This is a genomic window from Amycolatopsis sp. WAC 01376 (assembly GCF_003947415.1).
Lineage (GTDB): Bacteria > Actinomycetota > Actinomycetes > Mycobacteriales > Pseudonocardiaceae > Amycolatopsis.
The window spans coordinates 343,528-400,163 of sequence record NZ_QHKL01000007.1; the positions used below are offsets into that span (position 1 = coordinate 343,528).

50 protein-coding genes (1 of these 50 running past the window's edge) are annotated in these 56,636 nt (G+C 68.7%); 19 read left to right on the plus strand and 31 right to left on the minus strand.

Translation table 11 applies throughout. From position 1 onward, the window contains the following. Together DMH03_RS32125 and DMH03_RS32130 are read left to right on the plus strand one after the other, a co-directional pair. Positions 1-489, plus strand: partial view of a xanthine dehydrogenase family protein subunit M gene (locus DMH03_RS32125; protein WP_125795734.1) — the 3' portion only. Its footprint begins 471 nt before the window's first position; 489 of the gene's 960 nt are visible here — the last part of the coding sequence; the start codon falls outside the window, past its left edge; its stop codon occupies positions 487-489. After that, positions 489-2,666 carry a xanthine dehydrogenase family protein molybdopterin-binding subunit gene (locus DMH03_RS32130; protein WP_125795735.1) on the plus strand — a complete coding sequence of 726 codons (2,178 nt, stop codon included), beginning with the start codon at positions 489-491 and terminating at the stop codon, positions 2,664-2,666. The genes DMH03_RS32125 and DMH03_RS32130 overlap by 1 nt, the downstream gene beginning before the upstream one ends. 61 nt (positions 2,667-2,727) lie before the next feature. On the opposite strand, the gene DMH03_RS32135 is transcribed toward DMH03_RS32130, so the two are convergent. From DMH03_RS32135 to DMH03_RS32160, 7 genes are all read right to left on the minus strand, one after another. Further along, entirely contained in the window at positions 2,728-3,660 is a 933-nt protein-coding gene (locus tag DMH03_RS32135; RefSeq protein WP_125795736.1) for an ornithine cyclodeaminase family protein, read from the minus strand. An 18-nt stretch (positions 3,661-3,678) separates the two neighbouring features. Next, positions 3,679-4,695, minus strand: a complete 1,017-nt coding sequence (locus DMH03_RS32140) for a proline racemase family protein (RefSeq protein ID WP_125795737.1) — start codon at positions 4,693-4,695, stop codon at positions 3,679-3,681. Between the two features lie 68 nt (positions 4,696-4,763). Continuing rightward, positions 4,764-5,396, minus strand: coding sequence for a DMT family transporter (locus tag DMH03_RS32145; RefSeq protein ID WP_125795738.1), 633 nt, complete (start codon positions 5,394-5,396; stop codon positions 4,764-4,766). Positions 5,397-6,028: 632 nt separating this feature from the next. After that, entirely contained in the window at positions 6,029-6,472 is a 444-nt protein-coding gene (locus DMH03_RS32150) for a GreA/GreB family elongation factor (RefSeq protein WP_125795739.1), read from the minus strand. A 90-nt stretch (positions 6,473-6,562) separates the two neighbouring features. After that, the gene (locus DMH03_RS42450) at positions 6,563-6,739 is read right to left on the minus strand and encodes a hypothetical protein (protein WP_199749100.1); all 177 of its coding nucleotides are present in this window, start codon (positions 6,737-6,739) and stop codon (positions 6,563-6,565) included. Positions 6,740-6,745: 6 nt separating this feature from the next. Next, positions 6,746-8,008, minus strand: coding sequence for an FAD-binding oxidoreductase (locus tag DMH03_RS32155; RefSeq protein WP_125795740.1), 1,263 nt, complete (start codon positions 8,006-8,008; stop codon positions 6,746-6,748). Between the two features lie 109 nt (positions 8,009-8,117). After that, the gene (locus tag DMH03_RS32160; RefSeq protein ID WP_125795741.1) at positions 8,118-9,656 is read right to left on the minus strand and encodes a CdaR family transcriptional regulator; all 1,539 of its coding nucleotides are present in this window, start codon (positions 9,654-9,656) and stop codon (positions 8,118-8,120) included. 181 nt (positions 9,657-9,837) lie between these two features. On the opposite strand from DMH03_RS32160, the gene DMH03_RS32165 reads away from it, so the two are divergent. From DMH03_RS32165 to DMH03_RS32175, 3 genes are all read left to right on the plus strand, one after another. After that, positions 9,838-11,406: a discoidin domain-containing protein gene (locus tag DMH03_RS32165; RefSeq protein WP_125795742.1), complete on the plus strand. Its 1,569-nt coding sequence runs from the start codon at positions 9,838-9,840 to the stop codon at positions 11,404-11,406. An 87-nt stretch (positions 11,407-11,493) separates the two neighbouring features. Then, complete coding sequence (locus DMH03_RS32170; protein WP_125795743.1) at positions 11,494-13,053, plus strand: discoidin domain-containing protein; 1,560 nt, start codon at positions 11,494-11,496, stop codon at positions 13,051-13,053. Between the two features lie 17 nt (positions 13,054-13,070). Further along, the gene (locus tag DMH03_RS32175; protein WP_125795744.1) at positions 13,071-14,102 is read left to right on the plus strand and encodes a hypothetical protein; all 1,032 of its coding nucleotides are present in this window, start codon (positions 13,071-13,073) and stop codon (positions 14,100-14,102) included. Between the two features lie 7 nt (positions 14,103-14,109). On the opposite strand, the gene DMH03_RS32180 is transcribed toward DMH03_RS32175, so the two are convergent. After that, positions 14,110-15,102 (minus strand): Lrp/AsnC family transcriptional regulator, encoded by a 993-nt coding sequence (locus DMH03_RS32180; RefSeq protein ID WP_125795745.1) that lies wholly within the window; start codon positions 15,100-15,102, stop codon positions 14,110-14,112. 160 nt (positions 15,103-15,262) lie between these two features. Here DMH03_RS32180 and DMH03_RS32185 point away from each other — a divergent pair, with 160 nt between their 5' ends. The 4 genes from DMH03_RS32185 to DMH03_RS32200 all read left to right on the plus strand — a co-directional run bounded on the left by DMH03_RS32185 (position 15,263) and on the right by DMH03_RS32200 (position 19,716). Next, positions 15,263-16,771 (plus strand): AbgT family transporter, encoded by a 1,509-nt coding sequence (locus DMH03_RS32185; protein WP_125795983.1) that lies wholly within the window; start codon positions 15,263-15,265, stop codon positions 16,769-16,771. Between the two features lie 50 nt (positions 16,772-16,821). Further along, positions 16,822-17,916: a M20 family metallopeptidase gene (locus DMH03_RS32190; protein ID WP_125795984.1), complete on the plus strand. Its 1,095-nt coding sequence runs from the start codon at positions 16,822-16,824 to the stop codon at positions 17,914-17,916. A 140-nt stretch (positions 17,917-18,056) separates the two neighbouring features. Continuing rightward, a complete protein-coding gene (locus DMH03_RS32195; RefSeq protein ID WP_125795746.1) occupies positions 18,057-18,698 on the plus strand; it encodes a dienelactone hydrolase family protein in 642 nt (213 codons plus the stop codon). An 85-nt stretch (positions 18,699-18,783) separates the two neighbouring features. Then, positions 18,784-19,716, plus strand: coding sequence for a universal stress protein (locus DMH03_RS32200; RefSeq protein ID WP_125795747.1), 933 nt, complete (start codon positions 18,784-18,786; stop codon positions 19,714-19,716). An 11-nt stretch (positions 19,717-19,727) separates the two neighbouring features. On the opposite strand, the gene DMH03_RS32205 is transcribed toward DMH03_RS32200, so the two are convergent. Continuing rightward, positions 19,728-20,114, minus strand: a complete 387-nt coding sequence (locus DMH03_RS32205; protein WP_125795748.1) for a hypothetical protein — start codon at positions 20,112-20,114, stop codon at positions 19,728-19,730. A 191-nt stretch (positions 20,115-20,305) separates the two neighbouring features. Here DMH03_RS32205 and DMH03_RS32210 point away from each other — a divergent pair, with 191 nt between their 5' ends. Continuing rightward, positions 20,306-21,247, plus strand: coding sequence for a glycoside hydrolase family 43 protein (locus DMH03_RS32210; RefSeq protein WP_125795749.1), 942 nt, complete (start codon positions 20,306-20,308; stop codon positions 21,245-21,247). A 47-nt stretch (positions 21,248-21,294) separates the two neighbouring features. After that, complete coding sequence (locus DMH03_RS32215; RefSeq protein WP_125795750.1) at positions 21,295-21,531, plus strand: DUF6480 family protein; 237 nt, start codon at positions 21,295-21,297, stop codon at positions 21,529-21,531. A gap of 6 nt (positions 21,532-21,537) precedes the next feature. Here DMH03_RS32215 and DMH03_RS32220 read toward each other — a convergent pair whose 3' ends face one another. After that, complete coding sequence (locus DMH03_RS32220) at positions 21,538-22,431, minus strand: alpha/beta fold hydrolase (RefSeq protein WP_125795751.1); 894 nt, start codon at positions 22,429-22,431, stop codon at positions 21,538-21,540. Between the two features lie 109 nt (positions 22,432-22,540). Between DMH03_RS32220 and DMH03_RS32225 the strand changes: the two genes are divergently transcribed. Further along, positions 22,541-23,062: a CGNR zinc finger domain-containing protein gene (locus DMH03_RS32225; RefSeq protein WP_125795752.1), complete on the plus strand. Its 522-nt coding sequence runs from the start codon at positions 22,541-22,543 to the stop codon at positions 23,060-23,062. Here DMH03_RS32225 and DMH03_RS32230 read toward each other — a convergent pair. The 14 genes from DMH03_RS32230 to DMH03_RS32295 form a co-directional block, all read right to left on the minus strand. Next, the gene (locus DMH03_RS32230) at positions 23,059-23,499 is read right to left on the minus strand and encodes a DUF2243 domain-containing protein (RefSeq protein WP_125795753.1); all 441 of its coding nucleotides are present in this window, start codon (positions 23,497-23,499) and stop codon (positions 23,059-23,061) included. The two genes, DMH03_RS32225 and DMH03_RS32230, sit on opposite strands and share 4 nt — an antisense overlap. A 29-nt stretch (positions 23,500-23,528) precedes the next feature. Continuing rightward, entirely contained in the window at positions 23,529-24,794 is a 1,266-nt protein-coding gene (locus DMH03_RS32235) for an ATP-grasp domain-containing protein (protein ID WP_125795754.1), read from the minus strand. Then, positions 24,784-26,082, minus strand: a complete 1,299-nt coding sequence (locus DMH03_RS32240) for a cation:proton antiporter (protein ID WP_125795755.1) — start codon at positions 26,080-26,082, stop codon at positions 24,784-24,786. Before DMH03_RS32240 ends, DMH03_RS32235 begins: the two co-directional genes overlap by 11 nt. Next, positions 26,075-27,868 carry an ABC transporter substrate-binding protein gene (locus DMH03_RS32245; RefSeq protein WP_125795756.1) on the minus strand — a complete coding sequence of 598 codons (1,794 nt, stop codon included), beginning with the start codon at positions 27,866-27,868 and terminating at the stop codon, positions 26,075-26,077. Before DMH03_RS32245 ends, DMH03_RS32240 begins: the two co-directional genes overlap by 8 nt. A gap of 5 nt (positions 27,869-27,873) precedes the next feature. Beyond that, on the minus strand, positions 27,874-28,218 hold the full coding sequence (locus DMH03_RS32250) for a hypothetical protein (protein WP_125787272.1): 345 nt from the start codon (positions 28,216-28,218) through the stop codon (positions 27,874-27,876). A 462-nt stretch (positions 28,219-28,680) separates the two neighbouring features. Further along, positions 28,681-29,487, minus strand: a complete 807-nt coding sequence (gene ddaH, locus DMH03_RS32255) for a dimethylargininase (RefSeq protein ID WP_199749101.1) — start codon at positions 29,485-29,487, stop codon at positions 28,681-28,683. Further along, positions 29,484-30,734, minus strand: a complete 1,251-nt coding sequence (locus tag DMH03_RS32260; protein WP_125795757.1) for an ATP-grasp domain-containing protein — start codon at positions 30,732-30,734, stop codon at positions 29,484-29,486. The genes ddaH and DMH03_RS32260 overlap by 4 nt, the downstream gene beginning before the upstream one ends. Beyond that, positions 30,631-32,277, minus strand: coding sequence for a class I tRNA ligase family protein (locus tag DMH03_RS32265; RefSeq protein WP_125795758.1), 1,647 nt, complete (start codon positions 32,275-32,277; stop codon positions 30,631-30,633). The genes DMH03_RS32260 and DMH03_RS32265 overlap by 104 nt, the downstream gene beginning before the upstream one ends. Then, positions 32,278-32,646 (minus strand): cupin domain-containing protein, encoded by a 369-nt coding sequence (locus DMH03_RS32270; protein ID WP_199749102.1) that lies wholly within the window; start codon positions 32,644-32,646, stop codon positions 32,278-32,280. A gap of 2 nt (positions 32,647-32,648) precedes the next feature. Further along, positions 32,649-33,971, minus strand: a complete 1,323-nt coding sequence (locus DMH03_RS32275) for a lysine N(6)-hydroxylase/L-ornithine N(5)-oxygenase family protein (protein ID WP_125795759.1) — start codon at positions 33,969-33,971, stop codon at positions 32,649-32,651. A gap of 16 nt (positions 33,972-33,987) precedes the next feature. Continuing rightward, positions 33,988-34,257 (minus strand): acyl carrier protein, encoded by a 270-nt coding sequence (locus tag DMH03_RS32280; RefSeq protein ID WP_233599028.1) that lies wholly within the window; start codon positions 34,255-34,257, stop codon positions 33,988-33,990. Further along, complete coding sequence (locus DMH03_RS32285) at positions 34,241-36,094, minus strand: HAD family hydrolase (RefSeq protein WP_125795760.1); 1,854 nt, start codon at positions 36,092-36,094, stop codon at positions 34,241-34,243. The genes DMH03_RS32280 and DMH03_RS32285 overlap by 17 nt, the downstream gene beginning before the upstream one ends. Positions 36,095-36,104: 10 nt before the next feature. Beyond that, a complete protein-coding gene (locus tag DMH03_RS32290) occupies positions 36,105-37,133 on the minus strand; it encodes a 3-oxoacyl-[acyl-carrier-protein] synthase III C-terminal domain-containing protein (RefSeq protein WP_125795761.1) in 1,029 nt (342 codons plus the stop codon). Positions 37,134-37,407: 274 nt separating this feature from the next. Then, positions 37,408-38,451 (minus strand): ParB N-terminal domain-containing protein, encoded by a 1,044-nt coding sequence (locus tag DMH03_RS32295; RefSeq protein ID WP_125795762.1) that lies wholly within the window; start codon positions 38,449-38,451, stop codon positions 37,408-37,410. A 481-nt stretch (positions 38,452-38,932) separates the two neighbouring features. Here DMH03_RS32295 and pepN point away from each other — a divergent pair, with 481 nt between their 5' ends. Both pepN and DMH03_RS32305 read left to right on the plus strand, forming a co-directional pair. Beyond that, positions 38,933-41,419, plus strand: a complete 2,487-nt coding sequence (gene pepN, locus DMH03_RS32300) for an aminopeptidase N (RefSeq protein WP_125795763.1) — start codon at positions 38,933-38,935, stop codon at positions 41,417-41,419. Between the two features lie 6 nt (positions 41,420-41,425). Continuing rightward, positions 41,426-42,457, plus strand: coding sequence for an FAD-binding oxidoreductase (locus tag DMH03_RS32305; protein WP_199749103.1), 1,032 nt, complete (start codon positions 41,426-41,428; stop codon positions 42,455-42,457). Between the two features lie 360 nt (positions 42,458-42,817). Here DMH03_RS32305 and DMH03_RS32310 read toward each other — a convergent pair whose 3' ends face one another. Then, positions 42,818-43,261 carry a VOC family protein gene (locus DMH03_RS32310; protein ID WP_125795764.1) on the minus strand — a complete coding sequence of 148 codons (444 nt, stop codon included), beginning with the start codon at positions 43,259-43,261 and terminating at the stop codon, positions 42,818-42,820. Positions 43,262-43,345: 84 nt separating this feature from the next. On the opposite strand from DMH03_RS32310, the gene DMH03_RS32315 reads away from it, so the two are divergent. Beyond that, positions 43,346-44,704 carry a dipeptidase gene (locus DMH03_RS32315; protein ID WP_125795765.1) on the plus strand — a complete coding sequence of 453 codons (1,359 nt, stop codon included), beginning with the start codon at positions 43,346-43,348 and terminating at the stop codon, positions 44,702-44,704. Here the strand turns inward: DMH03_RS32315 and DMH03_RS32320 are convergent. After that, positions 44,694-44,930 (minus strand): hypothetical protein, encoded by a 237-nt coding sequence (locus tag DMH03_RS32320; RefSeq protein ID WP_233611753.1) that lies wholly within the window; start codon positions 44,928-44,930, stop codon positions 44,694-44,696. The two genes, DMH03_RS32315 and DMH03_RS32320, sit on opposite strands and share 11 nt — an antisense overlap. A 252-nt stretch (positions 44,931-45,182) precedes the next feature. Between DMH03_RS32320 and DMH03_RS32325 the strand changes: the two genes are divergently transcribed. Further along, positions 45,183-47,105, plus strand: a complete 1,923-nt coding sequence (locus DMH03_RS32325) for an AfsR/SARP family transcriptional regulator (protein WP_255431270.1) — start codon at positions 45,183-45,185, stop codon at positions 47,103-47,105. Between the two features lie 3 nt (positions 47,106-47,108). On the opposite strand, the gene DMH03_RS32330 is transcribed toward DMH03_RS32325, so the two are convergent. From DMH03_RS32330 to DMH03_RS32345, 4 genes are read right to left on the minus strand one after another with little or no spacing between them, the layout of a single operon-like run. Then, positions 47,109-47,804 carry an NIPSNAP family protein gene (locus tag DMH03_RS32330; RefSeq protein ID WP_125795768.1) on the minus strand — a complete coding sequence of 232 codons (696 nt, stop codon included), beginning with the start codon at positions 47,802-47,804 and terminating at the stop codon, positions 47,109-47,111. Positions 47,805-47,831: 27 nt separating this feature from the next. After that, positions 47,832-50,036, minus strand: a complete 2,205-nt coding sequence (locus DMH03_RS32335; protein WP_125795769.1) for a xanthine dehydrogenase family protein molybdopterin-binding subunit — start codon at positions 50,034-50,036, stop codon at positions 47,832-47,834. After that, positions 50,033-51,013: a xanthine dehydrogenase family protein subunit M gene (locus tag DMH03_RS32340; protein WP_125795770.1), complete on the minus strand. Its 981-nt coding sequence runs from the start codon at positions 51,011-51,013 to the stop codon at positions 50,033-50,035. The genes DMH03_RS32335 and DMH03_RS32340 overlap by 4 nt, the downstream gene beginning before the upstream one ends. Continuing rightward, entirely contained in the window at positions 51,013-51,603 is a 591-nt protein-coding gene (locus DMH03_RS32345) for a (2Fe-2S)-binding protein (RefSeq protein WP_125795988.1), read from the minus strand. The genes DMH03_RS32340 and DMH03_RS32345 overlap by 1 nt, the downstream gene beginning before the upstream one ends. A 114-nt stretch (positions 51,604-51,717) precedes the next feature. Between DMH03_RS32345 and DMH03_RS43075 the strand changes: the two genes are divergently transcribed. Then, a complete protein-coding gene (locus DMH03_RS43075) occupies positions 51,718-51,966 on the plus strand; it encodes a DUF1272 domain-containing protein (protein ID WP_125795771.1) in 249 nt (82 codons plus the stop codon). Positions 51,967-52,137: 171 nt separating this feature from the next. On the opposite strand, the gene DMH03_RS32355 is transcribed toward DMH03_RS43075, so the two are convergent. After that, the gene (locus DMH03_RS32355; protein ID WP_125795772.1) at positions 52,138-54,459 is read right to left on the minus strand and encodes an immune inhibitor A domain-containing protein; all 2,322 of its coding nucleotides are present in this window, start codon (positions 54,457-54,459) and stop codon (positions 52,138-52,140) included. A 224-nt stretch (positions 54,460-54,683) separates the two neighbouring features. Here DMH03_RS32355 and DMH03_RS32360 point away from each other — a divergent pair, with 224 nt between their 5' ends. Together DMH03_RS32360 and DMH03_RS32365 are read left to right on the plus strand one after the other, a co-directional pair. Continuing rightward, positions 54,684-54,920, plus strand: coding sequence for a ferredoxin (locus tag DMH03_RS32360; protein ID WP_125795773.1), 237 nt, complete (start codon positions 54,684-54,686; stop codon positions 54,918-54,920). Positions 54,921-54,974: 54 nt separating this feature from the next. Then, the gene (locus DMH03_RS32365; RefSeq protein WP_125795774.1) at positions 54,975-56,201 is read left to right on the plus strand and encodes a cytochrome P450; all 1,227 of its coding nucleotides are present in this window, start codon (positions 54,975-54,977) and stop codon (positions 56,199-56,201) included. Positions 56,202-56,636: the final 435 nt, after the last annotated feature.

Sequence of the window (56,636 nt, forward strand, 5' to 3'; positions counted from 1 at the left end):
GCACTGGTCGCCCTCGACGCACGGCTCCGGCTGGTCAGCGCGACGGGCACCCGCACCGTCGAACTGGCTTCCTTCTACCGCCTGCCCGGTGACACCCCGGAGGTGGAGACCGATCTCCAGCCCGGCGAACTGATCGCGGAAGTCGTGGTCCCACAGCTGGATTGGGCGTCGAACTCCACGTACGTCAAGGTCCGGGACAGGCAGTCCTACGAGTTCGCGCTGTGCTCGGCCGCGGTCGCGCTGCGGGTCGAAGGCTCGCGCATCGTCGACGCCCGGGTCGCGGCCGGCGGCGTGGCGACCGTGCCTTGGCGGCTGCCCGCGGTCGAGGAGGCCTTGCGCGGCGCGCCCGCGACGGTCTCGGCCTTCGAAGACGCCGCCGCGCTGGCCGCCGAGGGCGCGCGCCCGTTGGCCTCGAATGATTTCAAGACGTCGTTGCTGCGGCGGACCATCGTCCGCGCACTGCTCGAACTGACCGAGGGGAGCCGCTGATGACCAGCCGGGTGGACGGGCCACTGAAGGTCACCGGCCGGGCCGAGTACGGGGCGGATCACACCTTCCCCGGGCTGGTCCACGGGTACGTCGTGCTCAGCACGATCGCACACGGCGAGATCGACGCGATGGACGTCACGGCGGCGAAAGCTGCTCCGGGCGTGATCGGTGTGTACACGCCGTTCGATCCGCTGGAACTGCGCACCCCGGCCACACAGTTCATGGGTGAGACCTGGGTTCCCTTGCAGGACAAGGAAGTCGCCTACTATGGCCAGCCGATCGGCTTCGTGGTCGCCGAGACCTACGAGCAGGCTCGCGACGCGGCGATGCTGGTCGAGGTCTCCTACCTGCCGAGGCCCGCGCTGACTTCGTTGGAGGACGGCCTGGCTTCCGCGGAAGACGCGCCGTCCGGGAGGGACGGTGGACCATCCACGCTCGCCATCCTCGCTCCCGGCGTCGAGTCCATCGAGGACGCGCTCACCGCGAGCCCGGTGGTCGTCGAAGCCACGTACTCCACCGCGCCCCAGCACCACGCCGCGTTGGAACCGCATTCCGCGGTCGCGGTGTGGGGGCCCGACGGCCTGACGGTCCACAGCGGCAACCAGGGATCCAACCTCCAAGCGGCGGAGCTGGCGATGGCGCTGGGCACGGAGCCGTCCGAGGTGCACGCGGTGAACCCCTTCGTGGGCGGTGCGTTCGGCGGCAAGGGCCGCACGTCCACCCCGGCGTTCCTGGCCGCGGCGGCGGCCAGGGTCCTCGGCAGGCCGGTGAAAGCCGCGCTCAGCCGGGAACAGGTCTTCACCGCGACCGCGGGCCGTGCCGCGACGGTGCAGAAGATCGCGCTCGGCGCGGAACACGACGGCACGCTCAACGCCCTGCGTCACGACTCGTGGTGCAGCACTCCGCTGGACCGGTCGTTCGTCGAGCCGACGTCACACGGCACCTCGCGCGAGTGGTACGCCACCCGGAACCTGGCCATCAGCCAGAAGATCGTGCCGCTGAACATCCCGCCGACCACCTTCATGCGGGCACCGGGCGAGGCGCCGGGGTCTTTCGCGCTGGAGAGCGCGATCGACGAGCTCGCGGTCGCGCTGCGCATGGACCCGATCGAGCTGCGTCAGCGGAACAACTCGACCGCTCCGCCCGGCAAGGATCTGCAGTGGTCGAGCAAACACCTCGACGAATGCTTCCGCATCGGCGCGACGCGGTTCGGCTGGGCGGATCGCGCACCCCAAGGGCGGGCCGACGGAGACTGGCTCGTGGGCATGGGAACGGCCACCGCCATGTTCCCCGCCTTGCGATTCCCGGCGACGGTCGAGATCACCTTGCTGCCCGACGACACGGCCGTCGTCGCGACCAGCGGAGCGGACCCGGGGACGGGCTTGCTGACCGTGCTCTCCCTGGTGGGCGGGGAATCGCTGGACATCCCGCCGGATCGGGTGACGCCGCGGCTCGGTGATTCGAAGCTGCCGCCCGGGGGCATGTCCGGCGGCTCGACGGCCACCGCGAGTGCGGGGACGGCCATCATGATCGCCGCCGCCAAGGCGATCGACGAACTGCTGGCACTGGCGTCGGCCCCCGGCGCACCGTTCGACGGTATGGACGTGTCCTATGCGGACGGCCAGGTGCTGGCCGGAGACCGGACGATGACCTTCGGCGAACTGTTGCGGGCACTGAAGCGCCCCTCGTTGTCGGTGACCGGTTCCTCGGCGCCCGGCGAGGAACTGACCAAGCATTCGTTCAGCTCCTTCGGCGCCCAGTTCTGCGAAGTCCGCGTGCACAAGTGGACGCGCGAGATCCGGGTGTCCCGCATGCTCGGCGTATTCGACTCCGGCCGCATCATCAACCCGGCGGCGGCGCGCAGCCAGATCATCGGAGGCATGATCTGGGGTGTGTCGGCCGCTCTGCACGAGGGGCTGGAAGTCGAGGACAACGGACGCTTCGCCAACGGTGACCTCGCGAGCTACCTGATCCCGGTGAACGCGGACATCCCGGAGGTCGACGTCCACTTCGTCGAGTACCCGGACACGTTGCACAACTCGGTCGGCGCGAAAGGGCTGGGCGAGATCGGCATCGTCGGAATGGCGGCGGCGGTCGCGAACGCCGTCCACAACGCCACCGGGATCCGGGTCCGGCACATTCCCATCCTGATCGAGGATCTCCTCGACGAGTCCTAGGCGGGTGTGGAGATTCGGGACCACACGTGTCCTGAATCTCCACACCCGGGCCTGATCGGGTTCACGTTGCCCGGCCGAGGCATGCTCGAGCGAGCAGGTCGGCGATCGCCCAGTCCTGCATGGCCACCCCGACACTCTTGAAGACCGTCCGGCCGGATCGCTTCGGGACTCCGTCGGTCAGCGCGGTGCCGAGCTCGATGAGGTCGTCCTCGGTGATGGCACCCGCCTCCAGTGCGTGGATGATCTCCCCGGACTCTTCGAGGACGGCGTCGCGTTCGTCGATGACGACGGTCGCTTCGGCGAGCAGCTCGTCCGGGAGTTCTCGCATGGTGGGGCGGAAGGCGCCGATGGCGTTGACGTGGGCGTGGTCCGCCAGCGACAAGTGCGAGAACAACGGCGTGGTGGACGTCGTGGCGCAACAGACGATGTCGGCATCGCGAACCGCCTCGTCGACGTCGGTCTCGACATGGACGGTGTCGAGGTGCAGCTCCTCGCCGAGGACCTTCGCGAGCGCGCGGGCGCGTTCAAGGCCGCGGGCGACGATCCTGAGCTCGGTCAGCGGCCGGACGGCGTGCACGGCGCGGATCTGATCAGCCGCCTGCCCGCCGGCGCCGATGAGGGTGCACGTCTTCGCTTCCGGCGGAGCCAGCAGGTCGGTCGCGACGCCGACGATGGCGCCGGTGCGGATGCGGGTCACCTCGGTGGCGTCGGCGACGAGATGACGGACGTGGGCGAGTTCGCTCCAGACGACCGTCCCGACGATGGCGGGCACGCGCCCGTCGAAATCGAGGCTCAGGGTCTTGATCATCGCCGAGGCGGTCGGGCGGTGGTGCGTGGACATCACGAGGAATCCGCCGTCGCGCAACACGGTCCGCGTCGGCATCTCGAACTCGCCACGGCGCAGTGCGAGAAATCCGTTCCGTACCGCGTCGATCGCGGCGGACATGGACACGGCCGAACGGATCTCCTCGGGGCCGAGGGTGACGACGTCCATGAGTCCTCCTGATTTCCCTCAGCGCAGTACGAAGCCCGGAACCAGGTCGTCGTCGGGGTCCACGACGAACCGGTGGTGGCCGGTGCGGAACGCGCGGCCCGTCACCACGGGCATCACCGCGTTCCGGCCGGCGACTTCGGTCGTGTCCGCGATCCGGGCGGACCAGGTCGAACCGACGATCGACGAATGGACGAGTGCCCGATCCGCCGCCAGCCGCCCGGACGCGTGTAGTGCCGCGACGCGCGAGGCGGTCCCCGAACCACAAGGTGACCTGTCCACCTGCCCGTCGGCGAAGACGGTCACGTTGCGCTGACGGACGTTTCCGTCTTCGTCGTCGCCGAGGTCGTCGAAGAAGATCACGCCGTAGATTCCGCTGAGCCTCGGGTCGAGCGGGTGTTCGGCGTACGCGCTCGTGTTGAGCTCGTTCTTGATTTTCCGCCCCAGGTCGATCAGTTCGGGTAACGAGGCCTTGTCGACGGAGAGACCGAAGTCCGCCGCGGGCACGTGGGCGTACATCGCGCCGCCGAAGGCGATCACGCAAGTGGTGGTGCCGCGCGACGTCTCCACTACGACGTCCTCATGAAGGAGATAGCCGGCAACGCTGACGAAGTCGACCGCGGTGACCTTGGCGCCGGCCGTGGCGACCCGCGCGGTCACCCGTCCGGACGGCACGTCGACGACCACCTCGGTGACGCCGCTGGGGTCGGTGGGCACCAGCCCGGTCTGGACCGCCCAGGTGCCCAGGCACATCGTGCCGTGGCCGCACGCGGCGGAGAAGCCGTCCTTGTGCCAGAAGAGAACGCCGAAATGGGCACCCGGATCGTCCGGTGCCACGACGAAACCGCCGTACATGTCGGCGTGCCCGCGTGGCTCCGAGCAGAGCAGTTGCCGCAATCCGTCGACTTCGGAGTCGGCCGCGGCCGCGACACGCTTTTCGGCGACCGTCGCCCCGGCTGGTTCCGTTGTCTCGGTGACGATCCTGAACGGTTCGCCACCGCAGTGGTAATCCACCGCGTCGATCCCGTCGCTGGTCATGGTGAAGCAACGTAACATGTGACATCGCGGTCGCAACCTGCGCGACGATTTGCTCCACAGGCGACGATTCAGCGTCTCTCTGGAACCGGGCGGGCCGCCAGCAGCAGGGCCAGAAAAGTGATCGCGACGCCGGCGAACGTGGCGGCCGACGGCCACGGTGACTCGGCGACCGCCCCGATCCGGCCGTTCAACGCCGTCTGGATCGCGATCGCGACACCGGCGAGCACGGGCAGCACCGCCAGAGTCAGCGTGCCGGGACCGCTCCAAGCGCCGTACCCGGCCACGGCGACCGCCGCCACACACGCCGCCGCCCCGGCCGTCCGTGCCGTCGTGATCGGGCGCCCACCCCAGAACCGGTCCACGACCAGCCCGCCGAGCGCCGAGCCACCCACGACCGCCACCGTGAACACGGCCACGCCGACAGAGCCGACACTGATTCCCTGAGCGGCCACGAACAACGCGCCGCAGACGCCGCCCGTCAGATGCCACCACCGCAACCGGCCGGCACACACCGCCGCGCACAGCAGACCCAGCCCACGCCGCCCGACGGGGAGCAGCGGAACGGCCACGAGCAGGAGAATCAGCCCGACACACGTCGACGCCAGCGTCGCCGCGATGCCGTCGCCCATGCGCGAACCGAGTTCTCCGTTCAACCGGGCCTGAAGTGCCAGTCCCACACCGGCGACCACCGCCCCCGCCACGGGAACAACACCCCGACCGTGCCCCGCCGATTCCCCACGCCCAGTCACTGGCCGAACGGTGACAGCCCCGGTGGTCGTGCGGAGCGGTGTGCCACGAACGTCACAGACCTTCTCGGCGCCGCTGCGATGACCGTGGTGGTCGGCACGACGGACACGGCCTCGTCATCCGCGATGTCGTTCGTGGAGACGCGGCAAGTGCGTTCTGCGGCGTGTCGTTCCGTGAAGGGCCCCTTGAGGGACTCTGGGTCCCTCAAGGGGCCCTTCACGGAACGGGAAACTCAGCGGCACCAGTCACGACGGGGCGCGTGAAGGGGTCCTTCACGCGCTCCCTAGCTACATGAAGGACCCCTTCCTGTAGCTAGGCGCAAGGAAGGGGTCCTTCATGTACTTCGCGACCGGCCGCCGAGGTCACAGCCGTCCCACTGTCACCAGGGAATCACATCTGACGGTAGCGAAAGCCTCCTTCACTACCGTCAGAGTAGGCAAGGAGGCCTACGCAGCAGCGACACTGGCCCCGCACCACGACACCTTTGGCTTTCCCCTCAACAAGCAAGGGTCGCTAGAACACGCTCCCTTGGCCCAGGGTTGGTAGCGAAGGCGTAGGAACCGCGAGCCCAGCCGGCATCGAACCGTCAGCGGGCGCCCTCCCGATGGCGGCTGTAAGGCTTGGCGTCGAGAAGCGTGACGCCCACGGCTCCGCCGCTCGGCACGCGATACTCCCGCCGGTCGCCCGGTTTCGCGCCGTGGAGTGCGCGGCCGAGCGGAGAATCGGGGGAGTAGACCTCGAGAGCGCCGTGTCCAGCCTCGTCGCGAGTGCCGAGCAGGAAGGTTTCGGTGTCGCCGTCGTCGTACTCGACGGTGAGCACCATGCCGGGCTCGGCGATCCCGTCGTCCGGAGGGTCCTGTCCGACCACGGCGCCGCGCAGCGTGTCCTCGATCTGCCGGATCCGTGCCTGCCGGTGGAGGAGGTGCTCGATCTCGTCGTCGGTGCCGGGGCGCCGCAACGTCGCGAGCTCGCGCACCAGGCGCGCGTGCGCTTCCGGGGTGAGCCAAGGGCCTGACGAGACGATGGTCATGGTGCTGATCGCCTTTCGATCGTTACGTCTGTGAGGGCCGGGCGCGGAAAGGACCCGGCCCCCACAGACCTTCGGTGAGTCCCGCGTCGGTCAGCGGGTCTCTGGCTTGTCGTGCCGCCGCTGGAAGGCGCCCGCGTCGGTGGCGAACCCGATCGCGGCCTTCAGCAGAAGGTCTTTCTCGGTGCGCAGCAGGGCGTTCTCGGCGCGGAGCCGGTCCACTTCGGACTGTTCGGCCGGTGGGGTTTCGTTGTCTGGAAGCATCGTCATCCGAAATCAGCGAAGGGGATCGAAGGGGCGCAGGGCCTCGGGCTGCTTCCCGGTGGTGATGTGCTCGGCCAGGAGGCGTCCGGTGATCGGGCCGTGGGTCAGTCCCCACATCCCGTGCCCGCCCGCGACGTAGAGGCCGGGGGTGCTCGTCGCGCCGATCACGTGCCGCCCGTCGGTGGTGACCGGGCGGGAGCCGACCCATTCGTCGGTGCGCCGGTCCCAGTCCAGGCCGGTGAGGAACGGTCGCGCCGAGGCGATGATCGCGTCGATCCGGGCGGGATCCAGTGGTGCGTCCGGCTTCCGGAACTCCATCGTGCCTGCCACGCGGAGGCCGCCCCGGTACGGCGTGCACGCCACGCGGATGTCCGGCAGGTAGAGCGGCCCTGGTACGGGACGATCGGTCGGCACGGTGAAGGAGTAGCCGCGTCCGGCGCGCACGGGGACCTTGACTCCCCACTTCCGCCCGAGATCTCCCAGCCAGGCCCCGGTCGCCAGCACGACCGCGTTGGCGTTCACCGTCTGGCCCGTCTTCGAGCGCACGCTCAGCGCATGGCGGTGTGCGCGCAGGGACGCGACTTCGAACCGGTGACGGATCGTGCCGCCCCGGCCGACCACCGCTCGTGCCAGCGACTCGACGAACCGGCCCGGGTCGACGTAGCGCTGCCCGTCGATCCGGACACCGGCGCCGAGCCTCGCCGTGGCCTGGGGGAATCGCTCGGCGAGGTCGGCAGCAGTGAGCCGGGTGTAGGAGATGTCCTGTCCGGTCTCGCCGATGCGCCGCAGTTCGGTGATCAGCCCCGAGGCCTCGTCGGTGGTCTCGAACGCCGCCGTGATCGGCGCTTCGATGGTCGGCGCGTCCACCCCGTTCGCGGTGAGGACGTCGAAGGCCTCGAGGCATTCCTCGTTCAGGGGTGAGTTCGCCTCGACAGCGCGAGTCCACGAGCGTCCGGTGCAGTTCGCGGCGAAGCGGGCGAGGAACGACCACAGCCGAGGATCGGGGGACGGCGGAACGTGCAGCGGTGCCTGCCGGTCGAGCAGCGTCCGCAGCCCGTAGCGCAGGACACCGGGTTCGTTGAGGGGGATCGAGAGGCCGGGGGAGAGCCAGCCGGCATTGCCCCACGAAGCGCCGGCCGCGATGCCTTCGCGGTCCAGCACCGTGACGCCGACGCCGCGTTCCTGCAGGAACCACGCGGTCGACAGGCCGACCACGCCGGCGCCGATCACGATCGCCGAACGCGGGCCGCCGTCGATCCGGTCGAGATCGCCCATGAATTCCTCCGCTGCACGAGTGGTGCTGTCGCGGTCAGGATGGCTCGGAAACAGAACGCGGCGATTGTCCGGATCCGACAAACAGGGCGGGCGGCTTTGGCCGGAACGGTCAAGTGCCAGGTTCGGACACGGCCAGCTCGATGATCATCGCCAGCCGTTTCGCGGGCTGGTCGAGCCGGAGTTCGGTCACCTCGGCCATCTTCCGCAGCCGGTAGCGGATCGTGTTGGGGTGCACGTCGAGCCGCTCGGCGGCTTCGGCGAGGTCTCCCTGTGCCTCGAGCCAGGCGCGCAGCGTCGCGACGTAATTGGTGGCGTTCGCGCTGTCGTGCCGTCGCAACTCGGTGATCGGGCCGCGGGCCGGTGCCCGGCCGGACGCGGCGGCGGCTCGCAGCCGTTGCACCAGGATGTCGTCCCAGGCCTCGTCGTAGGCGATCGCGGACTTCGTGCCTGGCCGGACGTCGTGGAGTGCGAGACATTCGTCGGCTTCCCGCCTGCTCGCAGGCAGCTCCACGGACGTCGCTCCGGCTCCGATCCCGGCCAGCATCGTCACCTGGCTGGGCAGTGCCTCACGGATCGAACCGACCCACGCCCTGGCGGCCTCGACGTCGTCCCCTGGCAGGACGGTGTAGACGGTGTTGCTGAACAGAGTGCTGCGCCCCGGCCGTGACCAGCCGAAACCGGTGGTCGCCCGCTCGAACGCGAGCAGGAGCGCGGCGTGGCGTTCGTCGCCGATGTGGGCCTGGAGTGCGATCACGCGGAATCGGCCGGGTGGCAGGCCGAGCCTGCTGAGCACGGCCGCCGCGTCCGGCGTGCCCTCCACCAGCCGGATCACCAGATCGGACTCGACCTGCCGTTCCAGGTCCGCGCTCGCCCGGGAGCGCAGCAGATGCAGGCCGACCGTGCGCGAGCTGTCCCGCAGGACCGCACGCCGGGTGTCGATCAGCGGCCGGTCGCATTCCACCCAGATCGAGCCCAGTGCCTCCCGGCCCGCGCGGACCGCGACGACCATGCGCCCGGTCAGCCCGTGCTCGGGATCGGCTTCGACGAACAGTGGCTCGTCGGACTCGGCGAGATGCCGGAACACGCCGCGCCGCTCGAACAGTTCGCGGACCGGCTCCGGGACCTTCCTGCCCAGGATCGTCTCCAGCCGCGCCCGGTCGGCCTGGTGCTGGCGGCTGGAGTAGGCCAGGACCCGGGAGAGCCGGTCTTCGATGGTCACCGCGCTGCCGAGCGCGTCGGCGAGGCTGTCGGCCAGCGCGAACAGGTCGGTCGGCCCGCGGCCGGACTCGGTCTCGCGACCTTCCAGCACCAGCCCGTAGACCACGCCGGCGAGCTGGCCCCAGGACACGTCCGGCTCCACCAGCAGCACCGCGACACCGCCGCGCTCCGCCCGCTCGGCCGCCTCCGGGTCCGGCGGCGACGATCCGCGGACCAGGACGACCGACGCCCGCGCCGCGGCGGCGAGGTCCACGGCCGTCGTGACGGAGTCCGTGCCGACGGCGAGGTACACGTCCCCGCGCAGGTCACGGGGGTCGGCGGCATCGTGCATCACCACGTCGCGCAAGGCCGCCTCGCGCGATACCGGGCAGCACCACAACCGCGCCCCGTAGCCACCGAGGACGTTCACGAGCCGATCCAGCGTCACCATGGCCGCGACCTTGCCACCAAATGGTGCCGACCACCGGGCGCTCACCCGTTGACTGTGAGTTTAAGAACCTTTTACACTGCGATCGTTAGGAAACTTACTTAACTAATGTCAGGACGACTCCGGCCGACACGACGTCGCCCACCGCCGGTACTCGCCGACTCCGCAACGTCGAGGAGTTCGCATGAAACGGAGAACACCCCTGGCCGGTGTCGCGGTGGCGACCCTGGTCCTGCTGGGGCAGACGCTCATCTCTTCCGGTACCGCCGCGCAGGCGGAATCCCTGCTGTCCGCGGGCAAACCGACCACGACCTCGTCGGTCGAGGGCACTGCCTTCGCCGGTGGCAACGCCGTCGACGGCAACGCCACGACCCGGTGGGCGAGCGAGGAGATGGTGGATCCGCAATGGATCGCCGTCGACCTCGGCGGCACCGCGACCGTCACCAAGGTCAAACTGAACTGGGAAGCCGCGTACGCCAAGACCTACAAGATCCAGGGCTCGGCCGACGGCAAGACCTGGACCGACATCAAGTCGATCGTCGGCGGCGACGGCGCCATCGACGAACACCTCGGCCTCAACGCCTCCGCGCGTCACATCCGTGTCCACGGGACGGCTCGCGGTACGACCTACGGCTATTCGTTGTGGGAGCTCGAAATCTACGGCGACCGCGTCGGCGGCGGTGACACGCAGGCACCGACGGCGCCGACCGGCCTCGCCGCGACGGCCACCACCACCGACAGCGTCACCCTCGGCTGGACGGCGTCCACCGACAACGTCGGGGTCACCGAGTACGAGGTGCTCCGCGACGGGAACGTCGTCGGGACCACGGCGACGACCACCTACACCGACAGCGGGCTGGCGTCCGGAGTGGAATTCGGCTACTCCGTGCGGGCACGAGACGCGGCGGGCAACGTCTCCGCGGCGAGTGCGGCGATCCGGGCCGCGACCAAACCCGGCGGCACCGGACCCATCACCATCGCGCTCGCGGGAGACATCGCCAACCCCGAGCTCTTCTCGACGCATCAGGCGACCGCGAACCTGGTCGCCAAGATGAACCCGCAGTACGTGCTGACCGTTGGCGACAACCAGTACCACAAGGGCACCATTTCCGAGTACCGCGCGCACTACGACAAGACGTGGGGCAAGTTCAAGAGCATCACCAAGCCCACGACGGGCAACCACGAGTGGGACGACCAGCTCAGGGGATACAAGGAGTACTTCGGCGCGATCGCGTACCCGCAGGGCCAGCCGTACTACAGCTACGACATCGGCGACTTCCACTTCGTCGCGATGGACTCGAATCCGATCTACACCGGCGGTGGGTCCGAACAGGTGACCTGGCTGCGCAACGACCTGGCGAAGAACACGAAGTCCTGCGTCATCGGGTACTGGCACCATCCGCGCTTCAACTCGGGAAACTACGGCGACAAGAAGCAGATGGCGCCGCTGTGGAACGAACTGGTCAAAGCGAAGGCGGACGTCGTCTTCGGCGGGCACGACCATCACTACGAGCGGACCAAGCCGCTGGACGTCAACGGGCAGGTCGACGAGGCGAACGGCGTGCGGTCGGTGATCGCCGGCATCGGCGGCGACTACCTCTACACGGATTACAAGACGCACGAACGGGTCGAGAAGATCTTCGCCAAGCACGGCGTGATGAAGCTGGTGCTGAACGGGAAGTCCTACTCCTGGGAGATCCACGACACCGCTGGGAAGGTGCTCGACAAGGCGGGTCCGTACACCTGCCGCTGACGGCCGTGGTCCGGTGCCGTACGCGGCACCGGACCCGGTGTGTTGTCCACGAACACGTAGGTCCATCCAGGAGTACAGGTGAATCGAATGGTGAAGCCGGGCGTCGCCGCGATCGCGGCGATCGTCCTGCTCGCTCAACCCGTGACCGCTTCCGGCGCCACGGCCGGACCGGTGGAATCCCTGCTGTCGGTCGGCAAACGGACCACGACCTCCACCGTCGAAAACGAGAGCTTCAGTGGCGCTCTCGCCGTCGACGGCGACTCGACGACCCGCTGGGCGAGTCTGGAGGGTGATCCACAGTGGATCGCGGTCGACCTCGGCGGCCCCGCGGACATCAGCCGGATCAAGGTCTTCTGGGAATCGGCCCACGCGAAGGATTACCAGGTCCAGGCGTCCGACGACGGCCAGAACTGGCGGGACGTGAGAACCGTCGTGGGCAGTGACGGCAGCCTCGACGAGTTCACCGGCCTGAACACCTCCGCGCGGCACGTCCGGATCTTCGGCACGGCGCGGGCGACCGTTTACGGATACTCGCTGTGGGAGTTGGAGGTCTACGGCGTCCGGACGGGCGACGGTGACATCCAGCCGCCATCGGTGCCGGTCGGGCTCCGGCAGGCGTCGGCCAGCACCGAGAGCATCACGCTCGGCTGGACCGCGTCCACCGACAACGTGGGGGTCACGGAGTACGAAGTCCTGCGCAACGGCAACGTCATCGGCCGGACCGCGACGACGTCCTACACCGACACGTCGCTGGCGTCGGGCTTCGACTTCCAGTACGCGGTGCGGGCACGGGACGCGGCCGGGAACCTGTCCGGGTCGACCGTGCCGGTGAAGGCGGCCACCCGGCCGTCGGCGTCCGACGGCATCGTCATCGCGCTCGCCGGCGACATCGCCAAGCCGGAGCTGCCGTCCGAGCATCAGCGGACGGCGGAGCTGGTGAGCAGGATCAAGCCCCGATACGTGCTGACGGTCGGCGACAACCAATACGTCGACGGGACCATCGAAGAGTTCCGGAATTACTACGACAAGACGTGGGGCAAGTTCAAGCGCATCACCAAACCCACGCCGGGTAACCACGAGTGGAACAACGAGCTGGCGGGGTACAAACAGTACTTCGGGAAGATCGCGATCCCCAAGGGAAAGCCGTACTACAGTTTCGACGTCGGCGCCTTCCATTTCGTCGCGCTCGATTCGGACCCGGTGTACAACGGCGGTGGCGCCGAGCAGGTGGAGTGGCTGCGCAAGGACCTCGCGAAGACCAAGAAGTCCTGCATCGCCGGGTATTGGCACCATCCGCGCTTCAACTCGGGTAATTCCGGAGACGCGAAGAGCATCGCGCCACTGTGGAACGAGCTGGCCAGGGCAAAGGCTGACGTCGTGTTCGCCGGGCACGATCACCATTACGAGCGGACCAAGCCGCTGGATGTGAACGGGCACGTCGACGAGGCCAATGGCGTGCGCTCGGTCATCGCCGGTATCGGTGGCGACAGTCTCTACCTCGATTACAAGGCCCGTGAAGGCGTCGAGAAGATCCTGGGCAAGCACGGCGTGATGAAGCTGGTGCTCAAGGGAAAGACCTATTCCTGGGAGATCATCGGCACCAACGGGGAACTGCTCGACAAGGCGGGCCCGTTCCGCTGCCGGTGACGGGGAAAGGAGACCGGGTGAAGCTCCCGATGAAGTTCGTCGTGGCGCTGGCGGGTGTCGCCGCCCTCGCCGCCGCCTCGGTGGTGTACGTCGTGCAGGCCAAGGCGAACAGCCCTGAACGGCGGACGGCCGACGCGACGGTCGCGGTGGATTCCGCACAGCCGGTCGTACTGGGGGAGCCGGGGCGGCTGCTGTTCCGCAACGGTGCGGCGGGGCCCGGCTACGGGAACGTCGCCTCGGTCCCCGTCTCCGATCCCGGGGGTCCGCGCCGGGTCAGTTCGCTGAGTTGCGAGCGGTTCTACACCGCGGCGGACGGCGGACTGTGCCTGGCGAAGGAACCCACGCCCATGCCCGGCGCGGTCGCCAGGTTCGTCGACACCGCGCTCGCCGAGGTCAAGCGGGTCGACGTCCCCGGCATCCCCAACCGCGCGAAGCTCTCGCCCGCCGGCCGGATGGGAAGCTGGACCACCTTCGTCACCGGTGACTCGTACTCGACGCCCGGCACCTTCTCGACGCGCACGGCCATCATGGATCGCGAACGGAACGAGCTTTCGAGCAATATCGAGGGCATCCCCCTGCGGATCGGGGACGCGGTCCACCGCGGCGAGGACGTCAATTACTGGGGCGTCACGTTCGCCGCCGACCAGCGGACGTTCTACGCCACGGTCGCCACCGGCGGGCGTACCTACCTGGTGCAGGGCGACAACGAGGCATGGAACGCGCGCACGCTGCGGGAGAACGCGGAATGCCCGTCGTTGTCGCCGGACGGGACGAAGCTCGCGTTCAAGAAGCGGGTGGCGGACGGCGACGTCCGGCCATGGCGGGAACACGTGCTGGACCTGGCCACGATGCGGGAGACCCCGCTCGCGGAAACGCGCAGTGTGGACGATCAGGTGGTCTGGCTCGACAACGACACGATCGCCTACGGCCTGCCGCGCGAGAACGGGAAGGAAAGCGACATCTGGTCCGTGCCCGCAGACGGCAGCGGCGCGGCTCGCCTGCTGGTCCCGTTCGCCTCGTCGCCGTCGGTCACCACGGCCGCTCGCTGAGCCGGGTTCAGGCGCTGTCCGGGGCGAATCTGCCATCTTCCCGGTACAGCCAGTACCGGCGCAGCATGCGCAGCACCACCGAAACCTGCAGTGCGGTGATCCCGGGTAAGGGTGCGAGGTCGCGGGTGAGGAAGTCGGCCATCTCGTCCTCGTTGCGGAACACGCCTTGGTGGATGACCGAAGCGGTGCCGGCGACGATCGACACGTACCGCGCCGACGGATGCCGCGCCAGTTCCCCGGCCACGGCCTCGATGGCGCCAGGGGTGATGGTCAGCGCGATGACCGCTTCCAGTTCGTAGCCGAGCTGCGCGGGTTCGACCTCGACCCGCGGCCGGACGATGCCGCGCCGCAGCGTCGACTGGATCAGCCGGTAGGCGGTGGACTGGCTGAGGTCGAGGATCCGGCCCGCTTCGGCCGCGGTGATCCGGCCGTTCCCGGCCAGCAGCCCGATGAGCCGCCGTTCGTCCGGACCCACTTCGTCGGCGTCGAATCCGTCCGGCGTGCCCGGTACCACCTGTTCGCGGGCGAGGATCGCCTGCTGTTCTTCGCTCAGCCGATGCAGCCGCCAGGAGTCGGCCCTGGTCAGCGCCCGCAGCACCAGCTCCGAATGCGTCCCGGCCACACCGGCGACCCCGGGGATGCGCTCGGCGAGCAGTTCGCGTGCTTGAGCGCGGTCCGGGACGTGCACGGCCAGGTAGACGTCCGACCGGCCCGCCGTCTCCGCCGCGAGCTGGACCTCGGGAAACCGTGCGAGCGCCTTCGCCGCCGAGCCGGACGCGCCCGGTTCGGTCGTGACCCAGACGTGCCGCGGGTTCCCGCGAGCCCTTGCCCGCCACTCGACCTGGCCGATCACCCGGAGGATCCGCTGTTCCTCGAGGCGGGTCAGCCGTCGCCCCACCGTGCTGGCCGAAACGTCGAGCGCCTCGGCCAGCGCGGCGACCGACGCGCGTGGGGCGACCTGGAGCGCCGCGATCAGGTCGAGGTCGGGTTCGGTCAGCATGGGTTGAATGTATCAGTCACTGAGTGCTTCCAAGTGACTGATCCGAGCACTTTCACATTCAGACTTGCACTATTCGGTCGTATGAGTCTGTAATGGGCCTCCGATCGCGAAAGGAGCCGCGCCGGTGAGTTCCAGCCAGGCCAGAACCACTTCACGTCCGATGAACTTCCTGCTGCGCGCGCTCGACGGCGTCGAGCGGCTCGGCAACAAGCTGCCGCATCCGTTCTGGCTGTTCGTCCTCCTGAGCGGAGTGCTGGCGCTGGCCAGCTGGGGGCTCAGCGCGGCCGGGGTGTCGGCGGTGAACCCGGCCACGGGCAAGACGGTCGAGGCGAAGAACCTGTTGTCCGCCGAGGGCGTGCGGATGATGGTGACCGACGCGGTCAAGAGCTACACGTCGTTCCCGCCGCTGGGCACGATCCTCGTGGTGATGCTCGGCGTGGCGGTCGCCGAGCGGTCCGGTCTGCTCGCGGCCGTGCTCCGGTCCGGCGTTTCGAAGGTGTCGCCGCGGTGGGTGACGTTCGCGCTGGCGTTCACCGGAATGGTGTCCCACGTCGCCTCCGACGCGGCCTACGTGGTGCTGATCCCGTTGGGAGCCTTGGCTTTCCGCGCGGTGGGGCGCAGCCCGATCCTGGGTATCGTCGTCGCGTTCGTGTCCATCTCCGCCGGTTACGACGCGAGTCCGCTGATCACGCCGACCGACGCCATCCTCTCCGGGCTGACCACGGCGGCGGCGCAGACGATCGATCCGGCCTACTCGGTCACCCCGCTGGCCAACTACTTCTTCTCGCTCGCCTCGTCGGTCGTGCTGGCCGCGGTGATCACGCTCGTGACCGAGAAGGTCCTCGCGCGCCGCGCCGAGGCGATGCCCGTCGACGATGACGCGGAGGAAGACGATCTCGGCTCACTCCGGCTCAGCCGTGAGGAGCGGCGGGGCCTGCTCGCCGCGCTCATCGCGCTGGCCGTCTTCGTGATCGCCTTGGTGCTGGCGGTGCTTCCCGCGTCGTCGCCGTTGCGCGGCAAGGGCGGGAGCATCATCGAGTCACCGCTGCTGACCTCAATCTCGATCTTCCTCGCGCTCGGCTTCCTGGCCGCGGGCTGGGCCTATGGCAAGGTCGCCGGGACGGTGACCAGCAGCCGCGACATCCCGGGGTTCATGGCCCACGGATTCCGCGAGATGGCGCCGATCCTGGTGCTGTTCTTCGCCATCTCCCAGTTCCTGGCCTACTTCAAATGGACCGGCATCGGGGAGATCACCGCGATCAACGGCGCCGGCCTGCTCAAAACCTCCGGCGTCTCCGGACCGGTCATCATGCTGGGCATCCTCGTCGTGGTGACCCTGGTGAACCTGATCGTCACCAGTGGTTCCGCGCAATGGGCGCTGATCGGCCCGGTGTTCGTGCCGATGCTGATGCTGCTGGACATCCCGCCGGAGACCACGCAGGCGCTGTACCGCATCGCGGATTCGTGCACGAACGCGATCACCCCGATGAGCCCGTACTTCGTGATGGCGCTGGGCTTCTTGCAGCGCTACCGCCGTTCGGCCGGTATCGGCACGCTCTTCTCGATGACCGTCCCGCTCGCGTTCTCCCTGCTGGTGGTGTGGACGTTGCTGTTCTTCGTGTTCTGGGTGTTCGGCATCCCGCTCGGCCCCGGTGCCCCCGTTCGCTAGAAAGGATTCTCTTGTCACACACGGATTGGTCCCGGCAGGCACTGCCCGGCATGCTCGACGATCTGCGGACGATCGTCGAACTGGAGACCCACAGCTACGACAAGCCGATGCTGGACAAAGGACTCGACACCATCCGGTCCTGGGTCTTCGACCGCCTCGGCGCGCCCGATACCGAGGCCCGGCACACCGACCTGGTCCGCGGCGACGTGCTCGAACTGAGCTATGCGGGTACGGCGCCGGGAACGGTGCTGCTCCTGAGCCACTACGACACGGTCTGGCCGACCGGGACGCTCGCAGAGTGGCCGTACACCGACGACGACGGCCGCATCTCCGGGCCGGGTGCTTTCGACATGAAACTCGGGCTGGTGCAGTCGGTCTGGGCCCTGCGAGGCCTCCGCGAACTCGGCCTTCCGCATCCGTCGGTGAAGTTCCTCTTCAACGGCGACGAGGAGATCGGCAGCCCCCACTCGCGGCCGTACATCGAAGCGGCGAGTGAGGGCGCGCTCGCCACGCTCGTCTTCGAGGCGTCGCTGGACGGCAAGCTGAAGACCGCGCGCAAGGGGGTCGGCCTGTTCGACGTGACGGTCACCGGCGTCGAGGCTCATGCGGGCCTGGACCCGTACGCGGGAGCGAGCGCGATCCACGCCCTCGCCGAGGTCGTCGGACGGCTCGCCTCGGCGGGCTCGCGCGAACACGGGACCACGGTCAACGTCGGCACCATTTCCGGTGGTACCGGTCGCAACGTCACCGCGGGCAACGCCGTCTGCGGTGTCGACGTCCGCGTCGCCGAACCGTCCGAAATGGACCGGATCGACGAGGTTTTCGCCGGACTGGCCGCCACCGATCCTCGCGTGACCGTCGCGGTCGAAGGGGAGTGGAACCGTCCGCCGATGACGCCGAACGACCCATCGCGGGCCCTGTTCGCGGCGGCGCGGAAGGTGGCCGCCGAAGCGGGCTGGGACCTGGAGGAGACCGCCGTCGGCGGTGCGAGCGACGGTAACTTCGTGTCCGCGCTGGGCCGCCCGGTGCTCGACGGGCTCGGCGCCGTCGGAGGCGGCGCTCACGCGCGCTTCGAACACGTCCTCGCGACGCACATCCCGGAACGGACGGCGCTGGCGATCGGGCTGATCACGGCACTGGCCTGACCGGGTTTCTGTGTCAGGACCCGTATGCCGACCGCTCGCGCGCCGAGCGAGTTGACCACGCGCCGGTGGGTTTCGGTGGCCGCCGAACGTGGTAATCCCGGCGGTGTCAGGCCCGCGCAGTCGCCTTGGGGAGTGACGTCATGACCGTTCCGGTCGTCATCGATTCCGCCGGCGTGGAACTGTCCGGTGACCTGATGGTTCCCGGCGATCCCCGCGGGATCGTGGTGTTCGCGCACGGATCGGGCAGTTCACGGCACAGCAGGCGTAACCGGTCGGTGGCCGAGGTATTGCAGGCCAACGGGTTCGCCACGCTGCTGCTGGACCTGCTGACCGAGGACGAGGAACGCGCCGACCGGTACACCGGCGAGTTGCGCTTCGATATTCCGCTGCTGGCCGACCGGGTGGTCACCGCGGTGGACGAGATCGGACGCCATGAGGTGGTCCGCGGTCTGCCGATCGGGTTGTTCGGTGCCAGTACGGGTGCCGCGGCGGCGTTGATCGCGGCGGCCAGGGAGAAGTCCGTTCGCGCCGTGGTGTCCCGCGGCGGCAGGCCGGATCTGGCGAGCGGGGCTTTGCCCGAAGTGAGGGCGCCGACGCTGCTGATCGTCGGCGGCCTGGATCATCCGGTCCTGGAGCTGAACAGGCTCGCGGCCGGGCAGCTCGTAGCGCCGAACCGTATCGAGACCGTCGCAGGGGCCACCCATTTGTTCGAAGAACCGGGATGTTTGGCGGAGGTGGCCAGGCTGGCGACGGAGTGGTTTGACCGGCACTTGACGATGTGACTCGGGTTTCCCGCGCTGTGTGTGAGTCGTGGCCGGAGTGGGTACCCGGATGGGTTGACGAGGAGCGACCACCACGGGAGCAGCGATGTCAACACCGGAATCCACAGTGGACAAGGGAGCCGTCGTCGTCGGCTATGACGGCTCCGAGCAAGCGCGGAAGGCCGTACGCTGGGCCGCGGGAGAAGCCGCCGCCCGCGGCCGCGGGCTGGTCGTCGTCCATGTCGTCGGGTTCCCGCCCATGGCCGAGGCGGTGCCGGGTGGCGGGGCGTGGCCGCGTCCGGGGTTCCTCGAAGCCGGTCAGGAGACGGCGCAGCGGCACGCGGAAACGCTGCTCGGCGATATCGCGCAGGAATGCCGCCGAACGTGGCCGGATCTGGCCGTCTCGACCCGGTTGCTGTCCGGCCGTGCCCCCGATGCGCTGGCCGATGCCGCGGCGAACGCGGAACTGCTGGTCATCGGGTCGTCCGGGCTCACCGCGCTGCCGAGGCTCCTGGTCGGGTCGACGGCCAACGAACTCCTGCACGACTGCCACCGGCCGATCGTGGTGGTGCGTGACAGCGACGAACCGTCGGCGGGCGAGGAGAGAAAGGTCGTGGTGGGCGTCGACGGATCCGAGACCAGTGTCGAAGCCATCGGTTTCGCCTACGACTTCGCCGCCCGGCACGGCTGCGTGCTGGTGGCCTTGCACGTCTGGTCCGACCTGCCCCTCGAGGCGATGGCGGTCAACCCCACCGAGCACGACAGGGAGATCATCCAGGAACGAGGAAAGCCGCTGCTCGACGAATCGCTGGCAGGCCATCGGGACCAGTACCCGGACGTCCCCGTCCATCGGGTGATCGCGATCGACCGGCCTGCCCATGCGCTTTCAGAGCAGGCCGAGGGGGCCACGCTGCTCGTCGTCGGCAGCCACGGACGTGGCCCGCTACGGCGTGCCCTCCTGGGATCGGTCAGCCGCGCGGTGGTGCACCACGCACCCTGCCCCGTCGCCGTGGTCCGTCACCACAAGGAACGGCGGTAAACCTCGCCCTCTCAAACGGCGTCGCTCAACCAGCGGTTCGCCCGTTGCCAGATGACTCGCGAATCGACGTCATCGGTGCTCCAGGTGGTCGCGCGGGTGGTACCGAGTTCGCGGTACTTACGCATGATCGCCACGTGGGCAGGCAGCCCGACGAAACCACGCAAACCGCCGTGGTCGCGCCACACCGACACCGATCCCAGCCGCCGGCGCAGCGGTTCTGCCCACAGCCACTGGCCGACCGCGCCGGGCAGCCGGGGCCACTCGCGGCTGAGCAGGTACCCCGCCCGGTAGGCGCCCGGCGTGCTCCGAAAGTCGTCGAGTGTCAACGCGGTGACGCTGACCAGCACTTCTCCGGCGAAGTCCGCGGCCTGACCGGGGATCCACTTGACTCTGATCATGCTCGCTCCTCGCATCACCTCAGCCAAAATGACTGCGTGCTGCTTATGATACGCACGTGCGTATCATTGTGTGCTACCCGTTGGCGCGCGGATGAATCCAGCAGGACCGGGTGAACGATCAAGTGCATGCTTCCCGGTGACAGCGACCCGGTGAGGCTGCCGGTCGCGTCGTCGCGTCGACAAAATCGGTTATGAAGTTCAGGCACCGCATCGTGACCCTCGCCGTGGTCACGGCCATGACGCTCACTGCCCCGCCTCCGGCCTTCGCCATCGGCACGCCGCGGCTGCTCATCGGCCAGGATTTCCCGGACCCCGACATCGTCAAGACCGATGCCGGCTACTTCGCCTTCTCCACGAGCACCGGCGCGGTGAAAGTGCCCTACGCGCGGGCTCCGGCGCCGGAAGGTCCTTGGCGAGTGGAAGGCGACGCTCTCGCGGCCGTGCCGAAGTGGGCCAAACCGGACGGCGGGTTCTGGGCTCCCGACGTGACCCGGCTTTCCGACGGCACGTTCCTGCTCTACTTCTCGGCGGCGGTGGCTCCCGGTGGGGAGATGTGCATCGGCGTCGCGACCGCGTCGAAGGCCGAAGGGCCGTACACGCCTGTCGGGGACGGCCCACTGATCTGCGTTCCCGGCGACGGCGGCGACATCGACCCGCAGACCTTTGTGGACTCCGACGGCTCGCGGTACCTGCTCTACAAAAGCGACGGCGCGGCGGTCGGGCCCCCGGCCGCGATCTGGTCGCAGAAACTGCTCGCCGACGGACGGACTCCGACCGGCCCGCGCGTCGAGCTTCTCCGTGCCGATCTCACCTCGGAAAAGGGGGTGGTCGAGGCACCGTCGGTGGTGAAGACACCGAGCCGGTACCTGCTGTTCTACTCCGCCGACACGTTCCAGAGCTCCGGCTATCACACCGGCTACGCCTCGGCGCCCTCGCTGAGCGGACCGTTCGTGAAGGCCGATGCGCAGTTCCTCTCGACCGATCTGCTCGGCGGCAAGGTCGACGCACCGGGCGGGGCCGACGTCGTCGACGGCCATATCCACTTCCACGGCTGGCTCGCCGGCGGCCGCACCGCCCGCGGGATGTACCAGCTGCCCATCGGCTTCCCGAACGACGTTCCCCAGCTCGGCTGATCGGCGAGCCGGGGGTTTCGTCGCCTGTGTCCGGGTACCCGGGCGGCATGACCGCCTTACCGCCCAACCCGGAACCCGAGAAGACCCCCGACCTCGAACCGGGAGGCGGTGTGTCGCCGGGTGACACACCGCCCGACTCGGCTCAGACGTCCGGGCTCTCACATCCGCAGCCGATGCCGTCCAAGGCGATGCCCATCGCCTGGCTGGTGCTCATCGGCATTCTTGTCGTGCTGGCGACCGGTTTCGTCATCGCGCTGGGGCTGGGCTGGCTCAAGCTGGGCTGATCGAGGTCAGCGCAAAGCGCGGTCGAGGAAGTCTCGGATGAGCTCGGTGATTTCCGGGCCGTGCGTCTCCAGGGCGAAGTGTCCGGCGTCGAGAAGGTGCAATTCGGCGTCGGGCAGGTCGCGAAGGAAGGCGCGGGCACCGTCGGCACCGAAGATCTCGTCGTGCTCGCCCCAGGTGATGAGCGTCGGCGGGCGGTGCTCGCGGAAGTACCGCTGGACGGCCGGGTAGACGTCGAGATTGAACTGGTAGTCCCAGAACAGCTGCAGTTGCACCTCTTTATTGCCGGGGCGGTCGAGCAGGGCCTGGTCAAGGGTCCAGGTGTCCGGGGTGAGCCGGTCCAGCCGGTCGGCGGGGACGCCGTGGGTGTACTGCCAACGGGTCGCCGCGGGCTCCAGGAGTTCGCGTACGGCTGCTTCGTGGGTTTCGCGGTCCTTGGCGTGCGCGAACAGAACATCCCAAAACGGTGTGAAGCCGTCGACGTAGGCGTTGCCGGATTGCACCAGCAGCGCGCTGACCCGCTCCGGATGCCGGCTCGCGATGCGGAGCCCGATGGGCGCCCCGTAGTCCTGGATGTAAAGGGCGAAGCGGTCCAAACCGAGTCCGTCGAGGAGCCCGATCGTGATCGCGGTCAGGTTCTCGAACGAGTAGTCGAACCGGTCGACGGGCGGGGCGTCGGAGTGGCCGAACCCGATGTGGTCGGGGGCGATGACGTGGTAGCGGTCGGCCAATGCGGGGATCAGCTCGCGGAACATGTGCGACGACGTGGGAAAACCGTGCAACAACACCACGGTCGGCGCCGTGGGGTCACCGGCTTCTCGGTAGAACACGCTGCGGCCGTCGACGGTCGCGGTGCGGTGGAACACCTCTCCGGATCTGGCGGGACGGGTGGCTTCGGACATGGAGATACTCCTTGAGCTTGATCTAACCTTCTAATGTCTTGAGAACGGTTAGAGACAAGCATGCGGGAACCTAACCTGTCAAGCGATCGACGAAGGGTAGGATGCCGGTGTGCTGCAACGTCCTCTGTCCGGCGAGCCCATCGCTTTGGACCTGCTGAACACCACGTGGCCTGATCGTGGTGTTCAGCAGGACGTCTTCGACGAACCCGGAGGGATCGGTGCCTGGCTGGCCGAATGGGGTCTTCCGGATCAGCCAGGCGCGGAGGAGCCGCTACGTCACACGCGTTCCGTCCTGCGTGAGCTGCTCGAAAGGCCCGGCGATCCCGCCGAACGCGCGCTGAACGCGGTGCTGGAGCGAGGGCGGTTGCGGCCGGAACTGCGGCAGGGCGGCCCCGAAGAGGTGATCGAGGTCGAGGACCCGTCCTGGCGCCCCGCGTGGCTCGCGGCCTACGGCTACTTGACTCTGCTGCGCGCGCGCCCGGAACGGATCAAGCGGTGTTCGGCGTATCCGGTGTGCACGCTGTACTTCGACGACACGACCCGTAACGGCACCAGGCGGTGGTGCTCCATGGAGACCTGCGGCAACCGGGCGAAAGCCGCTCGTCACTATCGCCGCGAACGTTCGGCTTAGGCGCTACTCAGCGACTCGCGTTGCCGTGCCATCAGGGTGCCGATCGCGACGAGCACGGCGCCCAGCACCAGGAAGCCGAGGTCGTAGGCCGTCTGGTGGGCACCCGGGCGGACATGGTGGACGCCGAGGATCAGGTGGTCGACCGTGCCTTCGACGAGGTTGAACACACCCCAGCCCGCGAGCGCGCCGCCCCAGAGGACGGGGCCGGGCAACCGATTCCCGCGGTTGAGCAGGACGACGCCGAGGACGACGAAGATCAAGCACAACAAGTGGAACAGGCCGTCGCCGACCATGTTCAGGTGGAGGTCTTCCGGAGTGTCTGGCGGGTACCAGCTCGACAGCATGTGATGCCACCCGAGGATCTGGTGAGCGACGATGCCGTCGACGAAACCGCCGAAGCCCGATCCGAGCAAGAGCGAGGACGCAGGGAGTCTCATGCGGGCACGGTTAGCCTGGCTGCCGTGGGTCAAACACCCGATTCCGAATCGGCATGGATCGTGGTGATGCGCAGCGAGGCCTCGGCGGCGTCGAGCGTCCGGGCGCATTCGCCGATCGAGTCGGCGACCGCGGTGACGTAGGCGACGCGGCCCCAGACGGTGCCTTTGGGCGGCGGGGAAACCACGGCGCCGGGCTCGGCGATGGTGACCGCCTTGTCCACTGTGGACGGAAGCGTCGCCGGGTCGAAGTGGATCGAGGCGATGGTGGTGTCGTCCCGGTCGACGTAGCAGAAGCGGATACCCGCCACCCGCCGCCGGGTGGGACGCACGTCGAGGTCGTGACCGCAGGCCGCCGCGGCGGCGAGGGCGCCGGGGTCGATGCCGGTCGCCAGCTTGCCGAGACAGGGGATCAGGTCGCCGCCGAGCCTGCCGTTGACCTCGATGAGTTTCGGGCCCGTCCCGGTCAGCATGTACTCGGTGTGCGTCCACCCGTCCCGGAAGTCCAGCGCGGTGTGAGTGTCCTGCAGGAGCGCGGTGAACGCGGGGTCGGCGAGCAGCGGATCGTTCGCGTCCACGTAATGGCCGACCTCTTCGGCGTAGGGCGGGAAGCCGACCACCTTGCGGGCCAGGAAGAGCGGTGTCACCTTCCCGTCCTGCACGACCGAGTCGACGCTGATCTCCTCGCCGGTCACGCATTGCTCGACCAGGACCGGGTGATCACTGGCGTAGACGACCGGGTCGGGTGCCTTGGTGTCGCGGGTGAAGGCGAACATCTCGCGCAGCCGCTCGGGATCGTCGACCCGGACCACACCGAGACTGGCGCCGAGACCACGGGGTTTGAGGATGGCCGGGTACCCCACCTGTTCCGCCGCGGCCAGTGCCTGGGCAAGGGTGCGGACCTTGACCGAACGGGGCTGTGGCACGCCGGCCTCGGCCAGCGCGGCGCGGGTCTGCGCCTTGTCCCGCAGCCGCCAGATCATCGCCGGGTCGCCGCACCGCAGCCCGAGCGCCTCCGCGACGTGGGCGGTGGCGTGGATACGTCCTTCATCCCAGCAGAGCACGCCATCGATCGGCTCGGCCTGGTTCACCCGGAGGGCCTCGCGGGCCATCGCGGGACCGTCGATGGTGCTGGGCAGCACGGACCAGCCGGTGAGGTACTCCCGTTCCCATTGTGGTTCGGCGGTGTGGAACAGGTGGACCCGGTACCGGGTGCTGATCGACCGCAGCAGGTACTCCCGGAACACCTGCCAGCCGGTCGCGATCAGCAGCAGCCGCGGTCGCGTTTCACTGGACATGGAACCTCTTCTCCCGTACGCGTTCCTCGTCCGTGACGGCGATCCGCCGCACCGCGTAGCGCAGTGTCGGCGGCGCCATCAGCGAAGTCACGATCGCCACCAGCACGATGATCGTGTAGGTGGCGGTGCTCAGTACGCCGAGCCGCAGCCCGACGATCGCGACGATCACCTGGATCACGCCGCGTGCGTTGAGACCACTGCCGAGCGCCAGCCCCTCCCAGTGACTCAGCCTTCCCGCCCTGGCACCGAGATAGGCGCCGGTGAACTTGCCGACGACCGCGATGACCAGCACCAGCACGGCCGACCCGAGCACCGCGGGATCGCGAAGCGCGGTGAGGTCCATCCGCAGCCCGGCGGTGGCGAAGTAGATCGGGGTGAGCACCGCCAGCACGATCGTGCGCAACGGCGCCAGCCGCGCGAGATCGATGTGCCGGGACGAGCCGATGAGGATTCCGCACAGCAGCGTGCCCAGTACCGGTTCCATGCCCACAGCGTGGGTGCCCGCGGCGGCCAGCAGGAGCAGGACCACGACCGTGGCGATGCCGGGACCCGGCTCGGAGGAACGGGCCGCCAGCCGCAACGACGCGTTGACCAGCGGACGTCCGACGACGACCGTGAGCACCAGTACCACCAGCAGACCGCCGACCAACAGCGCCACCTGGCCGGCGACCAGCCCGGTGACGGCCAGCGCGGACACCACCGAGAGCAACAGCCAGCCGATGATGTCGTCCACGGCCGCCGCGCTCACGATCAACTGGCCGATGTCGCGGTGCAGCAGCCGCATCTCCAGCAGGGTCTTCGCGATCACCGGGATCGCGCTCACACCCATCGCGACACCCATGAACAACGCGAACACCGCGCGGTCGATCCCCGCCGGGACCAGTGAATCGGGCAGCGCGAAGCCGAGCCCGATGCCGAGGCCCAGCGGCACCAGCAGGCCGCCCGCGCTGGTCCAGGCCGCGGGTTTGCCCTTGCGTCGCACCAGCTTCAGATCCATGTGCAGACCGGTGATCCCCACAAGCAGCAGCACGCCGAGCTGCCCCACGGCGTCGAGCAGGTTGAGCTGCGCGGCCTCGGGCGGCAGCAACCAGGCCGAGAGGCCGGGGGCCAGATGACTCAGCACCGACGGTCCGATGAGGACACCGGCGGTCAGTTCGCCCACCACCGCCGGCATCTTGAGCCGGAGCGCGAGCCGTCCGAGGGCGAGCGCGAGTCCGAGCAGCAGTCCCAGCTGGAGCAGGAACAGCAGCATGGAGTGCGCGCCGATGGGGGCGACGGGGCTAGGCATCGACGTAGTACCAGTTCTCCGGGCTGATCATGCCGAACGGGTTGACCGGCTCGAAGCCGCGCAGGTTGCCTGCCACCTCGAACAACCGGATCGGGAAGTTGGGGTTGAAGACGACCGGCACCTGCTCGGCGATGTAGTCCTGGTACTCGTACAGGACTTCCGGGTCGTCGGTGGTGACCGTGCGCTCGATCAGCTCGTCGGCCACCGGGTCGTGGTAGTGGCCGAAGTTGCCGCCCGCGTCCGTCCTGAACAGGACCTCGCCGGTCGGGTGGTGGTAGACCCAGCCACCGTTCCAGCAGCACATCTCCCACTGGCAAGGGGTTTCGTCGGTCGGGTAACAGGGCGCGTCCTCGGCGACCAGTATCGAACCGTAGACCTCCTGCAGCCGCAGTTCGATCCCCGCCGCGGCGGCGTCATGCCGGTATTGCGTCATCAGCCGGGTCAGTGCCGGCCGCCCTTCGACGTAACGGAGCAGGAAGCTCAGCTTGGTGCCGCGCGGGATCCCGTCGCCCGCCCGCTCCGGATCGACGCATACCGCCGGGGTGACGCTGGTGTCCCAGCCGTGTTCGGACAGCAGTTCCCTGGCCCGGTCGGGATCGAACGGCAGCGGCCATGCCCCGCCCCGCTGCGGCGGTGACACCAGATCGGTGACCGGGAGCATGGGCATCGGGCCGTTCTGCCGGTAGGCGTAGCCCTGGTAGATGTCCCGGACCGCGGAATCCTGGTCGAGGGTGCACTGCAATGCCTGCCGGATGTAGGTCTGGGCGAACATCTTGCCGACCACGGTGGGATTGTTGAAGTTCAGGCTGGTGTACCGGATGCAGTACGCCACCTGCGGCACCATCGTGTAGCGCCCGGCCAGCGGGTTCACCCCGCCCTTGGTCGGATCGTCGGTGTGACCGGTCGCGAAGCTGAGCGGCAGGTAGCCCACCTGGACCGCGTCCTCACCGTCCGGCCCGTTCTCCAGCCGGCGGTACTCCTCCTCGTCGGAGGAGAAGGGGATCTGCCGGAACTCGTCGAGACGCGGTTTGTTGGGACCGGAGTAGTGCTCGTTGGGCACGAACGTCACCACTCCGTCCAAGGTGTAGCTCTTCAACCGCCAAGCTCCGCTCACGACACTCCATATAGGACTGTCGGCCCAACGGGTGCGGTGTTCGTTGCTCTCGTCGATGATGTCGCCCTGTTCCGCCATCAGGTAGTCGTAGACCGCCTCGACCTCGGCGAGATCGCCGGAGGCGTTGGCCGGGCCCTCCGCGGTGCGGTCCCACGCCTTCGGCAGCGGAATGATCAGGCTGAGCTGGTTCATCAGTACCCAGCGCCGGGAGTAGACCTTGTCGAAGGTGAAGTAACAGGTGTCTTCGGACAACTTGCCGTACTCGGTGCAGTTGTCGGGGAAGTAGCCGGGGGTGTACTCGCCGTACCGGTCGCCCTTGACCTTGAGCAGGTTCACCCAGAACAACACGTTGTCGGCGCACAGAGTCTCGCCATTGGACCACTTCCACGGCTTGATCTTGACCGTGACGGTCAGCCCGTCCTCGCTCCACACGGGCGGCTCGCCGATGCTCGTGGCGTAGTCGACCTCGGGTGTGCCGTCGCTGCCGAAGAAGTACAGGGTGCGGTACATCAGGGCCTGGAACTCCAGGACGTTGCGCATGCCCATGCGTTCCGCCGGGGTGAACGGGAAGATCACCGCCGGCGGGAAGCCCGGCGCGCAGGCCCAGGTGACCGTGCCGCCGCGACGCGGCGTCTCGACTCGAGTCTCGGCTTTCGCGGTGGTCCGGGTCATCGCCATCACCGGATCTCTTGGAGGCGGGAGACTCCGACGGACTGGTGCGGGCCGTAGCGCTGCCACACCTCGTCGAGCTGGATCCGGCCGTCGTCGAGTATCCGCGGGACGCTGGTGCAGTGACCGGAGATCACCTCGCCGCTCTCCAGGACCATGCAGTACGCGAAGTCGAGTTTGCCGTCAGGGCCACAGGTTCCGGTCAGCGAGCCGCGCCGGGCTCTGCCGCCCGTGAACTCACCCCAGATCAGGTCGCCGTTCTGCCGGTAGACCGCGACCCGGTCACCGCCGGTGTCGTCACCGGTGTCGTCGACGGCGACCGGACGGAACCGCCGTCCTTCGTAGTTGATCATGGCGCTCCTTTGTGGAGGGAGGGTTGAAGGTGGGGGATCGGTGCAGGTGGTCGTGAGTGGTTCTGGACTGGCCGATAGGGGCCGACCGTGCCCAGAGTGTCCACAAGGGACAGTTTATGGCGGATGAATGCCCGTTTGATGCCTTATGTGCGGTTTTTGATTGGGGTCGTGAGTGGTAAGTGGGGTTCTAACGCTCTTTATCACTCACGACCCCCTCGCTAAACCGTGCACATTGTCCAAATCGGGCGTAGTATTCGCGAAAAGTGTCCTTTATGGATAGTAGGAAAGGTGTCTCTTCGGCGAGCCCGACTTTTCCGCCAACTCCGGCACACCACTCACGACCCGCGCATGACCGGGGGCCGAAGGCTCCCATCCCCGCATCAGACACAGTGAAGGGAGCCTTCACCCCACCCGCGAACACGCCACACTTTCCCTGCCTCTCAAGAGAACCCGAAACGCCACTCACGACTCACGGAGCTCCAGCGCGCAGCATTTCGCCGCACCACCGGCCTTCAGCAGTTCGGACAGGTCGACACTGATCGGCTCGAAGCCTGCCGCCCGCAGGCTCTCGGCGAGGTGGACGGCCGCTTGGGGGAGCAGCACGTGCTTGCCATCGGAGACGGCGTTGAGGCCGAAGACCTCGGCGTCGGCCCGGTCCGCCCGGATCGCGGTCGGGTACAGCTCGCGAAGCAGGGCTTGGCTGTCCGGCGAGAACGCGCCGGGGTAGTACATGATCTCTTCGTGGTCGAGTACCGCCAACGCCGTGTCCAGGTGGTAGAAGTACGGGTCGACCAGGCGCAAGGTGACCACCGGCACGCCGAAATGGTCGGCGGCCTCGGCGTGCGCGCGCTCGTCGGTGCGAAAGCCCGTGCCTGCCAGGATCCGGGCGCCGGTGGGCAGCATGTCGCCTTCGCCCTCGTTGACGAACCGGGCGCGCCGGACCGGGTAGCCGTGCTCTGCGAACCAGGCCTGATAGGCAGGCGCCTCGCCGAACCGTTGCGGATGCCGGTACCGGGCGGCCAGCACCTGACCGCCGAGCACGGTGGCCGCGTTCGCGGCGAACACCATGTCGGGCAGGCCGGGCCGCGGCGGCACCACGTCGACCTGGTGGCCGAGCGCGATCAGCCGGGCGCGCAGCCGGTCCCACTGCAGGATCGCCAGTGCCGTGTCGGTCGGTTTGTCCGGCTCCATCCACGGGTTGATCGAGTAGCTGACCTCGAAATGGTCGGGCGGGCACATCAGGAACCGCCGGGGGCTGGCCACTCTCATCGGTCACGCTCCAAGGTGACGGTGATCTTGTCCGCCAGTTCGGTCATCAGCTCGTAAGCGTCCTCTTTGGACGTCCCGGTGGTGCCGAGGAAGCCGAAGATGGTGTTGCCGTCGGGCGGCCTGAGGATGACGTCGCCGGGGCGGGCGGTGATCTGCAGCAGGAAGACCCGGTCCGATTCGCTGACCTCTGGCGGCACTTCGATGTGCTCGACCACACCGCCGTCGCAGATCAGGCACATCGCGGTGATGTGTGTCCCGGTCGGCCAGTAGTGGCGGACGGGCGGCTTGACTCCTCGGCCGACGTCGACCACGGCGCGGATCGGATCGTGGTCCGCGGTGAGCCGGGCGATGGTGTCCAGCCCGCCGCCGCCGACCCTGGCCGCGATCTCGAGCAGATGTGGTTTGCCGTCGTGGTAGCGCACTTCGGCGTGCATCGCGCTGCGCCGCAGCCCTTGCGCGCGGGCGGCCGCCTTGACCACGTGGTGCACCCTGGCCAGTTCTTCGGCCGGCAGGGAGGTCGGCGCGTGGTGCACGTCGTCGTCGAAACTCCGGCCCTCCGCGGTGATCCGGTCGACCACCGAACCGAGGTAGAGCTCGTCGTCCCAGGCGAGCGCCTCCATCAGGTACTCCGGCCCGTCCAAAAAGGACTCGACGAGCAGCCCGATCGGACCGAGGTCGACGTCGTCGGCCTCGGCGTTGATCCAGAACATGTTCCGAAGTCCTTCGCTGGCCGTGGTGAAGTCACGGGCCAGCTCCTCCGGGCCGTCCACTCGGTACACCAGGTGACTGCCGGCACCCAGGGTGGGTTTGAGGATGACCGGGTAGCCGAATTCGGTGGCCGCCGCGAGCGCGTCGTCCAGTTCGGTGACGAACCGGAAGGCGGGAATCGGCACCCCCGCCCGTTCGTACGCCTGGCGCATCAGCAGCTTGTTGCGGCTGTTGCGGGCGCCGTCGACCCCGATGCCCGGCAGGCCGAGGGCTTCGGCCACCGAGGCGACCGCGATCACCGCCGCCTCGGAAAAGGTGATCACCCCGTCGAAGTGCTCGGTGGCATGCCATTCCTCGGCGCAGGCGATCATCTCGTCGATCTTCTTCGAGCCGACCAGCCGGTAGTGGTCGGACGGCCAGAAGTCGGCAGTCCCCTCACCGTTCATCACGTACAGGTCGACGCCGAACGCCTGCACCTGCCGATAGCGGGAGTGGTAGTAGGTCAGGTACTGACGGGTCTCGATGGTCAGCAGCTTCATGGCTCGCCTCCTCGGGCAGCCTGGGGAGTCGGAACACGGGAACGGAAGCGGGTGGTTCGGCGGTGAGGGACAGGTCGACCCCGTCCTTGCCCGCCGCCTCGGCCGCGTCGATCAGGATCGGGGCGGCGCCCGCGAGCAACGTGCGGGTCTCGAGCACCAGATCACCCGGGGTGATCGCCGAGCAGCAGGCGAGGCCGCGCAGCCGGTCAAGCTGGGTGAGCACCGTCTCGGCGGCCCGGTTCATGCTGTAGCCGGGCAAGTCGTAACAGCCGCGGAACCGCGCCAGCATGGCCGCGGCGCGCCGCTGTCCGGCGGGGGACACCGGCAGCGTGCCGGAGAGCCCGTGCAGCGCCGACGACATCGCATCCGCCAGCGCGTTCCACGGCGCGCCGAGCCGCCGGTACCCCGTGTCGCGCAAGCCTTCCCGGCTGAAGTCGGTGCGCGCCTGCTCCGGTGCGGTATGCGCCAGATGGAACCGGACCAGGTCGCGCGGGACCTCGGCGAGCAGCTCGGCCGTCCGGATCAGATGGCCGCGGCTGGTGGAGAACTTCTCCCCGGCCAGGTTGTAGAACTCGTTGCAGACGTTGGCCGACGGTGTGACGTACCGGTCGCCGTGGGCCAGCAGGAACACGAGATCCATCAGGCCCCAGTGGTAGACGTTGTCGTAACCGTGGAAGTAGACGACGTCGGCGTCGTGTTCGGCGCGCCAGTGCTCGTCCACCGGCACCGTGGTGTCGCCGGCCGACCACCAGGTGCTGTACATGACCGCGGGCATCGCCTCGATCCACGGGTACAACATCTGGCCGGGTGTCTCCGGGAACGGCGCGGGAACGCCCCATCCGGCCGGGATCGTCACGGGGATCTCCGGCAGCGGCCCGGCCAGCAGCTCGCCGATCAGCTGCGCCGCGTGCGGGCGCCACCGTCCCGTCCGCGCGACGTAGTAGGCGGTGAGCCGCTCCCGGTACTCCTCCATCGGCAGCACCAGGATCTCCGTGTCCCGGTAGGACACCGGGTCGTCCGGGTCCATTGTGGAGCGTGGATCGAGCAGCTCGTCGTAGTTGTTCGGGTGCCCGCAGGCCTCGCAGACCCCGCCGCTGCTGACGGCAAGGCAGACCGGACAGGTGCCGGTGACCAACCCGTCGAACAGGTACGTGCCGGACCGCGTCGCGACCGGCAGCCGCACCGTACGTTTCCGGAACCGGCCCGCCTCGTACAGGACGGTGACGAAGTCGAGCACCGTGCGCCGGTACACCTCGTCGATCGGCGGGAGACCGGCCATCGAGATACCCATCGCGGAAAGCGAACGTCCGATCGCCGCGGTGGAGCCGGCGCACAGCTCCCGCGGGGTGGTGCCCGATCGCCGGGCGGTGGACACCACGTAGCTCTGGCTGTCGTCGGTGCAGGTCGTGTAGATCACCGAGGCGCCGGTGGCCCGCAGGTACCGGGCGTACACGTCGCCCGCCAGGTACGGCCCGGCCAGATGTCCGATGTGCAGGTCGCCGTTGGGCGTCGGGGTCGCGGCGACCACGATGGTCGTGGACATCTACACGCCGGCCTCGTCGCGGGTGGCGAACCGCCCGGCCATCTCCCTGTCCCACCAGACCGCGTACATCCGGAACTCCTCGGTGCCGGTGTTCACCACCTGGTGACGCGACCCCGGCGGGAAATGCACGATGTCACCCGCGGCGAACGGCACCCGGCGTCCGTCGCAGACGATCTCCGCGGCCCCGGCCATGGCCACCCAGATCTCGTACTCGTGGTGGCTGTGCGCGCCGGACTCCGCGCCCGGCGCCACCACGCACCATGAGCCCTCGAATGGTGCGTTCAGCTCCGGCCACGGCAGCAGCCGGGTGGCGGCCAGACCGTTGTCCGGCTTGAGGTTCGCGGGATCGAGCCTTCGGATCTCCATCATGGTCACTGCGCTCCTTGGGTGGCGGCGAGCGGGCGGGCGGCGGCTTCGGTGATGGCGGGCAACCGCGGCGCCCGGCGCTCGGCGAGCTCGTCGCTGACGATCTCCGCCGCCCGCGCGGCCAGCACGCTGAGCAGGGAGTCGGCGATGCCGTGGGTGGCCTCGTTCACCCCTTGCAGGTGACAGGTCCCGCTGAACGACGGCGGCAGGCCCATCCGGTAGCTGCGGTTGACGGTGATCTCGTCGATCCCGACGGCGGAGGCCATGTCGTTGACGATCCGCGGCATCCGCTTGGTGAAACCGGTACCGAGCAGCACCACGTCACAGCGTTGCGTGGAGCGATGGCCGGATTTGCGGTCGACGAGGGTGAGCACGATCTCGCGGCCGTCCATCTCGGCCTCGGCCACGTCGACCATCGGGATCATCTCGATGCGTTCGGTCCCGGTGAGCCGTTCGATGTACATCTGCCGGTACAGGGTGTCGAGCATGTCCGTGGTGAGACCGGCGTAGTTGGTCCGGTGCATCTCGCGCAGCAGCTGCGCCCTGGCCTCCGGCAGCGCCGAGTGGAACTCGTCCACAAAGGACGGGTAGAACAACTCGTTGGTGAACTTGCTGGTCTCGTAGGCGTTGAGGCCGATCGAGCGCATCACCATCGTGCACTGGGTCCCGGGGAACGTCTGGTGTGCCGTCCAGAGCATCTCGGCCGCGCTCTGCGCCCCGCCGACGACCACGATCCGGCGTGTCTGCTCGGGGTCGATCTCGCCGATCCGGGCCGCGAACTCGGTGCTGTGGATCATCAGCTCGCGCGGGATGGCCGCGAAGGTCTCCGGGATGTACGGGTCCCGCCCGGCCGCGACCACCAGGTGACGGCACACCACGGCACTGCCGTCGGCCATCTGGACCAGCCACTCGCCGGTCCCGTCCGCGATACCGAACGGCCGGACCGAAACGCAGCGCCGTCCGTAGTCGATCCGCACGTTCGGCAGGGATCTCGCGACCCAGCCCAGATAGCCGGAGATCTCCATCCGGTACGGCGTGAAGCTGCCGAGGTTGATGAACTGGTCCAAGCGGCCGACGGAGTGCAGGTAGTTGACGAAACTGAAGGGGCTCCGCGGGTTGCGCTGGGTCACCAGGTCCTTGAGGAAGGAGACCTGGCTCTGCGTCCACGGGATCAACATGCCGCGCTGCCAGACCACGTCGTCCTGCTGCTCGACGATGAGCGTTTCCTTGGCGAGCTCGGACTTCGCGAGCTCCTCGACGGCGACGGCGAGCGCGAGGCCCGACGGGCCCGCTCCGATCGCCAGCAACTCTACTTCTTGAAATCGCACCGCAAATCCTCCCCGGCTATTCGCGCCGACCGGCGCCCGTGTTGGTCGTCGCGGCGACCGCGACGAGGTCGATCAGGGCCGTCACCGTGTGCGCGGCGTGGTAGCTGCGCAGATCGAGCGTTACCGACAGCCTGCTTTCCAGCTGGGAAAGGACTTCCAGCGACGAGAGGCTGTCCCAGCCGTGGGTGGCGAGCACCGGGCGGGCCCGCAGGTCGCCGTCCGGTTTGTTCAGCACTTCGCTCAGCGTGTTCAGCACGACGGACGCCGTGTCATCCATGTCGGTCATCACTCGTCTCCGGGTAGGCGATCCAGGTGGGCAGACAACTCGGCGCGGTGGCGGGCACCACGGTGTACAGGCCGTCCTCGTCGGACGGGGTGAAGCCGGCCTTCTCCCAGAAGCCGTCCGCCACCTTGTTGCGTCCGGTCGGCACGTAACGGCCTGCCAGTGCGGTGGCCCCGGCGTCGCGAGCCCGTCGCACGATCCAGTCCGTGATCGCGAACTCGATGCCCCGGCCGAACACCCGGCAGCTCAGCACCAGGTTCAGTACCCGCCAGACCCGTCCTCGGCATTCGATCCACGCGGCGCCGACGATCCCCTCGTCGCCGAACCGGTCCGAGACCGCGAACGAGGCGACGAGCCGGTCCGGATCGGCGCACATCGCGGTCGTGGCGCCTTCGTCGAACCGGTGCCCGGTCAGGTTGAACTGGTTGGTGCGGGCGGAAAGCTGGGCGACCCGGCCCACCTCGAAGGTGGTGACCGGATGCGCGGTCACCCGCGTCCGCAACGCCTGCAGGTAGTCCTCCGACGAGGCGAATCCGGTGGAGAAGCCGGTGCGCAACGCGCGCGAGCGGTACAGCGCCGGACGCTTCAGGTCGGTGCCGGTGAGTTCCGGCACGTCGAACCAGCCGGGCCGTAGCAGCGCGCGGACCAGGTGGGCCGGGTCGCCGTCGGCAGCCACCAGCGCGACGTCGGGCAGTTCGGCGGCCACGTGCCCGCGTTCGAACGGGGAGTCGTCCATGAAGACGAACGCGTTCGCGGCCAGGTTGAGCGTCTCGGCGGCTTGCCGCAGGTTCTCCGCCTTCGCCGACCAGTTCACCGCGCGGACCGCGAAGTCCTGCGGGCGCAGCAGTATTTCCGGATGACCGATCAGCACCTCGTCGACCGCGCCGCCGTCGTTCTTGCTGGCCAGTACGAGGACGACCCCTTGCTCGTGCAGCCGTCGCACGGCCCGCTGCAGGTCCTGGTAGCAGTTCCCCGGGTACAACCCGCCGAGTTGCAGCCCGGCCTCGCCCGCTTCGCCGAGCACGCCACCCCACAGCGTGTTGTCCAGATCGACCGCGAGCACCTTGCGGGACAGGCCCGACCTGGCCGCGACCACCCTGGCGAGCTGCCGCGCCAGCGCGAGCAGCGCGCCGTCGGTGTACGGCAGGTCCGCGTACCGGTGCAGTCGCTCGTCCCTGGCCGCGACCGCGAGGTCGGCGAGTTCACCGGCCAGGTCCACCACCGTGATCCGGCCGTCGTCCTCCGCCAGGCCGAGAAGGTCCGCGTTGAGCCGGTGCCAGGCCCGGCCGATCGCGGCCCGTGCCCGCCAGCTGATCACCGAATCCCGCAGTTCGGCGGGCATCGGCACGGTGTGCAGGACGAACGCGCCCGGTGTGCGCCGCAGGCAGGCGAGGATCAGTCCTCGCAGCTCGGCGAACCGGGCCGCCAGGTGTTCGGTCAGGCCCGCCGTGTCGACGGCGCTCCACTCACGGGGCACGAAGTACCGCTCGTCCAGCAGACAGGTGACGACGTCGGGGGAGCCGTCGATCTCGCCCGCGGCCAGTGACAGCTCGAACGCGCCGTAGTCACCGAGGAGAAGGGTGGGCCGGGTGCCGGTGGCGACCAGTGCGGCGCGCAGCAGATGCTCGAACGGGCCGATCGTGCAGGTTGCCAGCACGGCCACCCGGACCGGTCGCAGGTCCGGCCCGGCCGACGGGAGATCGGCGAGGATGCGGCCCGCCCGGCGGACCGTCGCCGGATCCTCGACCTCCCCGAGCCGTTGTCGTAAGCCCGGCGAAGGCGTCGAGTGGGTGGCCATCGCGGCGCGCAGGCTGCCGAGCAATTCCGTGAAATCGTTCATCGACCCCTGCCTAGACTCGGAAAATCGTGCAATACCAGCGCATACCGATGGAGATTCCGGCCAGCGCGACGAGATCCCCCGAATTCAGTTCGCCGCGGTCGAGGTACGTCCCGAGCGCGACCAACTGATCCGCCGCTCCCATATGGCCGTGGTCGCTCGCCAGCTCGTGGTTCGTCATGGCCAGTGGGAAATCGATCAGACCTGCGACATCGGCGATGCCGTCCGGGTCGTTGATGTAGATGAACCGGGCGAGATCTTCGCGCCGTACATCTGCCCGGCGGCAGGCCCGCTCGACCACTTCGACGACTCGCGCGTTGAGCTGTTCGCCGAACTTCTGGAGCTGCCGGGGGTCTTTCCGGAAATGGGCCTGTACGCGTTCGGTCCCACTCAGCGCTGTCGCACTCGACCACCCGGGTGGGGGTATCGGCGTGACGCTGCCGCCGATATCGGTGCGGAACCAGTCGCAGAAGTCGGAATCCGTGAACTGCTCGGTGGCCAGCCAGGTGGTGCGGTCGTGCCCTCGTCGCAGCACCACGGCGACCGCGCCGTCGCTGTGCACGGCGTTGTTGACGTTCATCCGGTTGCGATGGAATTCGCTGACCCGGTTGACGGCGGTGAACAGCACCGTGTCGAGCTCCGGCTGCAACGCCAGCTGCCCGGCGACGGCGCCGAGTCCGGTCACCCCGCAGGCACAGCCTTCGGTCAGCAGCATCGTCTGCCGCTCCCGGATCTTCAGCTCCCTGGCGAGTGCGGCGGAGGAGTCCCAATACGGGTACTCCGCCAGTTCAGAATTGGCCAGCACCACCAGATCGACATCCGCGGGGTCCATCGCGACCCTGTCCAGCGCGGCACGGGACGCCTCCGCCGCCAGCGCGGTCGAGGTCACCCCGTCCGCGGCACGATGGAAGTTCCGATAACCCCAGCGGACGACACGTTCCGGGTCCGCGACATAAGTGCCGGCGACGTGTTCGACGTCCTGGTCTTCACCGAAGGCGTAACCGAAGCCGGCGATACCGAATTCGGCGAGCGGTGCTGCCATTTCTTCTCCTCTTGCCGAATCCGGTCGGCGACAGTTTTCCGCGTGAATCATGAACCGATGTCGATGGCGGCTTGATTCGAATCGATCGGACGCGGGCTGCTTTCGGCGATGACGGTCACTCGTCGAGTCCGGTCCGAGGGAATTCGCGAACAGTTCTCGGCCCCCATGGCGTGCTGCGTCGGAATACTGCCGCACACTTCGCCCTTCGACAACCGCTCGTCGTTCAACTGAGTTCCGATGCTCGGTTGAACACGTTGTCGTATTCACGGGCGGGCTACGACTTCTGTGAGCCGACTCGCTGTTCCAGTTGGTGCGCGAACTCGATCCACTCGTTGGCGCACCGGCGAGCCAGTGCGGCGAGGACGTACACGCTGTGCGGGGGGACCGTGTCGACCAGTTCACGCCACTCCTCCTCGGCGATCACCCGGTGGACGAGCCAGCGCAGCGTCCGGGTACCGGTCTGGGCGAAGCGCAGGGACGGATCACGCTCGAGGTTCCGAAGGACCGCGTTGCGCTCCGTCGTCGAGAGACGTTCGGTGTGGTCGTGAGCGGGCTGGCTGGTCTCGCGGCGTTCGGTGTGGCCGTCCCGGACGGCGCGTGGCCGTCGCGGTGGCACCGGGTCCTCGCCACGCTGGATCCGCTCGCGCACGTCACGAACGGTGGCCGGGGCGATACCCGCCGCGCGTGCGATCGAGCGCAGTGACGCGTCCGGAAAGGCCGCGATCAGCCGGCTCGCGACGCGACGTCCGTCGGTGCTGTCCAGCGGGCGGACCTTCCCGTCGCGGCCGAGTCGTGCCGTTCCTTGCGGAAGCCCGTCGATCCGGCCGCGGACCGTGGCGACGGTGCGGGGTCCGAGTCCGGCGGCCGCGGCGATGGCGCGATCCGACCAGTCGGGGTGGGAGATGACGATGCGGGCGACCGCGGCCTCGCGGTCCGCGTAGGACAACGGCAGGCCGTGCGCGACGTTGGCCTTGACCGCCAGTACGAACGCGTCTTCCTCACTGCCGTCGAAGAAGACCACGTCGATGGTGTTCTGGCCGCGCAGGCGGGCCGCGCCGAGCCGGTGCATCCCGTCGATGATCCGCATGGTCGAGCGGTGGACCAGGATCGGCGGCAGCGCGCGATCCGGTTCGGCCAGCACCCGGATGTGCTCGGCGTCCTCACCGATCAACCGCGGCGAGTCCGCCGGCCGCAACGCGGCCAACGGAACGGCGCTGGTGACCTGACCCGCCTTCGGATACTCGGTCGACGGTTCGTCCGGTTCTTTCGAATCAGCCGAATACCCCTGGCTGGCGCCGTGGTCAGCTTGCCCGGTCAATGGGCACCCCCGTCGGGTTGTGGATGGCAAACCTGCGACTTACCCTGAATGAGTCCTGGCGCCCGCCCCGATTACCGACTATCCACTCTTCACTGTTTTCGGGCGTCCTCGCCTCAGACCTGAATTACGATTTATGCGGCAGCACGAGGATGCAAAACCGTCGCCGACCGCGTCCCCCATTAAAATGTCCCCATTGAACCAGGCGTCGTTCAACTCATGAACTGCGTCATCACTGTTGCCCTCCCCGTCTCCTGGTCAGAGGGTAGGTCGTCGATCGACCACTAACTAGGTGTTCAAGCGAGTTCCAGTGCGCCAAGGGGCCGCCGGCGGAACCATCGGGCGGTCCGCGCTGCCCGTTCAACTGCTTCACAGGACGCGGTTGAGCATCGAATGCGCTATTCGGCGGCTCGGAAGATTGTCCGACCGGCGGCCGCCTGAGCTGTTCGGCGGCGGCGATACAGCTATTTGGAGGGTCGTGGAAATGCCCAGTCTCACGCAGGCCGAAGCGCAGGGGCGCGGCGCATTGCTGCGGGTACGTTCGTATCGGGTCGATCTCGATCTGACACTGGGGGACGAGATATTCCGATCGACGACGAGAATCGTTTTCGACGCGCGTTCCGGAGCTGACGGCACATTCCTCGACGTGCGCCCCCGCGCGCTGCGCTCGGTGACCCTCAACGGGCGTGGACTGGACGTCGCCGCGCTCGAGGACGGACGGCTCACGCTCACCGGCCTCGCCGGCGAGAACGAGATCGTCGTGGTCGCCGACATGGCCTACTCACGGGAGTGCGAAGGCCTGCATCGGTACACCGATCCCGCGGACGGCCGGGTCTACCTGTACGCCTTCGTGTTCATCGACAACGCGCCCCGGATCTTCGCCTGCTTCGACCAGCCGGATCTCAAGGCGCCGTTCACCTTCACCGTCACCGTTCCCGACGAGGACTGGCAGGTGCTCGGCAACGCACCGGCGACCAGGCTCGGCGCGGGACGCTGGCGACTCGCCGAGACCGCGCCACTGGCGACCTACCTCACCACGCTGGCGGCCGGTCCGTACGAGTCCTTCCACTCCGAGCACGACGGAGTGCCGCTGGGCCTGCACTGCCGGGCCTCGTTGGCCGACGGGCTCAAGGACGACATCGACGAGGTCTTCGAGATCACCGGGCAATGCCTCGACGAGTACGGGCGGATGTTCGGTGTGCCTTATCCGTTCGGCAAGTTCGACCAGGTCTTCGTCCCGGAGTTCAGCGTGCTCTCGCTCGATCACCCCGGTTGCGTGCTGCTGCGCGAGCTGTACCTGTTCGGCTCCGCCGTGCCGGCGAGCGAACGGGAGACCAGGGCCGTGGTCATCGCGCACGGCCTGTCCCTGATGTGGCTCGCCGGACTGGTCACCAACACCTGGTGGGACGACCTCTGGCTCGGTCAGGCCTTCGCCGACTACATGGCCCACCGGGTCACCAGCGACGTGACGAGGTTCTCCGGGCCGTTGACCACGTTCGCCGTGCGGCGCAAGGCCCAGGCCTACGTCGCCGACCAGCGGCCGTCGACCCATCCGGTGAGCCTCGCCGGGCCGGACGTGCGGACGGTGTTGCTCGAACTGGACCGGATCTCCTATTTCAAGGGCTCTTCGGTGCTGCGGCAGCTGGCCGCCCGCGTCGGCACCCCGGCCTTGCGCGAGGGCCTGCGCGTCTACTTCACCCGCCACGCGTACGGCACGGCGACGTTCTCCGACTTCCTCGCCGCGTTGAGCGAGGCCACCGGAACCGATCTGACCGAATGGGCCCGGGTGTGGTTCTCCACCTGCGATGTCAGCACGGTGACCCCGGAGATCACGGTGACCGACGGGGTGATCACGGCGGCCGCCGTGCGCCAGGACGTCCCGGCCGGCCACCCGGTGCCGCGGCCGCACACACTGGATGTGGGCTGCTACGGCGACGAGTCCACGACGGTGCGGGTCGCGATAGACGGCCCCCGGACCGAGCTGCCGCAGCTGGTCGGCTGTCCGGCGCCGAAGTTCGTGCTGCTCAACGATGGCGACCTGACCTATGCGAAGATCCGCTTCGACGACCTTTCCCGCGCCGCGCTGCCCGAGTTCCTTCCCCGGTTGTCCCCGGTCAACCGCGCCATGGTGTGGTGCGCGCTGCTACTGGCGGTGCAGGACGGCGCCTACCCGGCCGCCGACCACCTCGACCTGGTGACCGGGATGCTCGCCGTGGAGCCGGAACCGTCCATCGTCGTCGAGGTGCTCGAACAGGCCCGCGTCGACGTCGCCGACCGCTTTCTTCACCCGGCGTTGCGGCCCTCCGCGCTCGCCGCCATCGCCGGTGCGATTCGCGACCGCATGGCGGAGGTCTCGCCATCCGACGAGATCTGGCTGTGCCTGTGCCGGGGGCTCATCGAGTTCAGCGCCGACACCGTCGAGCTTCGCGGCTGGCTGGACGGCACCCGGCTGCCCGCCGGGCTCGTGCTCGACGCGGATCTGGCCTGGCGGACCAGGTACCGGCTCGCCGTGCTCGGCGGGCTTTCCGAGGACGAGATCGCCGCGGCGCACCGGGCGGATCCCAGCACCCGGGGCGAGCAGTTCGCGGCGAAATGCCGTGCGGCCAGGCCGGATCCGGCGGCCAAGAGCGCGGCATGGGAGGCGATCACCGGCGACACCGAGGTTTCGAGCTACGGCCTTTGGGCCCTGGCCGAGGGATTCTGGCAACCGGAGCAGGCAGAGCTGACCGCGGAGTACGTCCCGCGGTTCTTCGCCGAGATGCCCGCGGCCGCCAGGCTGCATGGTGACCTCGTGCTGGACGTGCTGGTGCGGTTCCTTTACCCGCGTTACGCCGCCTCGCCCGAGACCCTGCGGTTGGCCGATGAGCTGCTGTCCCGTGCCGACGTCGAGCTCCCGCTGCGCAGACGGGTCGCGGACTTCACCGACGACCTGCGCCGGGCGGTGGCCGCCCGGTCCGACGCCTCCGATTGAGTCGCGGTGCGCGTGGGAATCGCCGGCGGCGGCGTCGCGGGCACGATGCTCGCCTGGCGGCTACTGCGGTCGGTGCCGGGGCTCGCGGTCGACCTGTACACCACCCGGTCGGCCGACGGCGACGCGACCAGTGCGTCCGGCGGTCTGGTCCGTGGTTTCGAGCGGGCGGTGCCGGAGTGCCTGCTGGCCGCGCGCAGTCTCGCGGAACTGCGCGAAGACCCCGCGTTGCGGACTGCGTCGGACTACCGGGAGGTCGGAGCGGTGTACCTACTGCCCGCCGGAGCCGAGGTGACCGAGCCGCTCCGGGTGCTCGAAGAGGTGCTGCCCGGCTCGGCGACCTTGCTCACCGGCCCCGAGCTGGCAGGCCGGTATCCGTTCCGCGACCTGCCCATCGGGATGACCGCGGTCGTCGAACGGCACGCGGGTTACCTGTCGCCCGCCGGGTTGCGGGCCGCCGCGCTGGGCTGGCTCACCGACCGCGGCGCGACCGTCCGGCGGCTCCCGGTGACCACCGTGGGTCCGGGCCCGGCCCTGCGGCTGGCCGACGGCACGACCGCGGGATATGACGCGGTCGTGCTCGCCGCCGGCCCGTGGACGCCCGTGTTGCTGGCGGCGAGCGGGCTGCCCACCGGCGGGATGCGCGTCAAACAGATCCAGTACACCGTGTACGAGGGGCGGCCCGCCCGGCTGGGCGCGTTCGTCCGGGAGGACACCGGCATGTGGGGCCGCCCGGCGGGTGACGCGGGATTCCTGCTCGGCCTGCCGAGCGATCGCTGGGACGTCGACCCCTCCTGTCCGCGGCCGGACGCCGCGCTCGCCGAGCGGGTCGCGGACGAGGCCCGCCGCCTGCTGGGCCATCCACCGGCCGGCCACGGTCCACATCGGACCACCGCGTCGTCCGACTGCTATCACGACCCGCCGGGCCTCGAACTACGCGAGACAGGCCCGGGGGTTTTCACCTTCACCGGCGGGTCGGGCGGCGCCGCCAAGATCGTGGTCGCGGCGAGCCGGGTGGCGGCGGCCGCCTTGGTGCGATGACCGGGCTTCGCCTGTCCGTGAAGGCCTCCTTCCCTACTTTCAGGGTAAGGGTCCCGGCAAAGTCGCATAATCGCTGTTCGGTTCTGGGTCGTGTGCTACTCGAGGTCAAGCCCCTGAGTGTCCACAAGGGACAGTTTCGAGCGGTGAAATGTCTGATTGATGGCTAGATGCACGGTTCTCGATGGGGGTCGTGAGTGGCAATGATCGTTAGAACGATCATTGCCACTCACGACCCCTTCGCAAAACGCCCGAATCAGGCATTGTTACCTGGAAAGGGTCCCCTGTGGACAGTCGAGGAGGTGTCAGGCCGGTGTGATGAGCCCCCACTCGTCACCAGGACTCGAATGGGGAACGAGGCCCTCATGGGCTTCCGGCGGGAAGGTGCCGAGCCCGCGAGTACTGGACCAGCTCCAGCAGCAGTCCGGCGGGCCTGGCCAGGTAAGTGAAGGCGACCAGCATTCCCGGCCGGGCACCGGCGCAGGGCTCGCGGTCGACCATCGTGAATCCGGCTTCGCGCAACCGGATCAGCTCCGGCTCGAGGTCGTCCACTTCGATGGCGATGTGATGCAGTCCGGGCCCGAAGCGGGTGAGGTGGCCGTCGAGCGCCGAGCCGGGGCCTGCCGGGGAGACCAGTTCGATCAGGGGTTGCCCCTCTCGCCCCGCCGGCTGCCAGAACTCGCACGCCACGCGATATCCGGCGGCGATTCCACTGTCCAGTTTGGACATCCCGAGCGTGGTCATGGCGGGGCCGAGTGCCGAGGGTTCTCCGGTCACGAGTCCGATGTGGTCGATTCCGAGCAGCATGGCCCGAGCGTAACGCCACGGCGTTCGATTTCACGCGCGGTTGACCGGCTCCTTTTCCGTCGGCCGCGCCGTACGATCCGATTCATGACGACCAAGGACCTGAAGGAAGCCGAATTGAGGACGGCCGTCGAACGGGAAATGTCCCGTGCGCGTGCCGATCTGGAAAATCTGGTCCGCATTCCCGGTATCGCCTTTCCCGAATTCGATCACGCGCAGGTGGACCGTTCCGCGGAGGCGGTGGCGGCCTTGGTGCGTGGCTGCGGGCTGGACACCGAGATCGTCCGTGCCGGTGGCCGTCCGGCCGTCATCGGCCGCAGGCCCGCGCCGCCCGGCGCGCCGACCGTGCTGCTGTACGCGCACCATGACGTCCAGCCACCGGGAGACGAAGCGTTGTGGGACAGCGACCCGTTCGAGCCGGAGGAGCGCGATGGCCGGCTCTACGGACGCGGCGCGGCGGACGACAAGGCCGGGCTGATGGCGCATGTCGTGGCGTTGCGGGCACTCGGCGACGCTCTGCCGATCGGGGTGGTGGTGTTCGTCGAAGGCGAGGAGGAGTACGGCTCGGCTTCGCTCTCCGACCTGCTCCGGCTGCATCACGACAAGCTGCGCTCCGACCTGATCGTGATCACCGATTCGGCCAACTGGGACATCGGCGTTCCCGCGCTGACCACCTCGTTACGCGGAATCGTCAACTGTGTGGCCGAGGTGCGCACCCTGCACGCCGCCGTCCACAGTGGAATGTTCGGGGGAGCGGTCCCGGACGCGTTGACCGCGCTCGTCCGGTTGCTGGCGACGCTGCACGATGAAGCGGGCGACGTCGCGGTGGAAGGGCTCGTGGCCGGCCGCGAGTCCACACTGGAGCTTTCGGCCGATCGGGTGCGCGCCGAGGCGGGGATGGTCGACGGCGTCCGGTTCACCGGCACCGGTTCGATGGCGGACCGGTTGTGGACCAAGCCGTCGCTGTCGGTTCTCGGTATCGACGCGCCGTCGGTTCTCGAGTCGGGCAATGCGCTGGTTCCGGTGGCGCGGGCGAAGATCAGCGCCCGGCTGGCCCCCGGTGACGATCCGGTCAAGGCCTTCGCCGCGCTCCGTGACCACCTCGAGGCCTACTGTCCTTGGGGTGCCGCGATCTCGGTCGACCTGGACGGTGGTGGCGCACCGTGCGTCATCGACACCACCGGGCCGCACTACGAAACGGCCCGGTCGGCGATCCGCGCCGCATGGGACGGGGTCGCGCCGGTGGAGATCGGAGTCGGCGGCTCGATCCCGGCCGTCTCGACGTTCCAGGCGGAGTTCCCGGACGCCGAGATCGTGGTGACCGGCGTCGAGGATCCGCATACCCGGGCACACGGCCCGAACGAGAGCCTGCACCTCGGCGAGTTCGCCCGGGTCTGCCTCGCCGAGGCGCTCCTGCTGAACGGGGCGGCCCGCCCTATCGGATGAGGCGGCCGAGTTCGGCCGGATCCGCCGCGAAGACCGAGGTGTCATAGTCCTCGATCATCGCGGTGACCGGGCCGTCGTACTCCGCCAGCCATTCGTCCGTGGCGTAGACCGACTGGGATCGCTCGACCCGTTCCTGCTCGGAAGAAAAGGCGCGCAGCAGGAAATAGCCGTTTTCGTTGTTCAGGGACGGACCGTGCGCCAGGACCGTGATACCCAGCCGCCGCATCAACGGAATGGTGCCCTCGCGGCTTATGCGATCGAATTCCTCCCGGCTGCCCGGCTTTACCTTGAACAGTCGAATCTCCAGCAACCATGGTTTAGCGTTATCCATCCTGCACCTCACCCTCGGTATTCGCCGAAGGGTGAGTAGAGCACCGGAGAATGGTGGACGTCAATTAACGGCGAATCGAACGCGTCACCGGTCAGGTTCCGGTTCCTCGGCCCGCTCGAATTCTTCGACGGCGGGCAGTGGGTCTCGATCGGTGCCCCGAAGCAACGGGCCCTGCTGGCCGTCCTGCTGATCAACGCCAACCGCGCGGTGTCGGCGGATCAGCTCATGGCGGAGCTGTGGGGCGAGCGGCCGCCGCCGAGCGCCGCCGGCCTGCTGGCCGGGTACGTCTGGGGGTTGCGCAACGGCCTCGGCGATCCGGGAGGGCGGATGCTGAGCACCAGGGCACCCGGTTACCGGCTCGTGCTTCCGGCCGGCGCGACCGATGTCGACGAATACGAGGGGCTGGTCGTGGCGGGCCGGAAGAGCCTTGCCGAGGGCGACCTGTCCTCGGCGGTCGCGGCGCTGACCGAAGGGCTCGGGATGTGGCGCGGGACGCCGATGGCGGATGTGGCGATGGTCCCCTCCGTCCTCGCCGAGTCCGCGCGGCTCGAGGAGGCGCGCGTGGCGGTGGTCGAGGCGCGGATCGAGGCCGAGATCGGGCTCGGCGGGCACGAGGCGCTGCTGCCCGAACTGAAGCTGATGGTCTCGCAGTTCCCGCTGCGCGAGCGGCTGCACGCACATCTGATGGTCGCGCTCTACAGGTCCGGGCAACAGGCCGAGGCCCTTGGCGCGTACCGGGATTTGCGCAGGCTGCTGGTCGACGAACTCGGTGTCGAGCCGAGCAAACCGTTGCGGGAGCTGCAGGGCCGGATTCTGCGGGACGACCCGCTGCTGCTGGAAGCACCGCGCGGCACCACGACCGCGGCCCCGCGGCTCGCCGTGCCGCGAACCCTGCCTCCCGACGTGCCCGCCTTCATCGGCCGGGAACACGAGCTGGCGTGGATCACCGCCCGGCTGACCGGCGGAGAGCAGCGCTGCGCCGTGCACGGCATGGCGGGCGTCGGCAAGACCGCCTTGGCGGTACACGCCGCCCATCGGGTGGCCGGGTCCTTTCCGGACGGTCAGGTGCATCTAAATCTCGGGGCGTCCGCGACGCACGGCCCGACGCCGCCGGTCGACGCGATCGGACGGCTGCTCGCGGCACTGGGCGTACCGGCCGCGGACATCCCACCGGACGAGGAGAGAGCCGCCGCACTGCTGCGCTCTGCCTTGGCCGACCGTCGGGTGATCATCGTGCTCGACGATGTCGCCGACTCCGAACAGATCCGGCGGCTGCTGCCCGCCGCGCCGGGCTGCGCGGTGATCCTGACGAGCCGCCCGGCCTCCACCGCGGTGGACGGATCGGGCCTGCTTCGGCTCGGCAGGCTCCCGACGACGGCCGCGACGGCACTGCTCCGTCGCTACGCCGGGGCTCCCCGGGTGGACACCGACCTCGCCGCCACCGTCCGGCTCGCCGAATTCTGCGACCATTTGCCGCTCGCTCTGCGCATCGCCGCCACGAGGCTCGCGCGGCGTCCGGAATGGACGATCGGCGAGTTCGCCGCGCGGCTGGCCGATCCGGTGCGCCGGCTGGACGCGCTGACCTGCGACGGGCTCAGCGTCCGTGACGGCTTGCGGGCAGGTGTCCGGTTGCTGCGCCGCGTCGCCGATCCGTTCGCGACGTGCGCCCTCGGCCAGCTCGGAGTGCTGGACCTGCCGGTGGTCTCGACAGCCGCGCTCGCGGCCGCGCTCGACATCCCCGTCGTTTTGGCCGAATCGGCGGCCGAACGGCTGGTCGACGCCGGGCTCATCGAGACGGTGCGGATGGACCGGTACCGGGTTCCGGGGCTGGTGCGGCTGTTCGCCACCGACGAGTACGTCACGGCCGACGAGGAGCGCACGTCGACGCACCGCATCGTCGGGTACTACGAGGGCGCGGTGCGTGACCAGCTTTCCCGGCTCGCGGCGAACCGCGGCGCCGGGCTCGCGTGGTATCGCGAGGAATGCCTGACGTTGCGCGCGCTCGCCGCCCGGGCGCCGGGTACCGAGCTGCCAAGGCTGGTCAATCGGCTGTCCTCCGCGTTGCGGTGACGATCAGCGCAGCATCGACCGGTCGGTGGGGGTCAGCAGCAGCCGCTCGACGGAGTCCGGCAGGCGGGGCTGCACGTCGTCACGCCACTCGGGGAGTCCGGCCAGCCGCTCGGTGTGCTCGGCGTAGGCGTCCTGCCCGGGGAACGAGGTGAGTACGACGAGGACGTGCTCGCCCGTGCGGACCGGCAGCCCCTTGAAGTCGTTCTCCGCGTATTCCGTCCGCAGCAAGGCAAGCGGAGTCGCTCCGGCCTTCTCCAGCAGCGGAAGAACGGTTTCGTCGAAGAACCGGACGTCCTGCTCCTCCGGTGGCGACGGCAGGTGGTAGATCGTGGCCGTGACCAACGACGAGGCGGGCGCGTCCCGCATCGCGGGGTCGAGGCCGGCCAACGCTCCCTGCCGGACCGGCCGCAGCAGCAGGACGTCGTCCGAGTCGATCATGGTGGCGTTGGCCGCCGCCGCGTTCGCCTTCCACGCCGGACCGGTGTAGAAGCTCGTCAGGGCCTGAAGCCTGGCCGGCATTCCGGGGAAGCTTCGCAGCCACACGAAATGATCCGGGCGGTCGAGATCCCGGAACTGCCCCAGGACGCGCATCCCGGTGGCTTCCTGGGTCTCGACGAACTCCCGGTCGAACAGCTCGATCAGCACCTCGCGCTGTCCCGGGTGAAGCGTGTACTGCCGTAGCTCGACAACGTCCGTCACGCGAAGAACCCTAAGGCATCCGACAGATCAAGTCTCCATCAGTTTGTCGAGGGTGATGGGGAGGTCGCGGACGCGGCGGCCGGTGGCGTGGTGGACGGCGTTGCCGATGGCGGCGGCGATACCGACGGTGCCCAGCTCGCCGATCCCGCGGACGCCGAGTGGGTTGAAGACGGTGTCGGGGTGGTTGAGGAAGCGAACGTCGATCGGTGGGACGTCGGTGCCGACCGGAAGGGCGTAGTCGGCGAGGTTCGCGTTGGCGATGCGGCCGGTGTCCGGCTCGACGTGCGTGTTCTCCAGGAGGGCCTGGCCGATGCCGAAGATCACGCCACCGGTGATCTGGCCGCGCGCGGTCTTCTCGTTGACGATGGCACCGGCGTCGATGACCGTCGTCACGCGGCGCAGGCGGGGTTCTCCGGTCCACCGGTTGACCGCGATTTCGCAGAAGTGCGCGCCGAACGAGGTGAAGGCGAACCGCTCGCGCTCAGGCCCCAGCGCCGTGGTCTCCGTCGCGTCGATCCCGGCGAGATTGACGACGCCGAGCAGGGTGCCGAACGCGATCCGCCGCCTTGGCCCCACGACGTCACCACGTTCATAGCGGACCTGATCCCGGCTCAGACCGTGGAAGGGGGAGCGTTCGTGTGTCACGGCGAGTTCGAGAAGCGCGCGCGTCGCGGCCAGGGCCGCCGCGTGGACGGCCGGCGCGGAGCTCGCCGTACCCGCGGAGGCGAACGCGCCGGGGTTGTCGGCCAGCGCGGAATCGCCGAGAGCGGAACGGACGCGGCCCACCGGGATGCCGAGCGCGTCGGCACCGACCATCGCCAGCACCGTCCACATCCCGGTGCCCAGATCCGACGTCGCGGTGGACACCACCGCGGTGCCGTCGGCCTGGAGCCGGACCTTTCCCGTGGTGCGGTACCGCGAAGCCGGATAGGCCGCGGTCGCCATTCCGGTGCCGACCAGCCATTCGCCGTCGACGACCGACCTGGGCACCGCGGCACGCCGGGACCAGCCGAACGCCTCGGCGCCGACGCGGTAGCACTCGTCGAGATGCTTGCCGGACCAAGGCACCCCGCGACCCGGGTAGGTGGTGGCGTAGTTGCGCATGCGTAACTCGACCGGGTCGAGGCCGAGGCGTACCGCCAGTTCGTCCATGGCGGTTTCCAGCGCGAACGAGCCTGCTTCCGGCCCGGGTGCCCGCATCGGTGTCTGGGGCGGGACGTCCAGCGTCACCAGACGTTGTCCGACATGGATGTTGGGCGAGGCGTAGAAGTACCGCGAAGTGGTGTGCGGCGCCGCCTCGTAAAGGAAACCGTCGCCGCCGCTCGACAGACTGGCGTAGGCGTCGTGCTTGACGGCGGCGAGGCGCCCGCCGCGGTCGGCGCCGAGGGAGACCGTCTGGGACATCGCCGAGCGGTGACCGGTGACGCCGAAGGTCTGCTCCCTGGTGAGCACGATCCGCACCGGGCGGCCGAGTGCCTTGGCCGCGGCCGCGGCGAGCACGGGGTGCCCCCAGGTGAGGATCTTGTTGCCGAATCCGCCGCCGACGTGCGGGCTGAGCAGGTGTACCCGGGAGGGATCCACGCCGATCGTGGCCGCGATCGTCCCGGCGAACAGCTGCGGAGCCTGTGCTCCGCTGTAAAGGGTGAGGTAGCCGTCGCGCCACACCGCGATGGCGGCGTGCGGCTCCATGGCGCTGTGGTACTCGATGGGCTGCGTGTAGGTGGCGGTGACGACCACCGGGCTCGCGCCGAGGGCTTCGTCGATGGACGCGACGCCGTCGGCGAGCAGGTCGAGCTGCGCCGGTTCGCCGTTGACGTCGTCCGGCAGGGTGGCGCCGGGCATCCCGTCTCGCAACGACGTCCGTGCCGGGACGGCGGCGTAGTCGATGCGGACCAGGGCGGCGGCGTCGCGGGCTTGCTCGAAGGTTTCGGCGACCACCAGCCCGACGATCTGCCCGTGGTGGCGAACCTGGTCGTCCTGCAGCGGAAGCCAGTTGTAGCCGATGCCGGATTCGGCGCCGCCGAACAGCGGCAGCGGGTTCGCGTGACTGTAGACGGCGAGCACACCAGGGGAGCGACGCGCGGCGGTCGCGTCGACGGCACGGATCGTGCCGCGCCCCACCGTGCTGAGCAGCAGGTAGCCGTTGACGAGGCCATCGACCGGGTAATCGGCGGAGTACCGGGCGGTTCCGGTGACCTTGAGCCGTCCTTCGACACGGGAGAGTGAGGTCATGTCCGGTCCGCCAGCTTCATCAGGGCACGGGTGATGGTGCGTCGCAGCAGCGGCACCTTGAACCCGTTGTGGGCCAACGGCCGGGCTCCTTCGGTGGCCAGCGCGGCGGCCTTCTCGACGACGTCGAGCCGCAGTGGCTTGCCGCGCAAGGCGTCCTCCACCGCGGCCAAGCGCCATGGCCGGGTGCCGACCCCGCCCGCCGCGAGCCGCACGTCACGTACGACACCGCCGCGGACCAGTACCGCCGCCGCTGCCGAGGCGAGCGCGAACTCGTAGGAGGACCTGTCCCGCACTTTCACGTAGGTCGACCGGTTCGCCCACCCGAGCAGGGGCACCGTCACCTCGGTCACCAGCTCACCCGGTCGTAGGTCGTTCTCGAGGTGCGGGGTGGTGCCCGGCAGCCGGTAGAACTCGGCGAGCCGGACGTCTCGCGAACCGTCCCGGCCGGTCAGCCGCACCGAGGCGTCCAGCGCCACGAGGGCCACCGCTAGATCGCTCGGATGGGTGGACACACAGGAGTCACTGGTCCCCAGGACGGCGTGCGCACGGTTGACGCCTTTGATCGCCGGGCAACCGGTGCCGGGCGTCCGCTTGTTGCACGGCGTCGAGGTGTCGCGGAAGTAGCCGCATCTGCTGCGTTGCAACAGATTCCCGCCGATGCTGGCCATATTCCGCAGCTGCGGCGACGCGCCGGCGAGCAGCGCCTCGGAGAGCATCGGATACCTCGAAGTCACCAGTGGATGCACGGCCGCGTCGCTCATCCGCTCCAAGGCCGCGATGTGCAGGCGATGCCGATCCGTCCACACGCCGGTCAGCGGCAACCGGTTGATGTCCACCACCCGGCTCGGCGTCAGCACTTCGAGCTTCATCAGGTCCACCAGCGTCGTGCCGCCCGCCAGGTAGGCCGAGTCCGGCGCGGCGGCGCGGTCGAGCGCCTCGGCCACGTTGTGCGTGATCGCGAAGTCGTACGGCCGCATCAGTCCGCCGCTCCCGCGGCCCGGACCGCGTCGACGATGCCGTCGTACGCGCCGCAGCGGCAGATGTTGCCGGACATGAGCTCCCGGACCTGCTCGGCCGAGCGAGGACGCCCTTCCCGGAGCACGGCGACCGCCGACATGATCTGGCCGGAAGTGCAGAAACCACACTGGAAACCGTCGTGCTCGAGGAACGCCTGCTGCACGGGATGCAGCTCGCCGCCCCGCGCCAGTCCCTCGATGGTGGTGACCCGCCTTCCGGTCACGGAGCCCGCCAAGGTCAGACAGGACAGCACCCGCCGTCCATCGACGTGCACTGTGCACGCTCCGCACTGACCGCGGTCGCAACCCTTCTTCGTGCCGGTCAGCCGCAATTCGTCGCGCACCGCGTCGAGCAACGTCACCCGTGGATCCAGCCGCAGCCGCTCCACGCGCTCGTTGACCCGCAACTCCACGTCGACGAGGCCGCTTCCCCCGGCGGCCGCCGTCTCCGGATCGGCGAGCTGCCCGCCGACCGCCAGCACCGCCGACGCCGTCGCGGTCCGCCCCAGAAAGCCGCGACGGGAAATTCTGCCCTCGTTCGAGTCGTCCATGCTCTGATCGGTCTGCACTGAACCTCCAGTAACCTCTCGGTGGCCGAGTCTCACGGATCTCGTCCGGTTCCGATATCGCTCAGCTGAACAGCGGTCTCGGGTAGAGTTCGCGCCATGCTCGAGCTCAGGCCCAATTGCGAATGCTGCGATCGAGATTTGCCGCCCTCGGCGGACGCGCGCATCTGCACCTTCGAGTGCACCTTCTGCCCTGCGTGCACCGAAGGGCGCTTCGGCGGCGTCTGCCCCAATTGCGGTGGTGAGCTCGTGCACCGGCCCGTCCGGCCCGAGGCCCTGCTCGAACGCCACCCGCCCTCGGCGCTGCGAGTGGTCAACCCGCACGCGGCCTGTTCACCGGCGGGGTAATTCCGCGCTCGGTGAGTGCTGGCTCGCTCAAGTGTCATGAAAGGGTCGTTCAGGACGTTTTTCGTCCTGAACGACCCTTTCATGACATGCGGTGCGGCGCGCATTCCCTCGCGGCCTGGGTCCATGCTCGCGTCGCGAAAGTGGCTTTCGCGACCCGCGACCACGGCCGCCCTACTTGTGGCCGACGCGAACCCGCATCGACGTACCGCTCTGCGACAGCACCCGGATCGTCGTTCCGGTCGCCGGGAGGATCACTCCGGCGTTCGGCTGGTCGGGGAACAGGAAAGTCCCGGTGTCGTCGAACAGCGGCACGGCGTTCCGCCCGCGGACGTAGCTGGGTTTTCCGTTGACGTGCAGGGTGAACGAGTCCGCTTTGCGGAGCGAGAACGGCATGTCGTAACCGGCGATCCTGGACCGCCAAGGCGCGCCTTCGATGTTGTAGATCGGCGCGGGATGCGCGTCGATCGGGAGGATCAGCCCGGAGCCGAGGTGCTCACTGGTGTTGTTGTCCATTTCGGACGTGTTCCAGTAGGACACCACCAAGCCGGTCTGATACGGGAAATGCTCGACGAAAGCGGGTCTGTCGGGGAATCCGAAGTTGTAGGGGCCCGTGCGCAGATATCGGCCGTAGGACTCGTAGGTGCGGTTCGACGCGAGGTAGAAGTTGTCGAACAGGCGGGTCTCGGTGGCGGCCGCCGTCCGGAAACCGTCGAGCGCCCAGCCGTTCGCGCCGTTCTCCGCTCCGTCGGTCAGCAACGGCGCGCCGTCCGCGGTGATCGTGATGTCGTCGGCGAAGAACCCGCTCCGCGCCAAAGCGCCGTCGGTCCGATACTGGAATCGGAGCAGGGCTTTCTCGCCCGCGATCGAGTCGAGCGGCACGTTGACGTCGATCCAGTTCCCTCCCGTGGTGCTCGACAGTGCCGGTAGCCCGCTGAAGTCCCGCTGGAACGGCGCGCCGGCGGCGAGGCCGTCCACCGCGGTCCACGTGACGCCGTCGTCGGTCGAGACCTGCGTGTAGAGGAAGTCGAAGTCCGGCTGGATGTCGTAGCGGGCTTTGAGTGTCAGTGACGCCGAGGTCTTGCCGGTCAGGTCGAGTGGGCGGGTCATCGTGGTGGACAGGTTGTTGCCCCTGGTACTCCACCACTGGTTCGGACCGGCGAACGGCTGTCCATGGTGGAACGTCTTCGGCTTGTCCGGCAGCACGACCACGACCGCTTGGGCCTTCGCCGAGTTGTATTCGTGCGGGCCGAGGTCGAGGGTGCGGGTCTGACCTGCCACCACGACCTCGTAGTCCAGCCAGCCGAGCTGCAGCTTGGACCACGCGTCCAGGTCGTTGATGCGGGTGCCGATGACCTCGCCGGGCCCGGACACGCGCTGCTGCGCCATCGGCGACCACCAGCTCACGTTGTTCGCGCCACCGTTGGTGTCGTACAGGTCGGGCAGGCCGAGGTCGTGCGCGAACTCGCGGCAGAACACGCTGATACCGCCGTTCTCCGGCTGGACGGTGTAGTTGCCGACCCAGATACCGCTGTCACCGATCTGGGTGCCGCCTCGCGGGTTGCCGTCCGGACCGGCGGTGGTGTTGGCGAACGCGTAAGCGCTGTGGCTGTAGATCGCGTCCTCGCCGCGGACGGGATCCGCGTCGGCCTGGTCGGCGCCGGAATGCACGATCTGGAAGTGGTCGAGGTAGCCGTCCGGCTCGTTGAAGTCGCCGTCGCGGTCGAAGTCGTCGCGATCCCAGACGTCGAACGTCGCGAGCTGCGCACGGATCTGCGCCGGTGTCCGGCCGGCGGCGAGTTCCCCGCCGTACCAGGCGTTGACGGCGTCGGTCACCAGGTCGAAGGAGTTGGCGCAGACGACGCCTGCGCACGGGAAACCGTTCGACCGCCCGTAGCGGGCCTCGTTGAACGGCACCGTGGTCCAGTCGGTGACCATACCCTCGACCGAGTACCTGCCTGAGGACTGCTTCCGGTAATAGGCGGCCAGTGAGTCGGCGCCGGGAGCGGTGGAGAAATACAGCTCCTGGTAATGGCGGCGATCGTAGTCTGGCTGCCAGATGGTGGTGTTGTTCGTTCGCCGGTCAGGCTCGGGGATCTGATTGTGCCGCGGACCGTCGAAGCGGACCGGGCCCGGGATGGCCGGATCGGTGTCGACGTCGGGGTAGGACGGATGCCGCTGGTCGCCGAACTCGGCGAGTACGACGAAGATCCGGTCGGTCGATTCCCTGGCCAGCTCGACGTACTCGTCGACGGGACCACCCGTCCTGACCACGGTGCTCGCGCCGCGTCGCTCGGCGACTTCCTTGCCCTTCAGCACGTCCGCGATCGCCTGCTGCCGCAGCTTCCTGCGTTTCACGTCGTCGGGGCCGGGCAGATCATCACCGCCGCGGGCTTCGGCGGCGGCCGCGGGTGCCGCGATCGCGGCCGGAGCGCCCGCCGTCGAACCGGCGACCAGGGTGGAGACGCACAGGGCGGCACAAAGTCTTCGTAACAAAGGAGATCCCCTCTCGAACTGACTCGTGAGTGGCGATTCGTGTGCTGACCCTGACTACCACTCACGACCACCCCGACCAACCGGCCTCCGGAGCCGTAACCGCTCAAGCGAGAGAACACCTTGCGCCACAAGACATTCCCGTGAACGATCGGCTCCCTCGTTCAACTGGTTCCGGAGCGGCAGTTGAGCGCTCGAAGGCGCCGTTCGATTCCAAGGAGACTGACATGACCGAGAGCGGTCGCCGCTGGCGGATCCTCGTGGACCAGGACCGCTGCATAGGTTCCGGGGTGTGCGTGGGAGACCTTCCGCACCGGTTCCGGATCGTCGACGACAGGTCACAGCCGGTCGACGTCGAGATCGGTGCCGACGAGGAGGTGCTCGCCGCGGCCGACTCCTGTCCACGGGAAGCGATCCGCGTCGTGGACGTGGCGACCGGTGAGGTACTGGCGCCCCTCGAATGACCGTGGCTCGACCAAGACACCGTGTCCGGTCCGCCGGACGCGTGGAGGATGTTGATGCAAAGCCGTCGAACGACGAAGGTCGAAAGGCTCTCGGCCGACTTCGTCCAGGATTCCTACACGTTGTACGCGCGGTTGCGGGAAGCGGGCCCGCCCCGGGAAGTGCTGATGCCACACGGCATCAAGGTGTGGATGGTGACCCGCTACCGCGACGCCCGCGCCCTGCTCGCCGATCCGCGGATCAGCAAGGACGGACGGCGGGTCAACGAGCTGTTCGCCCGGCACGCCGAGTCGCCGGACAAGACCCCCGCGGCGGTCGACGACGAGCTGGCCGCGCACATGCTCAACAGCGATCCGCCGAACCATGTCCGATTGCGAAGACTGGTCGGCAAGGCTTTCACCGAACGCCGGGTGAAGCTCCTGCGGCCGCGGATCGAGGAGATCACCGAGGAACTGCTCGACCGGATGGCCGGCGCGCGCGAGGCGGAACTGATCGAGGATCTGGCCGCCCCGCTGACCATCACGGTCCTCGCCGAACTGCTCGGCGTGCCGCCCGAGAATCGCGAGGTCTTCCGTGCGTGGACGAACACGCTCGTCGGGGCGAACCACACGCCGGAAGAGGTCGCCACGGCTTCGGCGGCGGTGGCCAGGTTCACCGAGGACCTGATCGACGCGAAACTCGCCGATCCCGGCGACGACATGTTCAGCGCGCTGGTACTGGCCACCGAGGAAGGGGACAGGCTCAGCAAGGACGAGCTGGTGGCGATGGTCTTCCTGCTCGTGGTGGCCGGGCACGACACCACGTTGAGCATGCTCGGCAACGGGGTGTACACCCTGCTCCGCCATCCGGACCAGCTCGCCAGGCTACGGGCGGATCCGGCGTTGCTTCCCGCCGCGGTCGAGGAACTGCTGCGGTACGAGGGTCCGGTCGGCCTGGCGACGTTCCGCTTCACCACCGAGGACATCGCACTGGACGGCGTGACCATTCCCGCCGGCGAGATCGTGGTGGTGGCACTGGGTTCGGCGAACCGCGACGCGGAGAAGTTCGAGCACGCGGACAGCCTGGACATCACCCGCGGGCTCGGCAGTCACCTCGCCTTCGGTCATGGCATCCACTACTGCGCGGGCGCACCGCTGGGCCGTCTGCAGGTGGAGATCGGCATCGGCGGGTTGCTGGAACGGTTCCCGGACCTCGCGCTGGCGGCGGAACCGGAGCAGCTCCGGTGGAAGACCAGCACGATCATGCACGGCCTTGTCTCACTGCCGGTCTCCCTGCACGGCTAGCGCGCGTTTCATAAGCCAAGTTCGCGGTCTTCACGCCCAAGCATGGCTCTGGACTGGCCGACAGGACCTGAGTGTCCACAAGAGACGCATTCCAGCGACGAAATGTCTACTTTGCGGCATATGCCCGTTTAGGCAAAGGGGGTCGTGAGTGGCAAGTAGCGTTCTAACCCTCTTTACCACTCACGACCCCCTCGCCCAACTCGGACACTGACACCTCGAAAAGTGTCCCCCGTGTCCTGTGAGTATCGCCTGGGGTGCTGACCTGCGGAAAGGGAGCGGGGGCCTTTGGTGTCGCGTTCCCGGCGGGCGGGTGTGTGGATTTTGGTGCGTTGGATGACCAGAAATCCACACGGTCACCGGGAGGGGGCCGCGAACGCAAGACCGCCCCGCGGCGAAGGCCCGACAAGCCCTCGCCGCGGGGCATCGGCGTCTTCG

What these genes read in the sequence shown, in the direction of transcription:
- pepN (WP_125795763.1), top strand. Translation starts at nt 38,933, where the DNA reads ATGCCCAGTCTCACGCAGGCCGAAGCGCAGGGGCGCGGCGCATTGCTG.
- DMH03_RS32365 (WP_125795774.1), top strand. Translation starts at nt 54,975, where the DNA reads ATGCAAAGCCGTCGAACGACGAAGGTCGAAAGGCTCTCGGCCGACTTC.
- DMH03_RS32235 (WP_125795754.1), bottom strand. Translation starts at nt 24,794, where the DNA reads ATGTCCAGTGAAACGCGACCGCGGCTGCTGCTGATCGCGACCGGCTGG.
- DMH03_RS32230 (WP_125795753.1), bottom strand. Translation starts at nt 23,499, where the DNA reads ATGAGACTCCCTGCGTCCTCGCTCTTGCTCGGATCGGGCTTCGGCGGT.
- DMH03_RS32155 (WP_125795740.1), bottom strand. Translation starts at nt 8,008, where the DNA reads ATGGGCGATCTCGACCGGATCGACGGCGGCCCGCGTTCGGCGATCGTG.
- DMH03_RS32270 (WP_199749102.1), bottom strand. Translation starts at nt 32,646, where the DNA reads ATGATGGAGATCCGAAGGCTCGATCCCGCGAACCTCAAGCCGGACAAC.
- DMH03_RS42450 (WP_199749100.1), bottom strand. Translation starts at nt 6,739, where the DNA reads ATGACGATGCTTCCAGACAACGAAACCCCACCGGCCGAACAGTCCGAA.
- DMH03_RS32185 (WP_125795983.1), top strand. Translation starts at nt 15,263, where the DNA reads ATGAACTTCCTGCTGCGCGCGCTCGACGGCGTCGAGCGGCTCGGCAAC.
- DMH03_RS32160 (WP_125795741.1), bottom strand. Translation starts at nt 9,656, where the DNA reads ATGGTGACGCTGGATCGGCTCGTGAACGTCCTCGGTGGCTACGGGGCG.
- DMH03_RS43075 (WP_125795771.1), top strand. Translation starts at nt 51,718, where the DNA reads ATGCTCGAGCTCAGGCCCAATTGCGAATGCTGCGATCGAGATTTGCCG.
- DMH03_RS32210 (WP_125795749.1), top strand. Translation starts at nt 20,306, where the DNA reads ATGAAGTTCAGGCACCGCATCGTGACCCTCGCCGTGGTCACGGCCATG.
- DMH03_RS32290 (WP_125795761.1), bottom strand. Translation starts at nt 37,133, where the DNA reads ATGGCAGCACCGCTCGCCGAATTCGGTATCGCCGGCTTCGGTTACGCC.
- DMH03_RS32190 (WP_125795984.1), top strand. Translation starts at nt 16,822, where the DNA reads ATGCTCGACGATCTGCGGACGATCGTCGAACTGGAGACCCACAGCTAC.
- DMH03_RS32140 (WP_125795737.1), bottom strand. Translation starts at nt 4,695, where the DNA reads ATGACCAGCGACGGGATCGACGCGGTGGATTACCACTGCGGTGGCGAA.
- DMH03_RS32245 (WP_125795756.1), bottom strand. Translation starts at nt 27,868, where the DNA reads ATGACCCGGACCACCGCGAAAGCCGAGACTCGAGTCGAGACGCCGCGT.
- DMH03_RS32280 (WP_233599028.1), bottom strand. Translation starts at nt 34,257, where the DNA reads ATGACCGACATGGATGACACGGCGTCCGTCGTGCTGAACACGCTGAGC.
- DMH03_RS32200 (WP_125795747.1), top strand. Translation starts at nt 18,784, where the DNA reads ATGTCAACACCGGAATCCACAGTGGACAAGGGAGCCGTCGTCGTCGGC.
- DMH03_RS32240 (WP_125795755.1), bottom strand. Translation starts at nt 26,082, where the DNA reads ATGCCTAGCCCCGTCGCCCCCATCGGCGCGCACTCCATGCTGCTGTTC.
- DMH03_RS32220 (WP_125795751.1), bottom strand. Translation starts at nt 22,431, where the DNA reads ATGTCCGAAGCCACCCGTCCCGCCAGATCCGGAGAGGTGTTCCACCGC.
- DMH03_RS32165 (WP_125795742.1), top strand. Translation starts at nt 9,838, where the DNA reads ATGAAACGGAGAACACCCCTGGCCGGTGTCGCGGTGGCGACCCTGGTC.
- DMH03_RS32265 (WP_125795758.1), bottom strand. Translation starts at nt 32,277, where the DNA reads ATGTCCACGACCATCGTGGTCGCCGCGACCCCGACGCCCAACGGCGAC.
- DMH03_RS32205 (WP_125795748.1), bottom strand. Translation starts at nt 20,114, where the DNA reads ATGATCAGAGTCAAGTGGATCCCCGGTCAGGCCGCGGACTTCGCCGGA.
- DMH03_RS32310 (WP_125795764.1), bottom strand. Translation starts at nt 43,261, where the DNA reads ATGCTGCTCGGAATCGACCACATCGGACTCGTGACCGGAGAACCCTCG.
- DMH03_RS32360 (WP_125795773.1), top strand. Translation starts at nt 54,684, where the DNA reads ATGACCGAGAGCGGTCGCCGCTGGCGGATCCTCGTGGACCAGGACCGC.
- DMH03_RS32180 (WP_125795745.1), bottom strand. Translation starts at nt 15,102, where the DNA reads ATGCTGACCGAACCCGACCTCGACCTGATCGCGGCGCTCCAGGTCGCC.
- DMH03_RS32260 (WP_125795757.1), bottom strand. Translation starts at nt 30,734, where the DNA reads ATGAAGCTGCTGACCATCGAGACCCGTCAGTACCTGACCTACTACCAC.
- DMH03_RS32340 (WP_125795770.1), bottom strand. Translation starts at nt 51,013, where the DNA reads ATGCGGCCGTACGACTTCGCGATCACGCACAACGTGGCCGAGGCGCTC.
- DMH03_RS32335 (WP_125795769.1), bottom strand. Translation starts at nt 50,036, where the DNA reads ATGACCTCACTCTCCCGTGTCGAAGGACGGCTCAAGGTCACCGGAACC.
- ddaH (WP_199749101.1), bottom strand. Translation starts at nt 29,487, where the DNA reads ATGAGAGTGGCCAGCCCCCGGCGGTTCCTGATGTGCCCGCCCGACCAT.
- DMH03_RS32320 (WP_233611753.1), bottom strand. Translation starts at nt 44,930, where the DNA reads ATGCGGCGGCTGGGTATCACGGTCCTGGCGCACGGTCCGTCCCTGAAC.
- DMH03_RS32250 (WP_125787272.1), bottom strand. Translation starts at nt 28,218, where the DNA reads ATGATCAACTACGAAGGACGGCGGTTCCGTCCGGTCGCCGTCGACGAC.
- DMH03_RS32135 (WP_125795736.1), bottom strand. Translation starts at nt 3,660, where the DNA reads ATGGACGTCGTCACCCTCGGCCCCGAGGAGATCCGTTCGGCCGTGTCC.
- DMH03_RS32285 (WP_125795760.1), bottom strand. Translation starts at nt 36,094, where the DNA reads ATGAACGATTTCACGGAATTGCTCGGCAGCCTGCGCGCCGCGATGGCC.
- DMH03_RS32195 (WP_125795746.1), top strand. Translation starts at nt 18,057, where the DNA reads ATGACCGTTCCGGTCGTCATCGATTCCGCCGGCGTGGAACTGTCCGGT.
- DMH03_RS32345 (WP_125795988.1), bottom strand. Translation starts at nt 51,603, where the DNA reads ATGGACGACTCGAACGAGGGCAGAATTTCCCGTCGCGGCTTTCTGGGG.
- DMH03_RS32170 (WP_125795743.1), top strand. Translation starts at nt 11,494, where the DNA reads ATGGTGAAGCCGGGCGTCGCCGCGATCGCGGCGATCGTCCTGCTCGCT.
- DMH03_RS32315 (WP_125795765.1), top strand. Translation starts at nt 43,346, where the DNA reads ATGACGACCAAGGACCTGAAGGAAGCCGAATTGAGGACGGCCGTCGAA.
- DMH03_RS32150 (WP_125795739.1), bottom strand. Translation starts at nt 6,472, where the DNA reads ATGACCATCGTCTCGTCAGGCCCTTGGCTCACCCCGGAAGCGCACGCG.
- DMH03_RS32215 (WP_125795750.1), top strand. Translation starts at nt 21,295, where the DNA reads ATGACCGCCTTACCGCCCAACCCGGAACCCGAGAAGACCCCCGACCTC.
- DMH03_RS32130 (WP_125795735.1), top strand. Translation starts at nt 489, where the DNA reads ATGACCAGCCGGGTGGACGGGCCACTGAAGGTCACCGGCCGGGCCGAG.